The organism is bacterium (assembly GCA_016703265.1).
Taxonomy (GTDB): domain Bacteria; phylum Krumholzibacteriota; class Krumholzibacteriia; order LZORAL124-64-63; family LZORAL124-64-63; genus CAINDZ01.
In genome coordinates this window covers 1-57671 of sequence record JADJCK010000002.1, presented here as the reverse complement: position 1 = coordinate 57671, position 57671 = coordinate 1, and the positions used below count along the sequence as shown (strand labels likewise).

Genomic DNA, 57671 nt, shown 5'->3' with positions numbered 1-57671 from the left:
CGTCCAGGCACTCGCGGATGAAGGCCTCCGCCTCTTCGCGCGTGGAGCAGACGGCCACGCCCTTCCCCTGCGCCACGCCGCAGGCCTTGACCACCACCGGGAGTTCCATCGTATCGAGATGGCCGAGCGCCGCATCGCTGGTGCTGAAGGCGTGGTAGTGCGGCGTCGGCACGCCGGCGGCGTGCAGCACTTCCTTGGCGAACTCCTTGTCGCCTTCCAGTCGTGCGCCCAGCGCACCGGGACCGAACACGGCGATGCCGCCATGCCGCAACTGGTCGGCCAGGCCGGCGATGAGCGGATCCTCCGGCCCGACGATCACCAGCCCGATGCCCTCGTTCTGGCAGAAGCGGACCACAGCCTGCTCGTCGGTAGGATCGAGCGCCACGTTGGTGGCGCAGGCGGCGATGCCCGGATTGCCCGGGGCCGCATAGATGACCGGAGACAGCGGTGAGCGCGCGAGCTGCCGCACGATGGCGTGCTCGCGTCCACCGCCGCCGATGACCAGCACGGATGCGGGCATGACTCGTTCTCCCGCCATGACTCGGCCTCCCGGCTTTGCGGACCGTTCGCGTTCGCGCGCCCGATCCGCGTCCCACACTCAGGGCACGATGCGCGTGCCGCCCCGGCCTTCGAGCGCTTCGAGGAGCAGTTCGGGCGAAGTGATGATCACCTCGCGGCCGCCGCCCCTGAGGAACGACAGGGCCGCCTCGATCTTCGGGCCCATGCTGCCGGCCGGGAACTCGCCCGCCGCCAGCATGGCCGCTGCGCGCGACGCCGGCAGCTCCTCCAGCTCTTCCTGGTCGGGCTGACCGTAGCGCGCGCAGACCTTCGCGACCTGCGTGATGATGACGAGCGTGTCCGCGCCGATCAGGCGACCGAGCAGGTCGCTGGCGCGATCCTTGTCGATGACGGCGTCGACGCCCTCGAGGTCGCCCTCGGCATTGCGGATCACCGGCACGCCGCCGCCGCCGACGGCGATCGTGAACACGCCGCCCGCCACCAACGTGCGGATGGCCTCCCACTCCACGACCTCGACCGGCTGCGGGCTGGCCACCACGCGCCGCCAGCCGCGTCCCGCGTCCTTCACCATCGCCCAGCCGTTCTCCAGGCGCAGGCGCTCGGCCTCTTCCTCTGTGTAGAACGGACCGATGGGCTTGGTCGGCTTCGCCATCGCCGGGTCGTCCGCATCGACGCGCACCTGCGTGACCACCGAGGCCACCGGCTGGTTGAGCCCGCGCCGCCGCAGTGCGTTCTGCAGCGCCTGCTGCAGCATGAACCCGAGGCCGCCCTGGCTGTCGGCGCCGCACACGAACATGGGCATGGGCGGGATGCCGTGCACGGACATGCCGGCGTCGTTGCGCAACACGATGTTGCCGACCACAGGGCCGTTGCCGTGTGTCATGACCACCTGGTGCCCGTCGACGGCCAACTGAGCCACGAGATCCATGGTCTGTCGCGTGATGGCCGACTGCTGCTCCCAGGTTCCTTCCTGGCCGACGGGTATGATGGCGTTGCCGCCGAACGCGATGACGATGCGACGATGACCGGCCACGAAGGACCTCCATGACGGACCGGCGCCCCCGGCACGTCCCGGTCGGGCGCCAATGGCGATGTTTCAGGCAAACCTAGGTGTGGTTCGCGGGCAAGTCAACAGCAGTGGCAGCGGGGTTCCGCACCGCCCCGGGCGGCCTCAGGTGAGCGAATCCAGGTACTTGACGATCTCCGCGCCGACCTCGCGGCGAATGCCCGTGCGGTCGTTGGCCAGGCGCTTGAGGTCCACCTTGGAGACGTACTTCACGTGGATGAACTTGCGGATCGTCTTGAGCGAGACGTTGACCGGGCTGCGAAGGCAAGCCAGCGGCACGCCCTTGTTGGCGAAGCCGGTGTGCAGCGCGCGGCTGCAGATGACCACCTCGAGGACCTGCGGGTTCCGCGTGCGGTTGACGACCTCGGCCACCAGGCCGGGAATCGACGTCACTTTCGGGTCGCGCAGGTATTCCAGCAGCACGCTCGTGGCCATGATGTTGTCGAGGACGAGCTTGCGCAGGCGCAGGCGGTCCATCGCCTTGGCGTCGGCCTCGTCGACGGCGTCGGCGGCATCGAACGAAGCCGTCGTCGGCAGGCTGCCGCCGAGGGCAGCGCGCCCACCGTCGATCAGGACGGGGAATCCGTGCGCGAAATACCCGAGTTCATCCTCCAGGTCTATGAGCACCAGCCCGGGCATCAGCGTGATGCCGTCGAGATTCCCGGCAAAGCCGCCGCGGAACGGTTGCGGAGCGGCGAGCAGGCTGCCCACGGCCGCCGCGAGCTCGCGGTCGACCGGCAGTGCGACCTGACCGTTCCCGTGGTTGGCCTGGACGATGGTGGCTGCCGTCACCAGGTCGAAGCCCGTCTCGCGCAGCCCCGCCTGGCAGAGCTGGTCGCCCAGCGATACGAGACGACAGGTGCCTCCGGCGAGCTGCGGCAGGTCAAGCGTGCCCGCGTCGCGCGCGGCCACCAGTTGCGCGAGCGGTTCGAGTGCCGGTTCGGACATCAGGCAGCGCGCGAACACGGCGTGGTCGGGCTGTGTCCAGAACGCGGCGAGCAGGCGCGCGCCGATGGCCCCGCCCACCCCGGCCAGCATCTGCAGCGCCGCCAGACGCTCGGGCAGGCGATCGGCGACGGCGTCGTTTCCCAGCAACGCGTCGAGCGCCTGCGTCCACTCGAACGGATCGTCGGTGCCCTGCACAAGCGCGCTCAGTTCCTCGAGCGCCTCGTCGGCCGGTGGAACCAGGTCGTCGCCGAAGTTCGGTTGCAGCAGGGAACACGCGTGGGCCTGCGTCAGCAAAGCGCGCATCCTTGGTTGGGTGAACGTGCCGGCTCCGCCGGGCAGTGGCCCGGCTTCCGTGGTTTCGGCAGCTTGCCGCGCGGGTTGACTGCCGACCGTGCCGCCTGCCGCGTGTACCGTGGCGGGTCCAGGCGACCCGCAGATCCCGACAGGGTACTACCAGGAGGCTCGCGCCTCGATCCAACCCTCCAGCGACGGCCCGGCAGCGGCGTCAAGACCGGCCGCCGGCAGTGCGGGCAAGCGCCGGGCCAACGCGGCGCCCAGCTGCAGGGAACGGCCTCCCCAGCCCAGGCCGACGAGCGCCTCGGAGCGCCAGGTGCCCCAGTGGCGCGCCGCCACGACACCCGGCAGGGGCACCAGGCCCCGCACCAGGTCGACCGGGTCACCCCAGGCGGTCGCCAGGTCGGCCCAGGCCGACCAGCGGCCTCCCCGGGCATAGCGACCGGTGATGCCGATCAGCTGGCGGTTGCCGTCATTGGTGCTGCCGGCGACGGTGAAGGATCGCCAGCCGGCGCCCAGTCGCGCCGGGCCCCGCTCCCATTCAATGCCGCCGCTCAGGAGCGTGCGCACCGCCGGCTGCCCCGGGACCCCGGGTTGCCACGGTGCGCGCTCGTCCCAGGTCAAGTCGCTGCGATCGGCACGGCGCACCCGCAGGTTCGCCAGGGTGCCCGGGGCCACGTGACGCTCCCAGGCGGCCTCCAGCACCGCCAGCGATCGCCGACGGGTGCTGGTCCCTGCCACCGACTGGGCAGCCCCCTGCGCCAGCAACTCGAGCCCGCCCTGGCCCCGGTCGCGCCAGGCCAATCGCACGGCCCAGCCATGGCGGGCGCCCGCCGGCAGCACGGCGGTGGACCCCGCGCCGGCGCCATGGCCCGCCCCCGACAGCAGTTCCGCCTTCCAGCGGGCCGACGGCTGCCAGGCCACCGCAGAGACCGCGGCAACGGCACCGGGCCCTGCCGACGGGCGCACCATGGCCAGTTCCCAGCCCATCACGAGTGCCTGACGGCTGAGGCGCCCGCCCGCACTGACCGCCGTGGCGGTGCTGTCACGGCGCACCAGGACGGCCCACGTGCCCGCCTGCCCGGCCCGGGCCAGGCGCGCCGCCCAGTCCAGGCCCTGGCTGCCGGCGGCCGGTTGCCCGCCCAGGGCCGCCAGGTGCCAGCTGCCGAACGCAGCCTCGACGCCGAAACCGGCGCCGGCGCCCCCGGTCGCGACGCTCGTGCGGGCAGCCAGGCCGCCCGCGGGACCGCCGAACGCCTGGTCGGCGGCCAGCGCCCCGCGCCGCGCCGGGTCCCCCGCCGCGAGCCCGAACCCGTGGCGGAGCTTCAGGTGCCCGCCCCAGAGCCGCCACCGGCCCAGTCGCAGGCTGCCCCCACCGGCAACGCCAGCACTCTCGCCCGGGCGCAGGCGCAGCGCCGCGGTTGCGGCCAGCAGCGCACCGTCCAGGACCAGGCGCCCGTCCTGGCGGACTCCGGTCGCCGGAAAAGCCGTCCGCCAGGCGAGACGGCCGGCGCCCCACGGACTCCCGCCGTGATCGATCGTCGCAGTGGCGGCCGTCGCCGCTGCCAGGTCACGGCGCGGCAGCGGCTGGTCGGCGGCGTCCAGTTCCCCGACCACATCCTCGAGTTCAGGTGCCAGCTCGTCCGATCCCAGCGAATCGGCGGCAGCCGCACTCCCGAGGAGAGCGGGAGCGGGCGTGTCCGCGCGGGCCGGCGACGCGCCTGCGGCCAGCTCGGCCAGGACAGCCATCACTGCAGCACCTGCCCACGCCAGCCGGCCCGACGCCGAGCGGCACCCCGGCCGTGCGCGCAACGTCCTCACCATGGCGACACCGCCACGTTCCCGAACGCCAACTCGACACGGTGGGTAATCCCGAGTTCGGGATGGGCCAAGTGACTCGTGCGCAGGCGCAGTCGCCCGCGGCACCAGGCCAGGCCACAGCCGGTGGCGGCACTGGCGCGGTCGACACGCCAGCTCAGGCCCCAGCTTCCCCCGATGCCGCAGAGTGCTTCCCAGCCCACCGACGGACGGCCATCCGGGGCGACATCCACCGTGACGGCCAGCGCGCGTCCCGGCGCCGCCACGGCGCACCACAGGCGGTTGCCGGTCTCGGGAGCCAGCCAGCGGTCACCGGCTGACGCGAGCGGCCAACGCAGCCGCACGCGCCAATCACCCACGGCCGACGCACTCCCGTCCGCGCCGAAGTCCAGCGACATCGCCTGTGTCTGTCCCACCGGGCCGGGCCCGGGCTGCAGCCGGCGCCAGGCGCCATGCACGCCGACGTGCAGGCGTCGGCCCCGCGACACGCGCACGACCATCCGGTCGTCGCGGAAGTCGCCGCTTCCTGTCGTTTCCCAACTGCCTTCAGTAACCCACGAACCACCAGCAGATGCGCCACCGATCGCCACCAGCCGCGACGGGAGTTCGGGCAACCCGAACAACCGGGCCTGGCCGGCGCGGAGCCAGAGGCCGCCGGCATTCGCAACGGTGCGACCGTTGACCGCCGTGTGCAGGTGTGCCGCAGGAATCAGCCAGGCCGCGTCCAGTCGTCGAAGGCCGTCGGCAGCGGCCGGAGGTGCACTGGCCACCAGGATGGCGCCCAGCATCGCGCCGGCAACGGCGCGTCGGGTGACCCGGCAGACCGGGTGCCGCCGCATGGGTCTGCGCATCAGCGCACCACCAGCAGGAGGCGTGACGGTGCCGGGGCACCGGCGGCGCCCGGCCGCAGCCTGAGCGAAGCCACATAGCCCCCGGCGGCCACGGAGCGACCATCATCGCCCTTCAGGTCCCAGAAGAGGCTGCGCGGCCCGGCGCCGCGGCCATCACCGCCCAGGTCGCGCACCTGCCGGCCGTCGAGGTCGAAGACCGCGAGGTCCCAACCCCCGACGCCTTCCGGCACCGCGAAGCGCAGGTGGATCGCCGCGTCACCGTTCGTGCGATCGACGGCGGCGGGCAGGGCCTCGAGCGCGGACTCCGGCCGACCGTCGCCGAACGGGTCGCTCACGCTGTTGGCGCAGCCCGGCGTGGATCCGGCAGCGGCCAGCGAGCCGGCCCAACCGGCGGCAGCGCCGCCGATGCGCTCGAGCGAACGATCGCCGGCCGGATCCTCGCCGGCGTCGCCGAGCACCACCTGGTCGATGACGGTGCCCGACGTATCGGCCAGCTGCACGCGGTCCGCGAAGACGCGACTCTCGGGCGCACTGTTGTTGAGGGAAGGCCACGGCGACAGGGGCAGCACCACGGCCCCGCAGCCCCGCGCATCGCCCGGCCCATCGGCATTGGCAGCCAGCCAACCGGAAAACCCCAGCGAGTCCTGCACGACAACGGCGCGTTCGCCTGCCTGCAGGAGCAGTGGCCGCAGGCTGACCCAGTCGCCGTCCTCGTCGCGCAGGCGATAGCGGCCCAGGTCGCAGGCGACGGGTCCGGGAGCGACGACCTCGATCCATTCGCCCTGCCCCGAGCGCGGCGCGGCCAGCGCCTCGCTGAGGACCAGGTCGGCCGTGCCCACCTGGTAGTCGCCGAGGAGCACGCGGAGCGTGTCGCTCGTTGACGGCAACGGAAGCAGGAGCCGCAGGGGTCGACGTCCCGGGCGCGACGGACGCACCGTCCACTCGAGGCGTCGTTCCTCGCCGGCAGTCATCGCGTCGAGCGTGGCTTCCACCGTGTCGATGTCACAGGTGAGCAGCAGTCGCGCCATTGGCAGCGACTCGAGGCCTTCGTTGCGCAGGGTGACGGCCACCGCCACCGGTTCGCCTGCCGCAGCGAGGCAGGGCGGCTCGAATTGCGACTCTACCAGCGTCAGCAGGCGCAGCGCGAAGTTCGCAGCGCCCGGCGAGGGCTCGGCTGCCACGAAGTCGGCGCGGTTGTCGTCGGTATCGCGGCCATCGGGACGGCGCGCCAGGGAACGGCCCGGAGTCACCGGCACCGGCGCCGCCTCCATCAGCAACGTATCGGTCAACGCACCGTAGCCGACCAGGTCGCGCAGCGCGCCGGCCTCGACGAGCCGGATCGCGTCGGGACCGTTCTGCAGCGAGAGCGCCGCCTCCGCATCACCGACCGCTTCGCCGAGCCAGTTGCGGTCGACGATCAGGAAGCGCCCGTTCCCGGCAATCGACTGGCCCGCCGTTCCGGTCCACCGCGACTGCCACACCGCACCTTCGGCGCCGTTCGCGAACTGCAGTTGCCAACCGCCGAGGTCGACGGACTCCGGGCCCGTGTTCAGGAGTTCGACGTACTCGTGCCCGGCGTCACTGCCGGCGGGATCGGGCAGGAATTCGTTGATGACGACCTGTGCCCCCGCACGGACCGGGAGCACGGTGGCCACGAAGATGAACACTGCGGCGTGCCTGGACCGTTGCGGGCAGACCCGTGCCCGGGGACCGGTGAAGGTCCTTTGCATGCGAGACCGGCTTTCCGGGAGGAAAACGGATCAGGAAAATGGATCAGCTTGTCACAAGAGGCCGTGCCGACGGCGCAGGAACCACTCGGCACCCAGCAGCGCGACGACGATGGCGACGAACGGCCAGCCCGACCAGAGGTCGAACCGGCGGCGCTGGCGATCCTCGACACCGCTCCAGTCGAGGGCCACCAACTCGGCGCCGAGGCGGTCGGCGGCGCCGGGTTGTCCCAGATCGACGTACGAACCGCCGGCGCGCGCCGCCAGCTGTTCGAGCCGATGGCGATCCTGCCGGACCTGCGCCCGCTCGACCGAGGTGTCGGTCACGACCAGATCCGCCGCAGGTCCGCGTACCGGAGGCTCGCCGGAGGCGGTTAGCCGTGTGGTGTATCGCCCGGGCGCCAACGGCGGCAACTCGACGAAACTGGCACCGGGCTGTCCCGAAATCGACTCGAGGGCGAACGTGCGCACGGCCGTGGTATCGGCGCCCGGTCCCGACGGGTGCAGCACGAGCGCCGGCAGGCGATCGAGCACCGGATCCCCGCGCAGGTCGCGCCACCGGGCTTCAATCCGCACCGGCTGGCCTTCCTGGTACACGCCGGGGCGACTGGCGAAATCGAGTCCCGACTGCCCGGCCCCGCCGGCGAGCCAGACCAGCAGGTTGCGCAGCGTGCGGCGTGCCGGTTGTTCCGCAGCTGCGGACTGTCCCGGCAGTTCCCAGAAGGCCCACTCCCACACCTGCCTCACACCCAGCCAGGCAACGCGGCCCTGGCCCCGCGGCGCCACGACGAGCGCCGGCAGTCCGCTGAGGCCGGCGCCGGTTGCCGCTTCCAGCAGCACGTTGGCATCGGGCCGCGCAGCAACCCGCGCCGTCGCCCGCCAGGGTGGCAACGCACCCAGAAACGTGCCCGCCGCCGCATTGCCGATTCCTTCGAGCACCGGGTGCACGGCTCCGTCGTCAGTGATGGTCGCGAAGCGGTTTCCCAGTTCCCACGACCAGGGCGCCGTCTCCACCGGCAGCAGGGCGGACAGCGCCGCCGGAGGCGCATTCCCGGCCGCCTGGCCGCCGGGTGCCGCTGTTGCCGAAGGCAGGACCAGCAGGCCCAGCCCGTCCTCCACGGCCTTTCCCAGCGAGACCCAGTCCAGCCTTGCCCCGGTTCCCGACCAGCCGGTCAGCACCACCGCATCCCAGCGCCCCCAGCCCGCTGCCGTCTGCGGCGGCTGCCACGGCTGCAGGCTGTCCGCAAGGACCAGGCCGCCTGCTGTCGGATAGGCCACCGTCAGGGCGAGCCGACGCTCGCCGGCGGCCGCCAGGGCCAGGAAACGCACATCCCAGCCCGGGGTCGAGGCGATGACCAGGACCCGTGCCCGGTCGCGCCGGACGTCAACGGCGAATGACGCGTGGTTGTTCTCGAGGTACCGCTCGGCGACCAGCGGCGACGCCTCCAGCCGCAGTGCCTGCAGGCCTTCGCCACGCGGCCTGAACGACAGCGCCACCGGTACGACCGGCCCCGAAGCAGACACCGTATCGGCCGCCACCACGCCCTGTTCATCGCGCAGGGTCACGATGAGCGGCGCCACGAGGCCAGCCGGAACGTCGCGCTGCGCCACCGCCATCTCGACGATGACCTCGTCACCGGCATAGGCCACCGGCGGATGCCGCACGTCAACGACGGCCCGGTCGGGCGGCCCGTCGACCGGACCGACTCCCGCCACGCGCAGAGGCAGCGCCGCCGCGGCGTTGGCCAGCGCATCGACACGGTCGCCCTGCTCGGTCTCGGCGCCGTCACTGACGAGCACGACCGCGCGCACCGGGCGGCCCGCCACCCGTTCGCGAACACGGCGCGCCAGCGCGGCCAGCGATGTCCCGTGGCGCGAAGGGCAAGGGATTGCGGCGTCGGCGGGCGAGAAATCCTGCAGCGGTTGCAGGCCGTTGCCGCGCACGTAGGAGCGCTTCACCGAGGGATGAAGAGCGTCGAACAACGAGTCGATGGTCGCCGTGGCGGCAAGGGCCCTCTGCCAGCGGGAGGTCGCCACCTCGTCCACAGTGGAATCGGCAGCGGCGCCCGGATCGTCGCCGAGGTTCATGCTGGCCGAGTCCTCGACCACGAACACCAGCTCCGCCGGTTGCAGGCGCGGACGCAGGCATGACGTCACCGGAGCGGCGACGGCAGCCACCAGCAGCGTGAGCGCCGTGGCCCTCAGGGTGATGAGCACCCGTCGCAGCCGCGGCCCGGGCGACGGCCGCGTGCGCCCGTACACGACCACGGTCCAAACGATGGCCCCTGCCGCTACGACAAGCAGCAGGGGCCACACCCAGACCGGTACGGACCATTGGATGGCCAAGATGGTCTTCCTCGCTTACCGGCTCTTTTCCCGGACCACGACCTGCGCCGCCGCCAGCCGCGCGATGGGCACGCGGAACGGCGAGCAGCTCACATAGTCCAGCCCGACCTTGTGGCAGAAGGCCACCGAGCTGGGATCGCCGCCGTGCTCCCCGCAGATGCCCAGGTGCAGGTGCGGGTTGGTGCGACGGCCCTTGTCCGCCGCCATCTCCACGAGCTGTCCGACGCCGCTCTGGTCGAGCTGCTGGAACGGGTCGCTCGGCAGGATGCCCTGCTTCACGTACTCCGGCAGGAACACGCCGGCGTCGTCACGGCTGTAACCGAAGGTCATCTGCGTCAGGTCGTTGGTGCCGAAACTGAAGAAGTCGGCCACCTCTGCCAGCTCGTGCGCCATGAGCGCGGCGCGCGGCACCTCGATCATCGTCCCGACCAGGTACGCCACCTTGATGCCCGCGGCCGCAAGCACCTCGTCCGCCACGCGCACGGTCATCGCCCGCAGGTCGGCCAGTTCGCGGCGGGTGCCCACCAGCGGGATCATGATCTCCGGGCGCACATCGACGCCGGCCTTCTTCACGGCCGCAGCGGCGGCGATGATCGCCTCGACCTGCATCTCGTACATCTCCGGGTACGTGATGCCCAGCCGGCAGCCGCGATGCCCCAGCATGGGATTCATCTCGTGCAGGCTCTCGGTCTTCCGCTTCACGGCCTCGAACGGCACCTTCATCTCGCCCGCGAGGAACTTCATGTCCTCCTCGGCCTGCGGCAGGAACTCGTGCAGCGGCGGGTCCAGCAGCCGGATCGTGACCGGCAGGCCGTCCATGGCGCGGAAGATGCCCTCGAAGTCGGCCTGCTGCATCGGCTTCATCTTCGCCAGCGCGGCGCGGCGCGCCTCGACGGTGTCGGCCAGGATCATCTCGCGCATCTTCATGATGCGGTCCTCGCCGAAGAACATGTGCTCGGTGCGGCACAGGCCGATGCCCTGCGCACCGAACTCGCGCGCCTGCTGCGCATCGTGCGGCGTGTCGGCGTTCGTTCGCACCTTCAGGCGGCGCGTCGCATCGGCCCAGTCCATGATCTTCTGCAGGTTCGGGTCGTCCAGGTGCGGCGGCACCAGTGCCGGCTGTCCCTCGATGACGGCGCCGTTCGTCCCGTTGATGGTGATCCAGTCACCCTGGTGGAACGACTTCCCGGCGATGGTCATCTCGCCCTTCGCCGAGTCGACGAACAGCGTGCCGCAGCCGGCCACGCAGGGCTTGCCCATGCCGCGGGCCACCACGGCCGCGTGGCTGGTCATGCCGCCGCGCGCCGTGAGGATCCCCTGCGCCACGTTCATGCCGGCGATATCCTCCGGGCTCGTTTCCTTGCGCACCAGCAGCACGCGCTTGCCTGCGGCGGCCAACTGAACGGCATCCTCGGCGCTGAACACCACGATGCCCTGCGCCGCGCCGGGCGAGGCGGGCAGGCCGGTTCCGAGCACATTGAACTTTGCCGTCGGGTCGATCTGGTCGTGCAGCATCTGGTCCAGGTGCGCCGGCTCGACCAGGAGCAGCGCCTCGTCCTGCGTCACGACACCCTCGGCCTGCAACTCGACCGCAATGCGGATCGCAGCCATGCCGGTGCGCTTGCCGTTGCGCGTCTGCAGCATCCAGAGGCGGCCGTCCTGGATGGTGAATTCGATGTCCTGCATGTTCTTGTAGTGCATCTCGAGGCGGGTGCGGATCTCGTCCAGCTGCTTGTAGGCGGCAGGCATGGCCTCCTCGAGCGTGGGCAGGTTGCGCGCCTCGTTGCCTTCCGGCAGGCATTCACGGCCGGCGATGTTCAGCTGCTGCGGCGTCCGGGTGCCGGCCACGACATCCTCGCCCTGCGCGTTGATCAGGAATTCGCCGTAGAAGATCTTGCGGCCGCTCGAGGGATCGCGCGTGAACGCAACACCGGTGGCCGAGGTATCGCCCAGGTTGCCGAACACCATCGCCTGCACATTGACGGCCGTGCCCCAGTCGGCGGGGATGCTGTTGATGCGGCGGTACTCGATCGCGCGCTTGGCATTCCAGCTCTCGAAGACCGCGCGGATGCCGCCCCACAGCTGTTCGTACGGGTCGGTCGGGAAGGGCTTGCCGGCATGCTTCTCGATCAGGCCCTTGAACGTGGCGATCAGGCCCTTGAGATCGTCGACGCTCAATTCGGTATCGAGCTGGACCTTCCGCTTCTCCTTGAGAGCGTAGATCGCGTTCTCGAAGTGCTCGCTCTCGACGCCCATCACGACGTCGCCGTACATCTGCAGCAGGCGGCGATAGCTGTCGTAGGCGAAACGCGGGGCACCGCTGCGGGCGGCCAGGCCCTCGACGGTCTGGTCGTTCAGGCCGAGGTTCAGCACGGTGTCCATCATGCCGGGCATCGACACGCGGGCGCCGGAGCGCACGGAGAACAGGAGCGGATCGGAGGCGTCGGCGAACTTGCGCTCCATCACCTTCTCGACGCGTGCGAGGGCAGCCTTCACGTCGGCCTTGAGCTCGGGCGAGAGCTCGTGCGACTGCTGGTAGGCGATGCACTGCTCGGTGGTGACCGTGAAACCAGGAGGCACGGGAACGCCCAGGTTGACCATTTCGGCCAGGTTGGCGCCCTTGCCGCCCAGCAGGTTCTTCATGCCGGCGTTGCCGTCGGCCTGGCTGCCACCGAAGAAATAGACCCTCATGCTGCTCATGTTCTTCTCCAGGATTGTCGCTGTCGTGAGGGCGCCGCGGCGGGAACGGGACCGCCGTGCCGGGGACCGGATGGTCCGCGCGGGCGCGCGTCACAGTGGTGCCGGGGGCCTGTCGCATGCAGGCGGGGGCCGCCCCGGCTCACCCCCGCCTCCTTCGGACTCGGATGTCAGCGAATGACGACGACGCGTCCCCAATAAGGCGAACGTTCCGGCATCTCGACCTTGTACAGGTAGACGCCAGGAGCCACGGACTCGCCTTCGTGGTTGTCGGTGTCCCAGTAGATCTGCGCACCGGACTGCTGGTCAGGGCCGAGGTCGTTGACGTCGTCGCCCGCTGCGGTGAAAACGCGGACGCGCGAACCGGGCGGCAGATTGGTGAACGCCACGCGTTCACCCTCGTCACCCGGGAATCCGGCCCCGCGGCGCACCGGGTTGGGGAACGCGTAGATCTCTTCGTCCTCGGTGGGTGCGGCCGCCGCTTCGTTCACCTCGATGAAGCTGCGATTGCCTGCACCCGGGAACGGCGAACCGGCGTCTCCCAGCCAGCGCGGCGAGAAGATCAGCGACGCCGAGTTGTTCTCCGGCGAGGCCAGCGCAGTGTTGCCGTAGTCGAAGCTGCTGACCGCATAGTTGTAACCGAAACCGTTGTAGATCTCGTCGTCGAAGAAGCGGACCGAGTCCGGGGTGCTGAAGTCGAAGCAGGCGGCCCGCTTCGCCGCGTAGCAGCGCGGGACGATCTCGTAGTTCTCGTTGCCGCAGTAGCCGACGATGCAGTCCTCGGGGTTCACGCGGTCGTAGAGGCCGACCAGGGTCATGTTGTCGGGGTCGGCCTGCGAGGAACGCCAGACCGCCCAGCCCTGGAAGGTCTGGGCCTTGACCCTGAAGATGTCGCCCTGGGCGGCGGCGCCGGCGCCGAACGTCATGAACAACCCGAGGTTGAGCGAGCGCAGGTTTGACGTGGTGTCGGTGGTGTAGGTATCCCGGAGTTCCAGGGGACTGCCGACCTGATACAGCCCGCCGCCCCAGCTCCCGAGGATCAGATCGCCGGTCCCGGGCCCGGGCAGCATGGCAACGCACTGGTCGAGCGCCGGCTGGTTGCCCGAATAGGTCCACGTGGCGCCGCTGTCGTTGCTCATCAGCAGGCCGTGCGTATCGGCGTACAGGGCCAGCGTGCCTGGCCGTCCCGGCACGTTTGCGAAGGTGTACTTCAGGAGCTGGACCGGTGTCGGCTGCTGGTCGAGCGGCAGCGTCGCCCAGTCGATGGTTGCCGGCGACCAGGTGACGCCGCCGTCCGTGGTCCGATAGATGCCTTCCTGGATCAGTCCGACGACGATGGTCGCCGGCGCCCCGGCGACGATGGCCACCGCTCCCCCGTTGTGAACCCAGGAGCCGGGTGTCTCCGGGTCGACGACGTTGAGGTTGCCGTAAAGGTCCGACCAGCTGAGGCCCCCGTCCACCGACTCCCAGGTGCCGTGATTCTGGAGGGCCGCCACCAGCCGGTTCGGATTCGCCGGATCGGAAGCCAGGCCGTTGACGATGGGGGGATCCACATTCACGCCGCCCGGGGCCACGGGCACCAGGAACGTCGATGCGTCGAAGCCGACGCCGTCGTCATCGGAAACGAACACCCCGAAGCTCGTGATGGCGACAACCAGCCGGCTGGTCGTCCATTCCATGGCCGACACCCGGAAGTTGTTCGGCGGCGTACTCAGCGGCGCAAGCTGGCTCGTCCAGTTCGTGAAGGTCTGGCCGCCGTCCTGGGTGACATAGAGCCCGCGCGTGTTGGTACCGACCGCAAAGTGGTTGCTGTTGGCCGGCGAGACGGCAACCTGCGTGATCAGGTTCGCACCGTCGAACACGTCGGCGGCCAGGCGCGTCCACGCGCCAGCCTGAAGGCGATACAACCCGGCCGGGTCGGCCTGCAGCGCGGAGCCGCGCGTCATGCCGGCGATCAGCACACCATCGCTGCCGCGCCCCATCGCCACGCAGTTTGCGGCCCGCCAGCTCATCGGCAGATTGTCGTTCGTTTGGTTCCAGCTGCTCGCCGCATCGTCCCAGTTCCAGAAGCCGCCGTTGTCCGACAGGTTGAGCACGCCGGCCAGGCGCCCGTAGGCGCTCGAGCCCTCCGAAGACCAGCTGACGATGAGATTCCGCGCCTCGGCGCCACCGATGGTGCCGGCACCGGTCGCCGTGAACAGCAACTGGCGATCGACCCGATCGCCGAAACCGCCGGTCGCTTCCACCGTGAAGCCAAGTCCCTCTTCATCGGTGAGCGCGAAACAGGTAGCCAGATTGGGGTCGAGATCGGGCCAGGTCAGGGTCAGCCCCGAGCGACCGCTCGTCGCCAGCTTCATCCCGATCGTCTCCGGCGAGAACAGGTAGAGCGAGTCCGCGCCGCAGGACACCACCGGGGTCTGCGCCATTGCGGGGGCTGCCACCGTCAAGACCGCCGCCAGCGCAGCAAGCACCAGCGAGCGCCGCATCCCATCCCAGCCGAGGATCATCAGGTTCCGCCTTTCAGGGAACGGCGGGCCGCTCGGGCGGCCCGCCCTCCGCCACTACTGGTTGATCTGCAGTCCGAAGTACTGGAGCGCCCACCGGATCGCCTTCTTCGCACCGTTGTGGTCGAAACGGTACGGGTCGAAGCCCCAGTAGATGTCCGCAGCCTTCCACTGCTTCGTCGGCACGGTCTTGTACGACAGGAAGCCGAACATCTCGCCGTTCGTGCGCGCGCTGGAGCGCTCGACGCCATCCCACGAGGTCAGGGCGATGGACCCGCACCCGTCATCCAGCATCTCGTCGTCATAGCGGCTGTGCGGCCAGTCCGTACGGCCGCGCGCGAACTGGACCTCGCGCATCCAGTCCAGGCGCGCGATGCCGGTGAACATCGGCTCGACGCACAGGCCATTCGGGACGCTCGAGTTCGCGTACTCCGGCCCGGTGCACTCCTGCTTCTGGATCGGCGAGGAGCGGGTGCCGCTGATATTGGTGTCGTAGAACTCGTCGGCATCGTGCACGAAGGCCTGCTGGTCGAGCAGGTTCAGCGTGTCGACCGCCGCCGCCGCCTCGTCGCGCCAGTCGATCTCCGGGTTGGTGAACATCGTGTCGGGGATGACTCCCGGCCCGATCAGGTGATTCGACTTGAACGCGGGGTCGAGCACGAGCCCCTTCAGGCCGGAGCAGAGCCGGGAGCGGTCCACCGACATCTGCGGCTGCCGGGCGTAGATGTGCTTCGTCGGCGCCGACGTCCAGTCAATGGCGGCGATGCCGGCCGTGGTGAACGGGTACATGCGCGGCCCACGCTGGACAATGGTGCCGTCCGGAAGCGTCAACGTACCGAATCCGCTCACGTACGACTGTCCGAAGATGGTGAACGTCGGATCTTCGCGATTGTTGAAGATCAGGGGTGTCATGTACGTCGAGCTGTTGTACTGGAGGAACGACTCCATGCTCGTGGCACCGACCAGCATGAAGTTGCCGCCCTGCTGCTGGTACGGCGTCAACCACACGTACTGCTCCCTGCCGGCGACCGGCTTGAACTGGCCCAGCAAGGTCTGAGTCACGTTGTTTCCGTTTCGCGCGTAGCACAGCACGGCCTTGTAGCCGACAATGTCCTCGTAGCGCACGGTAATCGTATGGTCCTTCCAGTCGCGCGCCCAGTTGATGTCGGCCACGCCGCCGGAACCTTCCGCCAGAAAATGCCAGAAGGCGTTGCGGTAGAGCTGGTCATTCATCGGGCGACCATCGCGACTCGGCCAGGCGTTCGAGTTGCGGTCTTCGATTTGGTCGACCACCAGCAAGGGCAACTGGAACGGGCGCTCGACGAACGGGACCACGCGCAAGTTCGCCTTCATCGTGAGGATCTGGTTCGAATCGTCGATGATGCGCAGGGTGAAGGTGTGCAGGCCCTCGTTGAACGAGCGCTCCGTCGCCCGGCGGTTCTGCTCGCTGAGGCCGGGCGGCACGGCCCAGCCCGGATCGTTCGGGTCATTGACGTCGATCAGGTCCCAGCCGTGCTGCATCGAGACGATGTTGCCGTTGTAGGCGGCGGCGTTCGCTATCCAGCTGAAGTTCAGCGGCTGGCCGCCGGCGATCGGGATCGGGCCGCCATCGGGACTGTTCCATTCCGTCGAAGACTTCGAACCGAGGAACGGCTCGCTGATGGTGAAATCGGGGCGATAGATATTGTCACGGACGACGACGTTCGCCACCTCGGTCTGGTAGCCGAAGCCGACGCTCACGGCGCCGGCCGTGTCCTGCACCTGCGTCGCGAAGAAGAAGTAGTTGCCGACCGTCTGGTTCGGAATCGAAACGACGCGGTCCTCTTCCTCGGGGAGATAGGGCCGCCACGGCAGGGCGTCCGGAGTTCGAAGTCCGGATCAACGCCCGTCACGCCGATATTCACGGTCCGGGGCACGGCGTACGCCGAGGCCCCGCCCAGGCTCGGGAAACTGACGCGGCAGGAAGGCACGATCGTCGTCGAGGTGAACGAGATGTAGGCCGGCGTCGGATCCACCGCACCCTTGTCGTCGACCGCACGCACGAACAGCGAGTGACTCCGGAAGCTGCGCGGATTCCCCACGTCTCCCGGGAACCCGGCCTGGTCGGCCAGCACCAGGAACGTCGAGTCGGTGCTCGCCGTGAAGTACCAGGGATTGATCACAGCGCCGGTCAGCGGATCGACCGTGAGCGTGTCCTGCGGGCTGATGCCGTCGGTGCCGTTGTCGCTCATCTTCCACTGGTAGCCCTTGATGCGGCCGTCCGGGTCCGACCCGGTCCAGCGGAACTCCACGGCATAGCTGGCTTCCAGCAGCGTGGGCGGCTGGCCCGTCACGCGCGTGTCAGGCGTGGCGTTGGGAACCCTGATGCCGTTCATCTCCGTGTCGGTCGAGCAACCGCCGGCGATCCCCAGCAGCAGCATCGCGGCCCACAGGGCCCCAACGTTCCGTGTGCTTCGCTTTTGCATCAAGCCACTCCTCGTCCTGTCGGTCACCATCGAGCCAAGCACCCTAGTCGCCGCTGCAGACAATCTCCGGCCCCGTACTCGGCTGAAGAACCAGCCGGAAGCGCTTGCGCACCGACTCGCCGTCCAAGCTCGCCATGGCCCCCTGCGACAGGGGCAGACGGTCCTTGATCGACCCTGAAGACAGACCAGCATCGCGCCATGTCTGGTTGGCGGTGATGGTCATGCCGGGCCGCACATTGCGGAAGAAGTTGAACACGGACGGGCGGATCGGGTTGACCTGCGACGCGGTCTGGTCCAGGACGACCGCATCGACCCATCCGTCTCCGAACTGGCGCTTGATGGCGCGCATGAACATATCGATGGCGGGGCCGGACAGTGAGGTGGGCGGATTAGCCAGAATGATCCGGTAGATGGTCTCGTTCGACTGCATCAACTGCGTCGGCACGAAGACATCCACTTCGACCTTCCACAATCCCGTCGTGGTGCTGACGACAAGGCCACCGCCGGTGGCCGGCTGCCCCCACGTCGGCACGCCGATGTCATCATTGCCGCCGCCGTCCTTGATCTCGTTGAAGGGATCGCAGTCGTAGGCCACCTCGTACTTGATGCCGCCCAGGCGCCTGACCGGCTGGCTCCACGCCTCGGCCGGGTCGTCCTTGCCGTGCACGAGGATCGCCATCTTGTACCGCGTCGCGGCGACGATGTAGTTGGCGGCACTGTCGGCCCGGACCGGCCTCGTCAGGATATTGGTGACGAATCCGGTGTCCCGGTTGACCATGGTGTACGCGATGTCAGGCTGGGCCTCGAGGTCCGTCAGCGGGTTCGCAGCCACGCCGGGACCTGCCACCCTCAACTGCGTCACGCCCGCCAGGCACGGGTGGGCGTCCCAGGTCGCCTGGTCCGTGTCCTCCACGCAGGCGGTATTGATGTCGAAGGCCGAGGTCGAACTGCTCGGCTTCGGCAGCAGTTCGATGCACTGCAGGCACGGCTCGTAGCCCACGTCGAAGCTCAGCGCAGCCGGCGACCCGTCGCGCCGCTGATGCTCGTCCACCGACTGCATGTTGATCGTGAACCGGCTGTTGGGCGCGGTCAGGAAGCCCAGCGTGTCGCCGTACCAGCCGTTGACGCCCGCGTCCCAGGTCGGCTGCGTGTTCAGAGCGCTCGCTTCGGACACGAACGGGAACACGCCGCCGGTGAAGTTCTGCCGCACGCCCTGGAGATAGCCCGTGAACCCGATCTTGAAGTTGGGATCGAGGCGTTCGTCGCTCGCGCTGTCACGCGCCAGGGCCTTGACCACCACATAGGTGCGGTCCGGGATGCGGTCGCCCGACTGGAACGGGTAATGGGTCCGCGTCGGGTCGTTCAGCCGGATGTAGTACGGGTACGTTTCGCCGTCCGACGGGTGCGCCCAGTCGGTCTCGCCGTCGAGGATCAGCGTCTCGGGGTCGTAGTTGACGATGAAGCTGAACGGACGGAGATAATTCGCCACTTCAACGCCGGCGATGTCGATCGAATTGACTTCAAGGCTCACAGTGCCGCTCGGCAGGCGCTTGCGGAAGGCGCTGGTGCCCGAGCCGTCGTTGGCGAAGAAGAGGCTCGTCACCGAACCGAAGAACGAGAAGCTGTCGTTCGTGGCTTCATTGAAGCGCCGCGGGCTCCAGCAGTCGGTCAGCGAGGGCTGGCAGTCGCCGCCGAGCGCTCCGTTCAGCTTCCACTTGTAGCCGAACAGGCCGTCGTTCAACGGCGCCACGGTGTCGACCAGGGCCAGGGCCTCGGGGCTGTAGCCGCGCACGTTGGGCGACTGCCCGCGCCAGATCAACCGGTAGGGCTTGCCGAAGCCGACGGTATCGACCTGGCCTGCCGCCACGGCGGTGGTATCGGTGCCCTCCACGCGGAAGAACCGCAGGTCGGGCGACCCCAGGGTGTTGGTGAAGAAATGAAGGCGCGCCGGCGTGCGGTCATAGGCGCCGAAGTCGTCGATCGCGACCATGTGCAGCGTCTTGTGCGTGGACGTCGCGGTCCCCTGTCCGATCGTGAAGTTGAAGATCGAATCGGTACGCGTGGTCCAGCGGGCGATCGCGAGCGTCGAGGCGTCCAACGCGGGATTGAAGCGCTGGTCCTCCTCGTCGTCGGTCGTGTCCGGGTCCTGCATCGTCGTGTCGGTCAACGCCCACACGAAGCGCTCCACCTTGCCGTCCTCGTCGCGGCCGTACCAGTAGACATGGAAGTGGTAGTAGCCACCTGCGTCTTCGGGCGGCGCGCCGATGATGTACGTCTCGGGTGCCTTGTTGACCTGCACTGCCTCCGGCTGGAAGGCGCGGCAGCCACCAAGCATGGACAACCCGACCACGGACAGAGCCGTGACGACGGACAGGCACGACGCGACGATGGAGATTCGCCTGATCTTCATGCTGGCGGACGCCCCCTCGGAAACCTTGACGGTACAGCAGGTTGATGCCACGCCGCGGCGGTGGGACGTGCGGCGTCGAATGAGCCGGCCAGGTCCGCCGGCCGGATGCCGGCTGGACGGTGAACGGGCTGCGCGGGAAATATAGGGAGACGCGGCAGGCCCTGTCAACCGGCAAGAGACGCCGCCCCGCGCCACAACCCGCTAGCGGCACGCAGGTTGGCCGCTTCCAGGGGCCCCCAAAACAAGGGGGCGACCCTTGCGGGCCGCCCCCCCGGCAGTTGCCTGCCGAAGCTTCGATCAGGGATCGAAACTTACTTGACCATCGTGGCCTTCTGGACGTTCACGTCGCCACCCGAGCGGGTCTCGACGAAGTACACGCCCGAGGACACGTTGCTGCCCTGGTCCGTGGTGCCATCCCACACGACCGAACCGGCGGTCTCGGAGACCTGACCGTTCAGCAGGGTCTTCACCAGTTCGCCGCGGACGTTGTAGACCTTCATGACCACGTTGCCGGGGTTCTTGAGGGTGTACTTGATCGTCAGCTGCGGGTTGAACGGATTCGGGTAGCTCTCGACGCCGAACTTCGCGACCGGCAGATCGGTGCCGGACGTGTTGTTCAGGTCGTTGGTCACGCCGAAGTAGTCCAGGACGTTGCTCAGCAGGACGACGCGGGCCGGGGCCGGAGCCGCAACCTTGACGCCCGGATCGAGCACGAACAGCAGGTCATGGTTCATCGACACGATCTTGTTGCTGCCGTCGAGGTTCAGCACAGCAGCAGCGTACGTGTACGGGGTCGACACGCCGCCCGGCGCCGTGAACTGGGCCAGACGGGTGGCGCCACCGAACGTGACGATGTTGTCGAAGTCATTGATGCCGAAGCAGCCGCCGTAGGCGACCCAGCTGTCGGCGGTCGTGAACACGGGGTTACCCGCGATCGCGAGCACCAGCGGGGCCGTCTGACCGGCGATGTTGTCACGCACGTCGGTATCGTTGTAGGTCACGCCCATCTTGTTCTCAAGGAAGGCGCGGGCCACGGTACCGGTCGTGTACAGGCTGTTACCCAGGTCGTCACCGGTCATGAACAGGTCACGGCCACCGAGGGCCAGCCACGAGTTCATCAGGCCGAGGTCGTTGCCCGGGTCGCCGGCGAAGTCGCCGTTCGACAGGGTCGGCGACGTCAGGTCGCCAGCCGAGTACAGCATGTCCGTGTAGCCGTCGATCTGCGACACGGTGGCGCGGCCACCGAGACCGTTGCCAACGCCGGAGCTCGGGCCATGCGTGTCGAACACGTCATAGTCCACGCCCCGCTCGAGGCCCAGGTGACGCAGAGCGCCGTACCACTCGTCTTCGCCGCCACGGAAGCCGAAGTCGTTCCAGAACAGGGTCGTCGGCTGCGCGCCGCCAGCAGTCGAAATGCTGGGCAGGCCGCTGACCGAGTACACGCTCGGGTACGCCATCGGGGCCGGGTTGCCGAACTGGCTGATGTCGCCAGGGGCCGTCGAGACCTTCGTATCGCCAGCGACATGGTCGGTCGCCGCGAAGTAGTACTGCAGAAGGTCGCCGGGGAAGATCATGCCGGTGTCCGGCAGGTCGAAGTTGTAACGGTTCGCAACCTGCGCGCCAGCCGCGGTGTACGTCAGCTTAGCCGTAACCGGGTTGGTGGGCAGCGTACGATACGCATCGAACAGCGGATTCTGGATAGCGAAGGTCCAGTGCATGACCGGCATGTCCAGCGTACCGCCGGCGCGCGGGGTCACGTCCACCCAGATCGAGTCGCCCGGATCGTTACGCAGGTGCGTACGAGCCGCGATGTTGGCCGCCATGTCGAAACGGATCGAGTTCTGGCTCAGGTCGCCCAGGTCGATGTCACCGATGGCGGGGAAGCCGTCGTTCGCCAGACGGATTTCCGTCACGGCGATGCGGGCGCCAGCCGTCGGGTACACCTTCACGCGGGCGTTGTCGAAGTACGGAGCCGGGGTACCGTTGGTGCCATCGCCGTAGCCGAACTGCCAGCCCAGCTCGAACACACCCAGGGTGACCTGGGCATGCGTCGCGCCGGTCTCGACCAGATCGTCAACGATGTTGACGGAACGCAGGTAGTTCGGGCCGCCGTAGTACACGAAGTTGCGGTCCTTCCAGCCAGCCACGTTGATGTCGCCGCCGGCCGTGGTCCGAATGCTCCAGGTATAGAAGATACCCGGGGTGTCATTCGCGATCAGCAGCTCGTGACGGTAGACGTCGAACGCGAAGGACATGCCGCCCTTGGCAGGATCCGGCCAGGTCATGACCGGCGAGTACACCGAAGCCTGGATGTGGTACGACGGATCCAGCAGGCCACCCGTGTTGTTCACGATGTAGCCGCCCGGAGGGCCGTAGTCGTTCCCAGGACCACCGACGGTGCCACCGGTGCCGGGCACCACGAGGCCGTCGTCGATGAAGGCGACCAGCTTCGAGAAGTTCGAAGCGCAGTCGTCGGAGTCACCCAGCAGGCCCCACACGCGAGCGAAGTCGCCCACGCCCACGTTCGGAGTGGCAACCCAGTCCGGGCCGAGCAGGCCGTCTTCGAAGTTTTCCGTGTACGGGGTGCCGTTCACGGTCACCGTGATGTTGTCCAGGCGGGCGGCGCCGTTGGTCGGCCACTGGCAGTCGCCGTCGGACCACGCACCGTCAGCCGAGAAGATGAAGGCGACAGCAACGTCGGTGCCTTCGTACAGCTCAGCCGGGGTGTAGGTGAACGTGTAGTCGACCGCTTCGGTGCCGACGCCGTCCCAGGACTGACCCTGGCCACCGGTGATCGGCTCGAAGAACGGGTTGGCCGCGGTACGGCGCTGCAGGGTCGTGAAGTCATAACCCGGCTCGCTGTCGTACACGAGGTCGGCCTGGACGCGAACGGTCGCGGCCGCGCCGATGGTCTTGCGGAACTCGAGGATGTCGTTCCAGCTGTTGTTGTAGCCGCCGGCGACGTCGCCGACGCCGCACGACACCAGCGCGATGTCGCCGCACCAGGCAGCGTTGCCGCTCAGCGGAGCAACGACGCCGTAGGTGTCGACGTGCCAGTGGTTGGCCGGGGACGTCTCGTCCACCGAGTACCAGCCGTCAGGCAGGATGCCGGAGCCGCCCGGACGGGCAGACGCGGTCTCGAAGTCGCCGCGGTACGGGAAAGCCCCGCCCGGGCCCATGAGGTCGATCGTGTCACCGGACGCCTTGGCGGCGGTGCCACTGAACCACATGGCAGGCTGGGACGCGACGTTGCGCTCGGCAGCGAACGCACCAACCGCGAACATCAGCGCCAACGCCAGGCACGCAATCGTGGTGAGTCTCTTCATTATCTTCCCCCCATCGCCGGCTCGGAGCCGACACATGGTTAGGCGAACGAATTTTCCGTGCGACGGTGAACCGACTGGCGGTCCGCCTCGCACCCTTCGGGCGACAAAGTGTTCCCTTTGGCGAACAGGAGGCACAGCGATTGACGTGTGCCAGCGAGCGGACCTCCTCAGGGATGGCGCAGACCTATGGTGACGAGCGAACAAGGCGTCAAGTGATTCAAACAGGACACGAGTGGAAACAGAGTGACAACGCACCTCGAAGGTAGGGAACTTTTGTCTGTGAGTCGCTGCATTACCTTACCGGAACTCGAAAATCGCGTCAATAGTCATTTGTGGAAAAACCGTGGCGGCGGCCAAAAAGGCAGCCCGCGGGCCTCCCCGCCGGAGACCTGCGGGCCGCCGGGCCCTTTCGCCTTTTCTTCGCGATCAAGACCTAGTCCACCGGAGCAACTTCCCCGAAATCGGCGTAACGCGCAAAAAGGCCGTGGATTTCCCTCACGAAAGCGTGACGAAGTTCCCGCAGCGCGGGATCGGGCGCATTAACCATCACCTCATCGAAATAGCGGTCGATCGCCGGCCCCAGTGCGGAAAGGAGACTGAAAACCTCTCCCAGCTTGCCCGCAGCCGCAGCCGCCTGGAGTCCGGGGGCCGCCGCCGCCGCCTGCCGCCTCAATTCCCCCTCGGCAGGTTCCGGCAAACCACTGAAATCCTCGCCCCCGGCACCCCGGCCACCGGCCAGCCAGCGGTCGAAGCAGCCGGCCCGTTCGGCATCGGCCAGCACCGAACCCTTGAGGATGTTCCGGCAACGCTTGAACCCGGTGGCCAGGGCCTGGAAATCGGTCCGGCCGCGGAAACCCTCGAGGGCGCCCGACCAGTCCAGGGCGGCCTGCGGGTCCCGCCAGTGCACGGGCAGGACAGCCCGCAGCACGGCCGGGTCGCGTCCCCCGGCCTCTGCCAGATATCCCGCCAGGCGGGTCTGCACAAACTCGCCGATGGCGGCACGGGCCTGCTCCTGGGCCGCAGGCGCAGAACGGCCGGCATACTGCGACAGCGCAAACGCAATCGCAGCATCGAGATCCAGCGATTTCCTGAGATCCAGCAGGATGCGCACGATGGCCAGGACATGGCGCCGCAGGGCATACGGATCCTTGGCCCCCGTGGGCGCGAAACCGGCCAACCAGCAGCCGGCCAGCGTGTCCAGACGGTCGGCGATCGAAAGCACGCTGCTGTTAATGTCCCCCGGCAGTTCACTGGAGGCCGAGCGCGGGAAATAGTGCCGCACGATCGCGCGGCAGACCTCGGCCGGCTCGCCGGCCAGTTCCGCGTAGCGCGCCCCGATAAAGCCCTCCAGCTTCGTGAATTCCTTGCCATCCTTGATCATTTCGCTGACCAGGTCGGCCTTGCAGATCACGGCGGCACGGGCCAGCGACGCCGGCCTGGGCCCACCCTCGCCCAGCCCGTGGGCCCAGAGCCAGTCCACAAGGGTCGACACCCGCACCGACTTGTCCCCCAGCGAGCCGAAGCCCTCCATCCAGGTTACCGCCTGCAGGCGGGCCACGTGCTGGTCAGGGGTCTGCTTCTGGTCGAACCCCCAGTAGAAGAGCGCGTCTGCCAGGCGGGCGCGCAGCACGCGCTCGTTGCCGGCCACGACGTTGTCCAGGTGGTCCGTTCCGCCATCGCGGACAGACGCGAAACGCGTAAGCAGGCGACCCTCGGGCCCCACGATGGAGAAATACCGCTGGTGGGCCTTCAGCGCCGTGGCCACCACCTCGTCAGGCAACGCCGCGAACTGGCTCCCGTAGGCGCCCAGGAACGGCGTCGGGTGCTCGCACAGGAACACCACTTCAGCCAGCAGATCCTCGTCCTCCAGCAGGCGCCCGTCAGGCTCCTCGGCCTTCAGGCGGGCGGCCAGGCCTTCGCTGATGGTGCGGCGTCGTTCCGCCTGGTCGACCATCACGCCCGCGGCGGCCATGGCCGGCAGGTAGGCACCCGGAGATTCGAGCGTTACTTCACAATTAGCCGCCAACGTGCGGTGCCCGCGCGAAATACGGCCCGAACGGATATGCCCCACGCTCAGGTCCACGACCTGTTCGCCCAGCAGTGCGACGATCCACTGCAGCGGGCGCGGGTACTCCAGGTCGTGCTCCCCCCAGCGCATCACCTTGCGGAACGGGATGGCCAGGACCACGGCCGGGATGAGTTCGGCCAGCACGGCCGCGGCGTCGCGACCCGGCTCCAGGCGCCGGGCGACCAGGCAGGCGCCGGCACCTTCACCCGTGCGCTCACAGTCGGCCAGGTCCACGCCCGCCTTGCGGGCGAACCCCAGCCCTGCCGGTGTCGGCTGGCCGTCGGCGCCGAAGGCCACCGACAACGGGGGGCCCTTCACCTCGGTCTGCCGGTCGGGCTGCCGCGTCGCCAGGCCCGCGCAGAGCACGACCATGCGGCGCGGGGTCGCCATGACGCGCAGGCCCTCGGCCTCGAGCCGGGCCGCCGCCAGGCCCTCGCCCAGGCGCCTGCCCAGTTCGGCCATCGCGTCGGGGACGAAACGGGCGGGGATCTCCTCGCTGCCGATCTCGAGCAGGAAGGGCAGGCGCTCCGGTGTGGTGGTGCGGCTCATCGGGTCGGCTCCTGGTTCTTCAGCAGCGGGAAGCCCATGCGTTCACGACTGTCGACGTAACTGGTGGCCGCCAGGCGGGCCAGGTTGCGCACGCGCGCGATGTAGCCGGTGCGCTCGGTCACCGAAATGGCGCCGCGGGCCTCGAGCACGTTGAAGAAATGACTGCACTTGATGACCGCGTCGTAGCCCGGGTACACGAGCCCGGCCTCGAGCAGCTGCTTCGCCTCGCGTTCGCGGTCATCGAAGAAGCGGCGGTACAGTTCGATGTCCGCATGCTCGAAATTGAAGGCGGAGTACTCGCGCTCGAACTGGCCCTGCACCTCGCCCCACGTAAGTCCGCCGCCCCAGAGCAGATCCTTCACGTGGTTCACGCCCTGGATGAACATGCACAGGCGCAGCAGCCCGTAGGTCAGTTCCACCGACACCGGCTGGCAGCGCACGCCGCCCACCTGCTGGAAGTAGGTGAACTGGCTGACTTCCATCCCGTCGAGCCAGACTTCCCAGCCGAGGCCGGCGGCGCCCAGGGTCGGCGACTCCCAGTCGTCCTCGACGAAACGGATGTCGTGCTCCTCGGCCTTGATGCCGATGGCGCGCAGCGACTCGAGGTACAGCCCCTGGCTGTCCTCCGGGTTCGGCTTGAGCAGCACCTGGTACTGCAGGAACTGGTGCACGCGATTCGGATTCTCGAGGTAGCGGCCGTCTTTCGGCCGCTTGCTCGGCTCGACGTAGGCGACCTTCCACGGCTCCGGCCCCAGCGAGCGCAGGAACGTGTTGGGATTGAAGGTGCCGGCGCCCACTTCGCTGTTGTAGGGCTGGACGACCACGCAACCGTAATCGATCCAGAACTGCTGCAGCCGGGCGATCATCCGCTGGTATTCCATCATGCTCGATGACCCTTCGTGGACCTGTCGACCTCAGGAAGCACTCGCCTTGCCCGCGCGCAACAGGTCGAGCGCCGCCGGCAGCCGGTAGCCCGGCAGGTGGTAACCAAGGAACCGGTGCAGGTGGCCGCCCACCTCGCGGCGGCCGACCGGCGTCAAGGCCAGCCCGCGCGCACCGTCGAGCCCGCCGCCCTCGAGGGCGTCGAACACGGCCAGCGCCTCGTCGCCGAGGGCGCGACAGCCTTCGTCGGCGCCGCCGCGCGCGCACTCGCCGCACATCAGTCCGCCTTCGGCGGCGCTGAAACGTCGTGTCGCCACCGGAACACTCTCGCGGGACGCGCCGCAGGTGCAGCACCTGGACAGTTCAGGCGACACCCCGTGGCGGTCGAGCAGCTCCCACTCGAAAGCGAAGAAAACCACGACCGGCTCGGATCCGGCCCCTGAGGATAACATCCGCAGAAAGGCGTCGCAAACCCCGAACAGTTCGGCGGCGCCGCCAGGATCGTCGCGCACCAGGGCGCCCGCCGGGCGGCAGCGATCGACCAGTTCGAGCGCACCCAGCAGGTACGCCGAAAGCTCGAGCGTGGGCGCCGGGCCGAGCGGATCGAGCTCGACGCTGCCGCCGCGCAGGTACTGCAGTTCGCGCACCGGATCGAGGCTGAATTCGACGGATACCAGGCGGCCGGGCTCCACCAGCGGTCGCAGGGTCGACAACGGTCGCCGTGCGGCCTTGGCGATCACCTTCACGTAGCCGTGGTCACGGGTCAGCAGGGAGGCAATGGCGCTCGTCTCGCCGCACGGCCACGCCCGCAGCACGAGCGCGTCGGTGGCGGCCGACGGCCTGGTGACGACGCCCATGCTCAGCCGCCCGTGCCCAGGCTCAACATCAGGGAGGCCAGCCCCAGGTAGATCAGCAGGCCGAAGAGATCGTTGGTGGTGGTGATGAACGGGCCGGTGGCCACGGCGGGGTCGATGCCCAGCTTGTTCAGGACGAGCGGGATGCCCGTACCGACCATGGCCGACATCAGCACGACCAGGAGCATCGCAACACCCAGAACAGCAGAGAGATAGACGTTCCCGCTGAGAAGATACGAGAGCCCCGAGAGGCTGATCGAGATCGACACGCCGACCAGCCCGGCCGTCATCAGTTCGCGCCCCAGATGGCGGCCGATGCGGTAGATGGGCAGTTCGCCCGTGGCCAGGCCGCGCACCACAACGGACGAGGTCTGGATGCCGACATTGCCCGCCAGGGCCATCATCATGGGGATGTAGAAGGCCAGCGCCACCATCGTCTGCAGGCTCTGCTCAAAGTGCCGCAGCACAAGCACCGCCCCGAGCTCACCGAGCAGGGCGCCCAGGAGCCAGGGCAGCCGCGAACGCGCCACGCGCAGGGCCGACTGCTCGCCGTACTCGGCGACACTCACGCCTGCCAGGCGCGAGAAGTCCTCGGTGGCCTCCTCTTCCATGACGTCCATCACGTCGTCGGCCGTGATGCGGCCGACCAGCTTCATCTGGTGGTCCACCACCGGCAGCGTGATCAGGTCGTGGGTCATGAAGAAGCCGGCCACTTCCTCCTGGTCCAGGTCCACCGACACGTACAGCGGCTCGTGTTCCATCACGTCGACGACGAGCGCGGAACGGTCCGCCAGCAGCAGCACCGTCAGCGGCAGCTGCCCGGTCAGGCGACCGCGCTGGTCGACCACGAACAGTGCGTGGGTCTCCTCGAGGTCATCCTGGTCCAATCCACGCAGCAGCGACACGGCATCCTGGCAGGTCTGCTCCTCGGTACACGCGGTGAACTCCTTGCCCATGAGACCGCCGGCGGTCTCCGGGCTGTACTGCAGCAGGTCAGCCACTTCCGAGCGCTCGGCCTCTTCCATGGCCGCCATGATCTGCTCGGCGTGCTGCGGTTCGAGTTCCCCGAGAAGGTCGGTCGCGTCGTCCGACGGCATCTCCTCGACGATGTCGGCGATGGCGTCGACGTCCAGGAGCGTCAGCAGCGCACTGAGGCTGCGGTTGTCGATCTCCAGCAGCACCTCGGCCACCGGGTCGGGCGGCAGCAGGCGCAGCAGCCGGGCCGTGTCGGCCACGTCCAGCGGGCGCAGGATCTCGGCCAGGTCGCCGGGCGAAAGTTCGTCGGCCAGGGAGCGGACCTCGTCGTCGCGGCCACCGTCGAGCAGTGCCACGAAACGCTGGCCCAGGGCCTGGCGCTCGGCGTCGAGGTTCGCAGGGTCGAGCACGCGCTCGTCCGGCCGCTCATCAACCCGCTCGTCCTGGCCCCCGTCGGCGCCACCGCCGGCGGCCGGGGTCCGGCGCGGATCGAGTTCGTCGTCGGTCACGCCGCACCTCCCGCAGGCCCCGTGGGCTTCGGCTGGACGGGTGCCCCGATCGCGGCAACCTGCGCCGCGGTCATGATCGAACCGCCCGAGACGATCAACCTGATCGCCTCTTCCACCGTCAGGCTGACGGCCCGCGTCTGTTCGCGGGGCAGCAGGAGCAGGAAGCCCGAAGTCGGATTCGGCGTGGTCGGCAGGAACACGGCCACCAGATCGGAGTCGGACTCGTCACGTGTCACGAAGGCCAGCGCCCAGCTCCCGGGGTGCGGGAAGGCCACCAGCACCACCTTCTTGAACGACTGTCCCTGGTTCTTGCCGAAGACGCCGGCGATCTGCTTGAACGTGGTGAACAGGCCCTTCACCAGCGGGATGCGATCGAAGACCCGGTCGACGAAACCGAAGAACGCCCTCCCCGCCAGGTTGCGCGTGAACAGGCCCAGCAGCACGAGGATGGGCACGAACGCGGCCACGCCCAGCAGCGTCAGCGCGAACTCGGGATAGTGCTCGCTGACGTAGGGCAGCTTGCTCAGCAGCGGGCGGAGCATTCCGGCAATGAAGCCGTACAGGCGCCAGAGCACCCACAGCGTGAGGGCCAGCGGCGTGATGGCCAGGACACCGGTCAGGAGGTTGCGCCGCAGGAATCCAAGCATGCCGGGGCCTCCCTTCATTCGCTCTCGCGGCGGGCGAAGCCGGGCATCGCCGCCGGCGCCCGCAACAGCACGCGCAGCAGGCGCTGGTCCACCACGTCCTCCACGGTGACGCTGAAGCCGGCCACGGCAAACTCCTCGCCCGCCTGGGGCACGTTGCCGGCCGCCTCGTATACCAGGCCGCCGAGCGTCTCGCTGTCCTCGACGCCGGCAGCATCGCCGAAGGTCACGCCCAGGATCTCCTCGAGTTCCTCGAGGTTGATCTTCGGGTCCAGTCGAACCGTGCGGTCGTCGAGCCAGGTGACCAGGTCCTCCTGCTCGTCGAACTCGTCCTCGATGTCGCCGACGATCTCCTCGATCACGTCCTCCAGCGTCACCAGCCCGGCCGTGCCGCCGTACTCGTCGATGACGACGGCCATGTGGATCCGCTTGGAGCGGAACTCGTCGAGCACCTCGTCGATCTTCTTGCTTTCGGGGATGAAGTAGGCCGGCCGCGCCAGGTCGGCAACCTTGCGCCCCGCAGCCACGAAACGCCCGTCCTGCACCAGCCGCAGCAGGTCCTTCGAGTAGAGGATGCCCACCACCCGGTCCACGCTGCCCTGGAACACGGGCAGGCGCGAATGGCCCTGCTCGATCACCGTCGGCACGACCTCGAGCACCGAAGCGTCGCCGTCAAGGGCCACGACATCGATGCGCGGGACCATGATCTCGCGCACGGCGGTCTCGTGGAAATTGAAGATGCTCTGGATCATCTCGCGCTCGTCCTCGTCCAGCGCGGAGTCCTCACCCTCGTCGCTCATCAGGCTGCGGATCTCGCCGGTCGACAGGTGCGGCTGCATGTCGGCCGACCACAGGGTGTCGTCGACCCGGTCCATGATCACGAGCATCAACGCCGCCCATGGCCGCAACAGCCAGCACAACGGAAAGACGATGGTGCCGACCACACGCGCATAGCCCAGTGCGGCGCCGGCCGCCAGCGAACGCAGGAGCAGGCCGCCCAGCGTCCAGATCAGGGTGGCGCCGATCCCGAACACGACGAGAAAGCGGACACCGCCGGCGCCGGCCCAGACGGCCTCCAGCAGGCGGCCAAGGGTCCAGCCGCCGACCAGCGAACAGCCGAGGTAGAGCGCGCCGATGGTGACCTGGAAGCGCCGGTCGTGGGCCAGGTAGTTGTTCAACGCCGCCCCGAGCGGGCGGTCCTCGAGCAGCCCGTTGTGGAACAGGCCGCTGACCCGGTAATGGGCCGCCAGGAGGCCGCTCAGGAGCATGGCTGAACCCCAGGCGGCGAGCGCCAGGACCAGCGCCGATCCGGTTCCCTGTGCAGTGACGATGGCGATCAAGGGATCAGTCCCCTTTGGCGAGCGGATGCGGCAGGCCGCATCCGTGCAGCACGGCGGTTTCCAGGGCCAGCATGGCCTGGCGATCCGCCTCTAGCTCGTGTTCCCAACCGAGAATATGCAGGCACCCGTGCACCACGAGCAATGCCATTTCGTGGTCCGGCGCCCAATCCCGTTCGCGGCACCGTTCCGTGATGAACACCGGGGCCAGGATCACCTCGCCCGCCAGCGGCGAAGCCTCGGCGCCGGGCTCCTGCGGGTCCAGCCACAGGTCGCGCCGCGCACCCCGCTCGCCGGCCCGGATCGCCGCCGCCTCGCCGGCGACCGCATCCTCGAGCAGGTAAGGAGAAGGACAACACATCGGTGGGTCCGTCGGCCGCCCGGTACGAACGGTTCAGCCCGGTCATCGCCTCGTCGTCCACGAGCACCAGGTCGACGCGCCAATCGGCCGGCCCCACGGCCGCGGCCAGGTCCGCCAGGACCGGCCACGGCGCCCACAGTGCGGCTTCCGCGGACGGCGTCCTCTGCAGTCTCCGGTCGACCAGGGCGAGGATCATGAGCGCACCCTCGGTTCGGCGCGCCGGTCCAGCGGGCGTTCGCCTTCCTTCTGCCCCGGGTACACGATCCGGGCGTGATGGATGCCCGTCAGCAGCGGCACGAACGCGTCGCGAATGCGCGCGATGTCGCTGAGCGACAGGCCCGACTCGTCCAGTTCGCCGCTCAGCATGCGCTTGTCGATGATCTGCTTGGTCATTTCCTTGATGCGGCTCGGCGTCGGCTTGACCAGGGTCCGTGTCGCGGCTTCGACGGCATCGGCCAGCATCAGGATGGCCGTCTCGCGTGAATGGGGCCGCGGCCCCGGATAGCGGAAGTCGTCGACCTTGACCGTTTCGCCGCCGTCGGCCTCGAGCGCCTTGTGGTAGAAGTACTCCATCACCATGGTGCCGTGGTGCTCGGGGATGAAGTCGATCACCATCTGCGGCAGGCGCCACCGCCGGCCCAGCTCGATGCCCTCCTTGACGTGCGCGGCGATCACCAGCGCGCTCATGCTAGGGCTCAGCTCGTCGTGGCGGTTGTTCCCCGGCGACTGGTTCTCCACGTAGTATTCCGACTTCTCCATCTTGCCGATGTCATGGAACAGCGCGCCGACGCGCGTCAGCAGCGCATTGGCGTCGATGGCCCGCGCAGCGTGCTCGGCCAGCTGGCCGACGACCTGGCTGTGGTGATAGGTTCCCTGGGCCTCCAGGGCCATGCGCTGCAGCAACGGGTGGTTCAGGTCCGACAGCTCGAGCAGCGTCAGGTCGGAACAGACGCCGATCACCGGCTCCGCCACCGGCAGCACGAACAGGCCGAACGCCACCGACAGCACGGGCATGAACAGGCCCACCAGGTAGATCGGCTGCAGCCGCTGGCCTTCGCCCAGTTCGAGCAGGAAGATCAGCGTGACCGACAGGAACGTCAGCAGCAGGATGGTGCGATAGAACAGGCTGCGCTTGTACACCCGGCGCACCGACATCACGGTGACCATGCCGAGCACGTACCAGGCGAACACATGGCCGGCCTTCACCTCGGGCAGTACCGCGAGGATGGTCACCGCCAGCAGGGTCGTGGTGTAGCCGATGCGCCCCTTGAAGAGCACCGTCGTCAGGAGCGCCATGAGGATGATCGGCACGGCGAGCGGACCCAGAGCCGGGCGCGACATGGCGATGGCGGCTCCCGCCATGTACAGGGCCAGGATGACGGCCACGGCCCACTGGAATCGCCGCTGCTGCAGCTTGCCGGGGAAATGCAGCCCGGCCAGCCAGCCGTACAGGAGCAGCGCCGTTGCCACCAGCAACGCCCGCGACACATAGCGCGCAACGACGTCGACGCCGCCTTCGCCGCCGCCACGGCTGCGCAGACGCCGCTCGAGTTCCTTCAGCCACAGCGCCTGCTGCTCGGTCACCTGAACGCCGCGCTCGATGATGCGCTCGTTCGCGATGAAGGACCGCGACTGCGGCACGGCCTCGCGCGCCAGTTCCTGCCGTGACCGCGTCTCCTGGGGCTCGTAGATCAGGTTCGGCGTCACCAGCGGGCGCATCACCGCGGCGGCCTCCGCGGATTCGACCGGGCCAAGGCCGGTCTCGCGCAGGGCGGTGAGCAACCGTTCGCGCACGTCGGCCTGGGTGCTGACCTGATCGCGTTCGCGCAGGTTCTCGGCCTGCCCTGTCAGCACGATCACGCGTCCGTAACGACCCGCAGGCAGCATGTCGGCAACGCCGCCCTCGCGCACCACGTGCCAGGCCCGGCGCAAACGCGGCAACAGCGAATCCGGCCGCGCGGGTCGCAGCAGGTGGCGCACCTGCTCGCCGGCGGCGCCGGGGAACTGCACGGCCAGGAGGCTCTGGCGGTCAGCCACGGGCAGGGTCGAGTCGGCCAGTGCGTCGGCCAGCGCGGCGAACCACATCTCCATGCCCGAATTGGCCGCAGCGCTGGTCGGCACCGCACGCAGCACCGGAGCCTGCTCCACCACCCGCTCGAGACGGGCCATCTGGACGTCGCGGTCCAGCAGCGGGCCGTCGAAGGCGAACGGCGCCCTGATCTCGCCCTCTGCGATCTCGCCTGCCGCCGGGAAGTCCACGCTCAGGCGCGGGACCGGCGGGAACAGCACCAGGTGCAGCAGGAGAAGCCCGGCGCCCAGGCCCAGCGCCCAGGCCGTGGCGCGTTCAGGGGTGATCGTCTCGCCGGTGTTCCGTCCCGATCCGCGCGGAACGGCACGCGCGGCGACCGGGCGCGCGGGTTTGACGGCGCCCGTGGACGTCGTCTGCTCGCGTTGCCGGAATCGCCAGCGGTACATCGAGCCTCCCGGGTCAGCCCTGTTCGCCGGAATCCGCGGCCTCGAACGCATCGACGATGCGACGGACGAGCGGATGCCTCACGATGTCGCGCCCGTCGAGGTCGACGAACGCTACGCCTTCCGTGTGCGCCAGGATCTCGCGCACATGGATCAGCCCGGACTTCTTGTCCACAGGCAGGTCGATCTGCGTGATGTCGCCGGTGACCACGGCCTTGGACTGGATGCCGAGGCGCGTCAGGAACATCTTCATCTGGCCCACGGTCGTGTTCTGGGCCTCGTCGAGGATCACGAAGGCGTTGTTCAGCGTCCGACCCCGCATGTACGCCAGCGGCGAGGCCTCGATGACGCCGGAGGCCATGTATCGCGCAATGCCCGCGGCGCCCGTGATGTCGGACAACGCATCGTAGAGCGGGCGCAGGTAGGGATTGATCTTCTCCTGCAGGTCGCCCGGCAGGAATCCGAGCTGCTCCCCGGCCTCGACGGCCGGCCTGACCAGCACGATGCGATCCACCATTTGCCGCTTGAGGTAATCCATGGCCATGACCACGGCCAGGAACGTCTTGCCCGTGCCCGCAGGGCCGGTGGCGAAGACGACGTCGTGCGCGCGCACGGCGTCGACATACGCCTGCTGCCCCGCCGTCTTGGTGCGCAGCGCCTGGCGACTGCCGCTGGCGTAGAGCAGCGTCTCGCCCTCTCCCGGCTGCCCTTCCGGGAACTCGCGGCGCCCGGCCCGCTGGTCCCACAGGTAGCCCAGCGAGACCTTGTCCACGAGCTGGCCGTGACGCACGCGCTGGATCAGGTCTTCCAGCACCTCCTGCACCAGGTCCAGGCTCTCGGCCGGCCCGCGCACGAGCAGGCGCTCACCGCGCACGGTCAGCGTGCCCCCGAACCGCTCCTCGAGCAGGCGCAGGTTCGAGTCCCGCGGCCCGAGCAGGCCCAGTTGGTCGACGCCCGCCAGGTCGATGGTCATCTGGCCGGGCGGTTCCCGGTCCTCCGGTCTCCCGTTGCGGCTCACGCGCCGGCCCCGCCCTCGCCCGCAGGCGGCGTCACCGCGAGGTTGAGCTCGCGCAACTGGGCAGCACTGATGTGACCCGGGCTGCCGTCCAGCGGCGAAGCGGCCAGGGTCGTCTTCGGGAAGGCGATCACCTCGCGCAGCGACGGACTACCGGTCATCAGCATCACCAGCCGGTCCAGGCCCAGCGCGATGCCGCCGTGCGGTGGCGCCCCGTAGCCGAGCGCGTCCAGGAAGAAGCCGAACTTGCCGAGGTATTCCTCCGGCTCCATGCCGGCGATGCGGAACACGCGCTCCTGCAGTTCACGCTGGTGGATGCGGATGCTGCCCGAACCCAGCTCCACGCCGTTGCACACCAGATCGTACAGCTGCGCCCTCGCCGCGCCCGGGTCGCTCTCGAGCCCGTCGATATCCTCCGGCCTCGGCAGCGTGAACATGTGGTGGCAGGCGGTCCAGCCCTGGCCGTCGGGCGTCCGCTCGAAGAGCGGGAAATTGCGGACCCAGCTGAGCGCCCACGCGTTCTCGGGGATCCAGCCGGCCAGCCGCGCCACTTCCAGGCGCACGGCGCCGAGTGACGCCACCGCCTTGTCCCAGGGACCGGCCACCATCAACAGCAGGTCGCCGTCCTGCAGGCCCAGCTTCTCCTGCAGGGCCGCCGCGAACGCCGGCGACAGGAACTTGGCGATGCCCGAATCGAGCGCGCCCGCCGTGACCTTGGTACGCGCCAGCCCGTGCGCGCCGTGCTTCTTCGCCAGTTCCTCGAGATCGTCGACCTGTTTGCGGCTCCAGCCGCCAAGCCCCGGTGCCCGCAGACAGCGGACCGTGCCGCCCTTGCCCACGGCATCCTCGAAGACGGAGAAGCCGCAGCCCGGCACCAGGTCGTCGAGGCAGTGCATGGGGCACCCGAAGCGCAGATCGGGCTTGTCCGAGCCGTACATGTTCATGGCGTCGTCGTACGAGATGCGCGGGAACGGAGTCGGCACGATGATGCCGGCCGCTTCCTCGAAGATGCGCGCGACCATCTCCTCAACCACCGCGTAGATGTCGGTTTCGCGTACGAAGCTCATCTCGAGGTCGATCTGCGTGTGTTCCGGCTGCCGGTCCTTGCGCAGATCCTCGTCGCGCAGGCAGCGCGCCAGCTGGAAGTAGCGGTCGACGCCGCTGGCCATCAGGATCTGCTTGTAGAGCTGCGGCGACTGCGGCAATGCGTAGAACTGGCCGTGGTGGATGCGGCTCGGCACCACGTAGTCACGCGCGCCCTCGGGCGTGGTCTTGATCAGCAGCGGCGTCTCGACCTCGAGGAAGTCGTGCGAGGAGAGGAAATTCCGCGCCGCCATGGCCGCCCGATGCCGCACCGCGAGGTTGCGGGCCATGACCGGATGCCGCAGGTGGATGTAGCGGTGCTTGAGCCGCAGCTCCTCGCTCGCCTCCTGGGCCTGGTCGACCTGGAACGGCAGCGGTGCGCAGCCGTTGAGGATGGTCACCTCGCCGGCCACGATCTCCACGGCGCCGGTTTCCTTGTCGAGGTTGGCCATGCCTTCGGGGCGCGGGCGCACGGTGCCGCTCACGCGGAGCACGCACTCGAGCCGGAATTCGCGCGCCAGTTCCAGGGGCTGACCGCCCTCGCACACGACCTGCACCACGCCGTAGCGATCGCGCAGGTCCACGAAGACCAGGCCTCCCATGTTGCGGATGCGCGCCGCCCAGCCGGCCACCGTGACCGCGCTGCCCACCAGATGCGTGTTGATCTCGCCGCAGCGGTGCGTGCGCACCGCCTCGTTCACGTTTCCGTGGCTCACCCCTCCAGAACCTCCCCTGACGGCCGTCAGCAACTGGCTCCGCGCGACCGCCGTCTGGTCGCCCGTGCCCAGATTCTTCATCTGTACGACATCCTGCTCGAGCTCTTCGGCGCCCACCGTCAGCAGCAGGCGCGCGCGCCTGCCCACAGCGGACTTGAACTGTGTCTTGAGCGCGCGGCCGGTCGTGTCCACTTCAACGCGGCACGAGCCGCGCAGCAGCTCCGCCATCTCCAGCCCGGCCTGCTCGGCCGCCCGCCCGCGGCAGGCGACGAACACGTCCACGGCTGTCTGCCGGCTCAACTGCGGATCGACCGGCTCATCGCCCAGGTGTATCAGCGTACGCTCGATCCCGATCGAGAAACCGACGGCAGGCGTCGAGGGACCGCCGCACTGTTCCACCAGGTGATCGTAGCGGCCGCCCCCGGCAACGCTGCTCTGCTTGCGATCGCTGCCAGCGGTGATCTCGAACGTCGTCCGCGTGTAGTAGTCCAGCCCGCGCACCAGCGTCGGGTCCGCCTGCACCGGCACGCCCAGCCGCTCCAGCGTGTCCAGCACGATGGCGTGGTGCTCCCGGCAGGCTCCGCACAGCCCATCGGTGATCGGGCGGAATCCCGCCAGCAACTGCTGGACCGCATCGTCCTTCGCATCGTACAGGCGCAGGGGATTGGTGTCGATGCGCGCGCGCAGCGGCTCCGGCACCTCGGCGATGCGACCGTTGAGAAACTGCTTCAGGTCTTCCAGGTAAGCCGGCCTGCACTCGCGACATCCGATGCTGTTGACCTTGACCAGCAGGCCCCGGGCATCGACGGCGTCGAACAGGGACATTGCCAACTGGATCACCTCGGCGTCGAGCACCGGCGAATCCGAGCCGATGGCCTCGACCCCCAGCTGGTGGAACTGCCGGTAGCGCCCGGCCTGCGGCCGGTCATGGCGGAACATGGGCCCCATGTAGAAGAACTTCAGGGTGCCGGGCTGCCGCTGCAGGCCGTTCTCCAGGTAGGCCCGCACCACGGAGGCCGTCATCTCCGGCCGCAGGGTCAGGCTCTCGCCGCCGTCCCGCGTCTCGAAGGTGTACATCTCCTTGTCGACGATGTCGGTCCCCGTGCCCACCGAGCGCAGGAACAGCGCCGTCGGTTCGATGATCGGCGTACGGATCTCGCCGTAGCCGTAGCGGCCCAGCACGCGCGCCCAGACGTCCTCACACCATCGCCAGCGTTCGATCTCCTCGAGGAAGATGTCGCGCGTGCCCTTCAGACGGTGGTACCTGATGTTCATGCCACCCTGCGCTTTGCGGCAGACTCCGGCCGCCGGCGCCCGCGGCGGGGCCCCATGCCCCGGCTCCGCCGGCCGTCGACCGCACTAATATGGCTCAAGGCCGGGGTCGGGGCCAATCAGCGGCGAAGTTGCCCCGTACGAGCTCGAAATCGGGTTCGATCAGGAGATTGAATCCGGCCAGCCCCAGGCAGGGCAGTGCGGCGGCCAGGCGGCGCTCGGCCGGGGTCAGGTCGGCCAGTTCACGCCCGATGCCCGACAACCGCTCACCCAGCGCCATGCGTTCGGCTGCCGGCACGCGACGGTCGGCCAGCACGACGAGGTCCGGCACCGGCACCGTCAGTTCGCGCACTGTCCAGGCTGCGGGATCGAGCAGTCCCTGCGCCAGGAACCGCTCGGCGTCCCACTGGCGCACGACAGCGAATGCGAAGGCCCCCAGCCGCAGCGCGTGCAGCACCGGACCGTGATCGTACGGATCCGGCCCCCAGGACACGCTGCCGGGGAGTCCGGCCGCCGATCCTGCTGCCGGCCGCAGGACGCCCGTGGCCGTGAGCGAGAGCGAGTCACCGAAGACGACGGCGCCGGGGCGGGTCAGCCAGGGCGTCGGGTCGCCGGCAGCCGCCACGCGCGACAGAAGGACCCCGTGCGGGCGCAGGTTGCGCGGCGCAGGGCGCCTGCCCGCCGCCACCGGGACCCAGACCGCAGGGTCCAGGCCCAGGGCGACGCCGTCCGGGCACACCAGGTAGTCGGGCCGACCGGAGGCCAGTTGCCGGAATTCCGGCAGCGTGCGGGCCACGACCAGCCGCGGGGCCTCCGGCCGCGCTGCCGCCAATACCGCGCCGAGCGCCGGCCAGACCTCACCGAGGCGACGCTCATCACCGGCGGGATCAAGCACGACCACGACCGGTGCGGCCGTGAGATGGACCGGCCGCGGCCACCAGACGGCGGCGGCGGCCAGCAGAAGCACGCCGAGGGCCGAAGCCCAGGCCACGAGCCGACCGCCATTGCTCCGCGCCTCACTCACGCGCGCGGCTTCCGTCCGCAGTGACGGGCGCCGCCGCGCCCACGACAACCTGGAACTGCGCGGGATCCAGGCCGATCACCATGACCCAGTCCGGCGCCTGCACATCACCGGGCAGCAGGTGCAGGCCGGGCGCCAGCCCCTTTGCGGCCACCGTGACCCGGACACGCGCCGGGGACAGAGCCAGCAGCGAGTCGGCCACGCCACGGACCAGGACATCCACGCGCGCCGGCGAGACGCCCACCTCGAGGCCGTCGCCGGCGAGCGCCCGCACCGGTACGTCAGCCAGCGTGCGTTCGGCGAGCAGGCCCACGCTGTAAGCGACCTTCACCTCGGGTACGTCCAGCAGCAGGTGGCTGTCGGGCGGCAGCAGGGGCAGCGTCAGTTCGCCGGCTCCCTCGAGCCGCGACAGGTCCAGGGGCGCCGTGCGCACCAGGGGTCGATCCGGGAAATAACGCGCCGGCCCCGTGACACGGATCGAGTCGGGACGGGCCGCCGGCGCCGTCACGTAGCCGTAGCCCGAAGGCAGGCTGCCGACGGTCGTCAGCTCCACCGGCAGCCGGCGCGAGAGTTCACCGTCGATGCGAACCGTCAGCCGATCGGGCTCGACGACCTGCGTCACGGCGAGTTCGCTGACCACGTCTCCTGGCCCGAGGACCACCGTGAACGCACGCCCCGGCTCCCGCTCCGTCAGGTCGAGGGTGACGGTACCCACAGGCTGCTGCAGGTAGCGATGGGCCAGCAGGCGCAGCTTGCTCCCGCGCAACCGCACCGATACCCCGGCGGGCAGGGCGCTGCCGACGATGGTCTGCCCTTCGGCCAGACCGACGACGCGCAGCGGAAGCCGCGCCACCTGCTCCACGGTGGCTGTCGACGCCACCTGGATCCAGATCACGATCGCCACGACCAGGCAACTGAGCTTCAGGCCAATGCGGCTCATGGTCGCGCCCCGGCACCCGGCAACCGCAACCGCTGCCCGATGCGCAGTTCGCGCTGCCGCACGCTCAGGTTGTTGCGACGAGCGATCTCGTTCATCGTGGTGCCGTAGCGGTCGGCCAGCTTCCACAGGCTGTCGCCGCTGCGCACGCGATACATGGTCTCCCAGCGCTCGCTCTCCGAGCGCGCGGCGACCACCGGCGCCGTGCGCGTCCGTGCCGGCGCCGTGCCGGCGCGCCAGTCCTGGATCCCGGCCACGATGGCGGTCGCGAGCCGGCGCCTCCCGGCGGCATCTCCCAGCAGCCGGTAGTCCTCCTGGTTCGAGAGGTAGGCCACCTCGACCAGCGCCGACGGCATCGCCAGGTTCTTCAACACCTGGAAGCCCGCCTGCTTCACGCGCCTTCCGGCGACCACGCCGCTGCGGTCGGCGGCCGTCAGCAGCGATGCCGCCAGCCGCCCGGAATCCTGCAGCACGCGCGTCATCTTCAGGTCCATGAGGATGTCGACGACAAGGTCCGCATGTTCCTCGCCCGGAGTCAGGCCGACCAGGCCGGCCGCATTCTCCTTGTCCGCCAGCTCGCGCGCTTCGCGATCGGTCGCACCCTGCAGGGACAGGAAGTAGACCTCCATGCCCGACACCGCCGGCCGCGGGTGCGTGTTGCAATGCACGGACACGAACACATCGCCCTTCTGCTGCCGCGCGATCTCCACGCGCTTGCCCAGCGGCACGAACCGGTCGCGGTCGCGCGTCAGCACGACGCGGTACCCGGGAATCTTCTCCAGCTGGCGCGCCATCTCGCGGCCGATATCCAGGCAGATGTCCTTCTCCTGCAGCGAACCGCGGATCGCACCCGGGTCGTTGCCGCCATGCCCGGGGTCGATGATGACCACGAACGGCTCGTCGTCGTTCGCGAATCCGGCGCCCTCATCCCGACGCGACGATGCATCGGGATCCGTCTCCGTGGCCGCGACCTCTCCACCGCCGCATCGGCCGCCGCATCCCCGGGAGCGGTGACCGGCGCCACCTCCGCCTCCGGCGGGTTTGCGCGGGCACTGTCGTCCGACACAGTCGCGGCGCCGGCACCTGACGTCTCGCCGCCTTCTCCATCGACCAGCGGCACCACCCTGCCCGCCGCGGCAACCTGGACCTCGCTCGACCCAGACGGCATCGACCCGTTCGCTGTCGACCCGTTCGCTGTCGACCCGGACGTTGCCGAAGCACCGCCCGCCGCAACACCCGCCGCGCTGCCGCCCAACCCGGCTTCACCGCCGGGAACGGCCAGGTCGGCGGCGGCCAGCGGAGCCGGTTCGACGATGGGCGGCGGTGTCCCCCCGCCGCGGATGATGTCGATCACCACGCGATCCGGCTTGCCGCCGGAAGGCGGCAGGGAAAAGGCACGGAACTCGCGGCGCCCCGTCAGGTCGATGACGATCTGCGCCCGCCCGTCGCCGGCATTGCAGCGGATCCTTTCGACGAGCCCGTCACCGACGGCACGGTCGCCGCCGCCGACAAAGACGGCGCCCTGCAGGTTGACGGCGATGCGATCGGGGCCTTCCACCCGGCGCACTTCGTAGGAGCACGCACGGTCGAGATCCACCACGATGCGGGTATGTTCGGGGCCGGTGAAATGTCGGAGCCGCAGGATGCGCGCGCCATCGGCGGCGACAGCGGCACCGGCCGCCAGCAGGAAGGCAACCGCCAACGCGGCGGCCAGAGGGTGGCCCCGGAATCGAACGGCCGCCTGGCGCGGCATAGCCATGGTCCTGCGCTCCTTCGGCCTGTGGGCCCGGGGCCGGACGACGCCGGCCTCCCTGCCGGCCGCAGACCCGGCCAGCAGGCACGATACCACAGGCCGGCGGCGGCAGCCAAGCTCATTGCCGAAAGTCAGTACATTCAGGCCCGGGAGCGATACAGCGCCGCGTCAGCGGCCGGCGACCCTGATCTCAGAAAGGTAGGACCGGGGATTGACCGCACGCCCGTCGACACGGACCTCGTAGTGCAGGTGAGGCCCCGTCGATCGCCCGGAGTTGCCGGAGCGGGCGATCACTGCCCCCACCCCGACCACATCGCCAGGACGGACCAGGGTCCGTCCCAGGTGCGCGTAGACAGTCTGCAGCCCGTGACCGTGGTCGATCTTGACCAGCAGCCCCAGCCCTGCCTGCCGCTCCACGACGGCAACGGTGCCGGCAGCGGTCGCCTGCACCGGTGTCCCGACGGGAAGGCTGAAATCGACGCCGCGGTGAAAGGCGCGGCGACCGGTGAACGGGTCGCGCCGCGGTCCGTACCATGAGCTCGTCCAGCCGACGGTGCAGGGCGCGATCGAGGGGATGCGTGCCAGCGCCTCTTCACGGGACGCCATCGTATCCAGCATCGCCTCGAAGCCGAGACGCTGCGAGCGGGCCAGGGCAGCCAGCCGGTGCGGGTCATCCGCCGCGAAATCGTCGGCACCGTACTGCGGCAGGTCCATCTCGACAGCGACGCGATCGTGGACGGCCGCCAGGTCGAGCACTTCCTCGGCCAGCGCTTCCATCTCGAGGTCAAGGCCGACCATGGTAGCGCGCAGCGCGGCATTCTCGCGCGCCAACGGCGCGTTGCCGCCGAGCCAGGCCGGCCCCGCGCCCAGCGCCATGAGGATAGCCACGGTGGTCGCTGCCGGGGTCCCGATGCAGGCCGCCAGCGCCGCCCAGACCGGCACCGAGACACGGCGCGTGCCACCTTCAGGGGCGGGCAGGTAAACGGTGGCACAACTGCGCCGGAGGTTCATGCCGCTTCCCGGATTGGGGGGAACGCGCTGGCCGGCGCACGGGCCTGCCCGCCGGCAGGCCTGACGCCTCCTGATCACGCCTGACCAGCAACCCCCGGGCCGCCTGGACCCGGCCCGCCGGATCGTATCGTAACCTCCTGGCAAACAACAAAATGGCCCGCGGCCGCCCCAGGGCGGCCGCGGGCCCCTGCTTCGGTACCCGGCCGCGGGCCGGGCAAACCGCCGTCTGCGATCAGTAGTAATCCTGCAGGACGACATGGCTGCTGCTTTGCCGCAGCTTGCCCAGCGCCTTTTCCTTGATCTGCCGGATACGCTCGCGCGTCAGGCCCAGACGTTCGCCGATCACCTGCAGCGTCTGCGCTTCCTCCCAGCCGAGGCGGAAGTACATCACCACAACCTGGGCCTCGCGCTCCGAGAGCACGGCCAGGCATCGGCGCACGTCCTCACGCAGGCCGCGCTCGAGCACGGCGGCGTCCGGAGATGCCTGCGTGGTGTCCTCGATCACCTCGGCCAACGGGCGGTCCGAGCCGTCCGCGCCGACATCGTCGAGCGCCACCTCGGTATGGTCGGCCTTCAGCGCCTGCAGGACTTCCGAGCGCTTGAGACCCAGATGCTCCGCCAGCTGGCCCGGCCGCGGATCCGTCATCCCCTGCTGCTGCAGTTGCACCCGCGCCCGGTTGATCTTGATCAACACCGCGGTCTGGTTCTGCGGCAGCCGGATCGTGCGGGACTTGTCGAGCAGGGCCTGCATGATCGACTGCCGGATCCACCACACGGCATACGAAATGAAACGGTAGCCCCGCTCCTCATCGAAGCGATGCGCCGCCTTCAACAGTCCGAGGTTACCCTCGTTGATCAGGTCGGAGAGCATCAACCCCTGGTTCACATACCGCTTGGCCACCGATACGACAAAGCGCAGGTTGGCCCGAACCAGCGTCTGCAGAGCTTCCTCGTCGCCGGCCCGGATGCCCCGGGCCAGTTCGAATTCCTGCTCACGCGTCAGCAGTTCATAGCGGTTGATGTCCCGGAAGTAGACCTCGAGTCCCTTCTCGTGCATCGCCGGTAGGAAGTTGCGTTTGCCGGCCATGGCCGTCCCCCTCCTGCCAGTGTGGGGCACCGTCAGTTCTCGACCCCGGCGCGCCGGGGTTCCACCTGCACGTAACGTTCGACGTCCCCCGTCCTGACGAGAACGGTCAGGGGCGCCGGAACCGCCACATGCTCCGTACGGACCTGCTCCCAGGCAGCGAGGTCCCCTATCTTCCTGCCATCGACAGCCGCCAGCACGTCTCCCGGGCTGATGCCCGCGGCCGCGCCCGGCCCGTCCTCCGCAACGGCAACGACCATGACGCCGGTCGTCGCCGTCACACCCAACAGGTCCTTGAGGCGCGCCACGCGCCCATCGGCGCCGTCCAGCGCCGCCACTTCCAGGCCCAGCCACGCCGGGGCGGCGACAGCGGCCTCGCCGCCCTTCGCTTCCACCGACGCATCGACCGGGGTCACATTCAGCGACTGCTCGCGACCCTCGCGCACCAGCTTCAGGGCGACCGGCGCCCCGGGCGCCGACTCGGCGATCCGGAACTGGAGCTGCCGGTTCGAAACGGCAGGCTTGCCGGCATAGTGCGTGATCACGTCGCCGGGCTGCACACCGGCCTCCGCAGCCGGCGAGCCCTGTGCCACCTTCAGCACCCGCACGCCGCCGGCCGGCTCCCCGGCGCGTTCCTCGCCGACCACCGTCACCAGGTCCTCGGTCCAGATGCCGAGGTAGCCGCGCACCACACGCCCGTTCTCGCGCAGTTGCCGATAGACGCCGCGGGCGAGGTTGCTCGGGACGGCAAAACCGATCCCCTGCCCGCGCTCGCTGATCGCGGTGTTGACGCCGATCACGCGCCCGCGGGCGTCCACAAGCGGACCGCCGCTGTTGCCGTGGTTGATCGAGGCATCGGTCTGGATGAAGTCCTGGTACCGCGGGGTCTGGCCGCCGATCAGCAGGTCGCCACGTCCCTTGGCGCTGACGACGCCCGCGGTCAGCGAGCTCTCGAGATTGCCGAACGGGTTGCCCACCGCGATGGCCCAGGCGCCCACTTCCAGCGCGTCGGAATCGCCGAACTCCAGCGTCGGCAACGCCTGGCCGGCGGGCTCGATGTGCAGCAGCGCCAGGTCGGTGGCCGGGTCGGTGCCGACCAGCTTCGCGCGGAATTCGCGCTGCTCGCCGCCGAAGCGGACGAAGATCTCGTCAGCGCCGTCGATCACGTGGTGATTGGTCAGGATATCCCCGCCCGCAGCGACGACGAAGCCCGAGCCCGTCGATGGCGACTCGAAACGCCCGCCCTGTCCCTGCTCGTCCGGGAAGAACTGCCGGAACATCTCCTGAAGCGGTCCGGTGCCCATGCCCTCGGCATTGACGGCGCGCACGGTGCGGATGCTGACCACGGCGGGGCGTACGAGGCGTCCGACCTCGACGAAAGGCGATTCGGCGCCGCCTGGCGCCGCGGCAGCGGTGCCTCCAACGACGGCCAGCAGTAGCGCGAGCACCAGGGACGCCAGCACGACCAGCCCGAACGACACAAGGGCGCGTTGGCCCTCCCTCTCCACAACCTGAAGTTGCGGGGCCGGAGTGCAGACGCGCCCATCACGGCGGCGGGACTCCCTGGATGGGACGTGCCGCCGACAGTCGAGCTGTCGTTGTGTCTCGTTCAGCCTCACGTGCTCACCGTCCGTGGGGGGTGGACCGGTGAAGGGGTGAGGCACCGGTCCGGCGGCCGACTGGTCCAGCGACCCGTCCAGCCTGTCCGGACCCAACAGGGAATCCGGTCACGATCCTATGATAACTTGGAACCGGGTGTCAATCGGAAAATTCGGGGCTACGATCTCCACTTTGGGCAGCAGGCGGATCCGACCGCGGCCCACCTTCATCGCCAGCCTCCCAGGAGGCCTCCTGCTGCCTGCGCCCGGCATATTCCTGCCGGATACCGGCGATCTCCTCGTCCTTCAGGTCCCGCTCCCGTTCCAGGTCGGTCACTTCCGCCATGATTGCCGTCACGCGGGGGTCGGCAAGAATATCCTCGCGTCCGGCCCGGAGCCCTTCGCAGACCAGGCCTCCGAGCTCCGCCAGGCGTCGCTCGATCTCGCGCCCGATCGCGAACTTGTCGTAGCGGCGCGAAGTCACCTTGGCTGCTTCCGCGGTCTTCTCCGCAGCAACGGCGCACCAGTCCGCGAAACTGCGCTTGACGTCATCCATTCCCGACATCGCGTTCCTCCCCGTCAGTGCCGGAGCGTTTCCGGTTGCCTTCGGCCCCGTCGCCGACCACAATGCGCGCCATGACGCACACGACGCAAGCCCCGGTCATCTTCGTGGCCGACACGCATTTCCACCTGCGCCCCGGCGTGGCCGAAACCCGGCGCCTGGAGCGGTTCCTCGAACTGTGCCACCGGGCCCGCGGCGTCGGCCACCTAGTCCTGCTCGGTGACATCTTCGACTTCTGGTTCGACTACCCCCACTTCCGCCTGCGCGGCTACGAGGAGGTCCTGCAGGCGCTCGATGCCGTGCGAGCTTCGGGCACCGAAATCCACTTCGTGGGCGGCAATCACGATATCTGGGCCACCGGATACATGCAGGAGCGCTACGGCTGCGCCGTGCGGCCACCGCAGAGCCGACTCGTCGCCGGGGGCCGCAGGATCCTGCTCTGCCACGGCGACGGGATGCTGAAGCTCGACTGGGCCTACGGTGCCTTCAGGTCGCTGGTGCGCGCGCGTGCGGGCATCGCCCTGGCCAAGGCCCTTCACCCGGAAATCCTGTTCGCGCTCAGCACCTGGCTGAGCGGACGCAGCCGCTGCGCAACCCGCGACGAGGCCACCGTCATCGAGACGCGCGCCGCCGCCTGGCTGGCCAAGCAGCCCCCGTTGACGACGACCGACGGCGAGTGGGACCTGCTGGTCATCGGCCACGTGCATCACGGGTTCATGACCGCCGACCGCGGCCGGACGCTGGCAGCGCTTCCGGGGTGGCTGGACCCTCTGGGCTATGCGGTCCTGCAGGATGGCGAACTGCGCCTTCTCGATTTCGACCGCGACCCCTGGCCGCTTCCCGCCGCCCCCTCGCCACTCAACCCTTCCAGGCCACCCTACCAGGCCACCACCAGCGCGAACTTGTGTCCGTCATCGAAGCCCGAGACCTTCGACTCCTCGAACGCGTAGTCGATACCCAGGCGGCCCGTGCGGAAGCCGGCCCCGGCGGTGAGCCCCTGGTTGTCGTAGTTCAGCCGCGTGCCCGCGCGCAGTGCGAACTCGCCCAGCAGGCGGTACTCGACGCCGAGGTGCGTCTTCTCGCTGTTGTCGTTGGGGAACACCATGTCGGCAGCCATGGTCAGGCGTCCCTTGAGCAGGTCCGAGGCCGGCGTCCAGGCAGCGCCGACGCGCGCGGCCGTGGGCAGGTCGAACGGCTCTTCGCGCAGGTTCATCTGCCCGCCCACGTTCGTCAGGCTGGCGCCGAAGACGAGCCCTTCGATGAGCGCCCTGTGCGTCAGGAACAGGTCGAAGGCCAGGCCCGAGTCGGAGTAGAGATCGATGGTCTCGTAGATGAACTTGGCCGTGGCGCCGGCCGCGAAACGGTCACCCAGGGCCCGGGAATACGACAGGCCGATGGCCACGTCGTACGGCCGGAAGGTACCCTCGGGAATGCCCACCTCGTCCTCGCCGCGCCGGACCAGTTCCTCGGAATAGAATCCGCTGAACAGCAGGCCGATGACACCGCCGCCGGCGCGATGGGAGACCGCCGCCGCCTCGTGATTGAACCCGCCGAGGTAATCGTAGTGCTGCAGCAGCAGGTCCGTGCCGCGGTCCATCAGCGCGTTGTTGGCGGGGTTCCAGAAGAGCGCCGCGGCACCCTCGCTCGAGGCCACGCCTGCCCCGCCCATGGCTGCTTCGCGCGCGCCGATGCCCATGCGCAACGAGAGCATGCCGACATCGCCGGGATCGGCGGCACGAGCCAACGGCGCGGCCACAAGCAGCCCCGCCCACGCGCAGGCGATCATCAGTTTCGTGCGGACCATGGTCTCCCTTTCCGGTATGCGGACGGCATCAATGCGCGACCGCGAACGTCACCACGCTGACATCCGAACCGCCGGCGTCGTCGCTGACGACCAGACGGCAAAAGTACATGCCCGAAGCCACACCCGTGAGGTCGACTTCCAGGCTGAAGGGCTCGACAGCCGCAACATCCTGCCACGGTGTTTCCACGACCTGCTCGCCGCCCAGGTCATGGATCGTCACCCGCGCGCGACCCGAAGCACGAACATGCGCGCGAACGCCCAGGGTGCCACCGGTCAGCGGATTCGGGTAACAGAAGTGGCTGCCCGGGACGAGGCCGACCCCGGCCGCCACCGCAGGCACGCCGATGAAGCCGGCGGCATCCCACGCACCGGAGCGCCACGCGGAGCCGCCCCACATCGGCCATCGGGACGCCAGGCTCGCCACGTCGTGCCAGACCGCGATCTCCGAGGCCGCAGAGGTGACCAGCTCGGCGCCGCCATCGGCATTGCCGACCAGCCGCGCGAAGGATCCGACCGCCGCCAGGTCCGCATCGGCGCCGCCGCCGAACATCCCGAGCGAAGGCGTACCCGCGCACGCAGCAGGCCCCTGCAGCGGCCACCCCGACACTTCCTCGCCGCGGGCGCCGCGCACCAGGAGGCGCCCGTCGGTCGCGCTGAAAAGGTAGTGTTCGCGACCGTCCGGCGCATCCACGATCCGCGCCATCAGCACGCCAGCAAGACCGCCAACGGCGGCCGTCGTCGTGCGTGGCCAGCCATCGAGATAATCGCCGCCCTGCCCGATGCGCGCCAGCTGTTCACCACCAAAGACGGCCCCCCCCGGCGAAACCGGTCCCGTCAGTCCGACATCACCAGGCCAGGCATAACCGCCCGAGGCCACGTTCCGTGATGCATCCAGGACCACCGTCTCGCCGGTCCCGGCTGCGTACGGGACCATCACGAAAACCTGCGGCGACGCGCCAACAGTTCCGGTGACGAAACCGGCCATCGCCGGCCACGGCCCCGGCACACCGCGCAACGCTACCTCCCCCACTTCCGGCGTCGACGGCAACGGCTCGGCAGCCAGGTCGATCACCGCGAGCCGGCCACTGCCGGCCACCGTATCGGCGACACACACCAGGAGCCACGTCCCGAATACCTGCGGCACCGACGTCACATGCCCGGTGCCCAGCGTGATCTCCCGCTCCAGGTCGCCGTCCGCGCCGCCGCGGAACTCGAGACCGCACGCGCCCTCGCGCGCCCAGGCGACGACTGCCGTCACGCGCGCCGCCGGATCCCCACGAAGGGATTCGGCTTCCGTCGGCAGCAGGACGACCGCCTGCGAACAGCCGGCAACATCCGCATACAGCCCGTGGTCCGCGGCGCCGAGGTCCCGGACGGCGGAACCATCGGCCTCGAAGGCATACAAACCCTCGGTCGAGGCAACGACGATCTCGGGCACGCCGTCCCCGTCGACATCGCCGGCGGCAGCCGGCAGGAGCCAATCCACCGTTGCGTTGGCGCGAAGGCCGGTAGCCAGCGGCTCCATGGTCGCAGCGTGGTCGTCGCGGTCGAGGAACTCGTCCAGACCGCCGGTGAAGGCCCACACCGCCCCCTGCCTGTCGGCAATGACGATCTCCTGCCCGCCGGCTCCGTCCAGATCGACAGCCATCAGATGGGAGCCGGTCAGGTCCACGCCGGCCGGAAGCGCCCTCCTGGCGGCCGGCAACCGTTCGCCTTCGCCGCTGACTGCGCGTTCCAGCACGAAGGTCATGGTGTCGGCGTAGTCGTAGCCCGGGTAGGTGAACTCGCCCACCACGACTTCGTAGGCCGCCGAATCCCGCACGACATTGCTGAAGTCGCGCATGACGACACCGGTCGCCAGCCCGCCGTTCGAGCGCGTGTCCGGGCGTGTGTCCGGCCCGAAACGGTGGTTGTCCTCGCCGCGGAAACTGTCGTCGTCGCCGCCCAGCTGCCAGGCCGACGGCTCGCTCGAATCGAGGTCCTGCACGCCGTCCGCTTCCTCGAGGTCGACAGCCTTGTGCGCCGGGTCGGCGTTGAAGAGGTTCGCGGTGCCACCGAAGACCGCCGCGATCACGCCCTCGTCGATGTGCCAGACGTAGACGCCGCTGCCGGCGCCGAGTTCGCCCACCTGGCGCGCGTTGTTCTCGCTCATCGCGAAATCCCACTCGGCGCCGCGCAGGTCCTCATGCGTGTCCGTGGCAGGATCGAATTTGCCGGTGGGCGTCCCGTCACCGTTAGCGGAGTTGTCATCCCAGAAATCCGGCAGCCCGTTCCCGTTCAGGTCGCCCGGGAAACCGAAGCGGCGATTGCCGTCGGGATCCTGCAGGCGATATTCGGCCAGCCAGTACTCCTGCCCCGTGATGTCGATGCGCGCGCAGGCCAGCCCGCCCGCCACGTCGGCAGCCGGCGTCAAAGCAATGGTGCCGCCCGCATCAGGGTTTGCGCTGTAGGGCGCCAGCCAGCCCATGAGGAGCTTGTTGAGCGGGCCGGGCTGCGGCGGGATGAACCCCAGCCCCACGAACAGCCCGTAGCCCATGAGATCGTACTGACCCACACCCTGACTGTCCGGGCGCCCGGACGGCGTGAAATCGCTGAGCGACAGCATGCCCAGGTGAAGGCCGAACTCGAAGCAGTAGATGCCGAGCGAACCGAAACCGCCGCGAAAGGTCCCGAAGGGATCCTGCTGCGCCGTCTCCGGCAGCACCAGAACGCGGTCGATGCCGGTGCCCGGTGCAAATCCCGCTGCCGGCAGGTACGGCTGGGCCAGCAGGGAGTCCTGCCAGGCGGACTCGAAGTCGGCGGGATTGAGGTAGGTGCTGTAGATCTGCTCGGGACTGTCGCCGAGAATGTCGGTTTCCTCGCCCGCACCGGCATGAACCAGCACGACCGTGTCGTAACGCGTGAAATCGATCTCCTGGTCGAGGCTGTCGACAACGTCCGCCGCCAGGGCCACCGGCTGGTCACCGAGCGTCGGGTGGTTCCCGTACCAGGACATGGGATGCGGCAGGTTGACGGTACGCGGATGCACCGTCACCCGGATCTCGAGCGCGCCACCGCTGACGTCGGCGAAGTAGGCGGCCACGTCCTGGAGCTTGTGGTGCAGGAAGACCGAATCGTGTGCCGCATAGTGCCGGTCGGTCTGGCGCGGCGGCGGGAACGTGCCGGCGACCTGTCCGTGGCGCCCGAACAGGAGGCTGTCGGCGAAATCGCAGCTGATGACGATCGTCTCCAGCGCGGCGGGAGCCTTTTGCGCGGCTGGCCGCCGGCCGATGCCCGACAGGGCCTCGGCACGCAGGGGCGCGCTCCGTTCCGCAAGCAGGCGCGCGACCGGCTCGGGCAACAGTCCGGTGCCAGCGGGACGGTCCGGGACCGCTCCGGCGATGCCGGGCATCAGCAACGCCGCCAGCAGCGCCGGTACGATGGCTCTCATGGAATACGCGCCCCTTCCCGGCCACCGTCAGGGCCGTCGTCCGCGATCGCAGATTGTTGTCGGCGCGCATTGTAGACGCCCGGAACCGCCCCGGTCAATTGCGCGGTCACCCCGGCGCCGGGACGGCGCGCGGGGTGGCCATGCTTCCGAAGATATTGGGAGAGCCCGACGTGGTACCTGTCACCCCTGATCGACATTCCCTCGCCGGACCCTCCCGTCAATGCTGGTGTCCCCGCCTGCCCGGTGCGCCGCTATTCCCGCACGGCTGCCAACCACTTCGAGAATCCGCGCCGCCCCGGCCGACGGGAGATGGGGGGAAGATCACCAGCACACGACTTCCTGCATCCTGTTCCTATTTCCTGGCCGCATTCGGCGACCGCCGTGCCGCATTGTCAGCCGGCTTGGCATCGTCCGCTTTCGGTGCTTCCCGCTCCTCGCCGCCACGCGCGCGGGGTGATTCCTGGCGCCGCACCGGTTCCTGCCGGGCCGGCGCCGGCGCGGGCGTCGACTCCCGGCCCTGTCTGGGCGCTTCCCGGCTGGGCTGCGGCGCCACCTGGCTGCCCCGCCTCGAGTCATCGGACTTGCGCGAGCCACTGTCATTCGCCCGCGGGGCTGCACCTTCACGGTTCGACGATTCGGCCGGCTGACGACGCTGGCCGCCGTCACGTCCGGGTCGTGCTTCGCTGCCCCCGCGCGGGCTTTCCGCCGGGGCCGATCCCCGGTTGTCGTCGGCACCTTCGGTACGCGAACGCACCGGACGGTCGGGCCGCGTGTTGCGTTCGGAGGGCTGGTTGCTGCGACCGGTCGTGCTGTTCCAGACCCGGGAGCCGCGCTGGCGCGGGTTGAGCGCGCGAACTCCATCGCGATCGCCGTCACGCTGCGAGCCCGTGTCCCCCGGACGGACGGTGCCCGTCTCGGCGGGTCGGCGTGAACCGTTGTCGGCGCCACGAGCGACCGGCCGCACCGGGGTTATCCGCGCTTCCTGGTCGCCACCGGCCGCGGTGTGCCGACGCGTCGGCTTGTCGGGACGCGAACCGGCATCGGCCCGCGAGTCGCCACTGCTGCCCGGCCGGATGCGCAGGCCGCCACCCCGTCCGGACGACGCCGCCGGCGTGTAGCGTTCGACCTTGCGCGCCAGGGGCTTGTCGCCGCGGGCGACCGTCACGGGACTCGCCCCATTGACGATACGCTCGCTGCCCTTGCCGCCACGCCCGGCCAGGGGCCGCCTGGCCACCATGGCGTCGCGTTCGTTCGGCTCAAGCCGCGTGCGGGTGACCTGCCGCGTGACCGTGTCATGCTCCCGCGACTTCCGGACGGCCACCGAATCGCCGTGCCGGTTGAGCGGGTGGTAGCGGCGGCCGCCACCTTCCCAGCCCGTCCCGCAGCCACCGCGGTAGTAGGGCGAATCGTACCAGGTGTAGCAATCCCAGTAGGAGCTGCGCCAGCCCTGCCAGGGCGCGCACACGTACCAGGGGTCGTACCAGAAATTCACCCACGGGCGCCACGTCCAGGGATCCACATAGACGTAGACGGGATTCCAGTACACCGGATAGTAGCCGTAGCGCGAGTACCAGTTGTTGCTCCAGTTGTAGTCGTAGTCGATGTCGAGCGTGCAACTGCCGGCGTACGGATCATAGCGAGGCGAGTCGTCGGTATGGCACTGCATGCAGAGATACCGCGGATGGTCCACAACGCGGTGCACGTAGTAGCGCGCGTGGTTCGTGATCACGTGGTCGGCGGAATTCTCCAGCCCGGTGACCGCATAGTTGACTTCGTTCATCGCCAGGAACGGGTCGCCGGCCACGTGGAAGTCGTAGCGGCCCCGGTCTTCGTCACCGAGGAAATCGAGTTCGAGCGGGCGCAGGTCGAACGGGTAGCGTGAGACCACGGCCTGCACATAGCCCTCGCCCTCCGATTCATCGATGCGCAGGGCTGCGGACTCCCGCCCGGGCAGCCGGTATTCGTGGCCGCCGAAGACAAAGCCGTCGTCGAGGCGATCGCGGGGCCAGAGCACGGTGACCAGTCCATCGGTGTCAATGCGATAGACCACCGCGTAGGCGTCCTCGTTCGTCTGGAAAACAACACGCTGTTCGTCGCCGCGCCGGTAGACTTCGTCCTCTTCACGGTCGAGCCACACCGACACGCGGAGCGACTGCGCTCCATAGTCGTAGTCGTCTTCGCTCGTGGCCGCGCGGCCGTAGTCTTCACGCGAGCGCTCGGCCTGGTACTGGCCTGCCCCGTCGGGCTGCGCCAGTCCGATGCCCGCCCCCAGCCACAGGCACAGACCCAGGCCCAACGCCGTCGCGTGCCTGCCGCGGACCAAATACCGGCGCTGACGCTGCGATTGTCGTTTAGCTGATGTCCCATGACTGCGCCCCTTTCCATTCCCTGACCCGGACTACAGGCTGATGAGTCGCGGACCGTCCGTCTCCTGCCCGCGGTCGCCTGACGGCGCCGACAATTCGGGCAGGTTCGCGATGAGCTGGTAAGCCCAGATGATGTTCACCACACCGGAACCGATGCTGTCGACGCCGAACTTCGCGAAATGAACCGTGCCCGGGCCCGTCGTGATCTCGGCGACATACACATGGCCGGCCACGAGTTCCATGGTGCCGGTTGCCGAGTAGCCGTTGACCGGCGCCCAGGTGACGCCCTCGAAGAGGACATTGCCGAACCCGTCATTGAAGTCACCGAGGTCCTGCAGCCGGACATGATTGCCGCCGCGGGTGACGAACGGTGTTCCGCTGCTGAAGAACACCTCGATGTCGGCGAGAAGGATCTCGACGCCCGGCGTGACGCGCCCGTAGTTCAGCTGGCCCGGACTCGCCGCTGCGCGGGCGAATACGAAGCCGTAGCCGGTGGCACCGACGGCATTGCCGTCGAAGATCGCCAGCGGCACGAACCAGCCATCGTTGTCCAGCGGGCTCATGGGCAGCGGAGCGTCGACAACGAACTCGTAGCTGAGCGCGCTGCGATCACCGGCCGCATTCACCGAGGCAACGGCGTATTCGTACTGCGATCCGTTCGTCACGTTCTCGTCGACATACCAGTGCAGGCCCGAACCGGAATCGTAGTTCTCGTCCCAGTCGATCGTCGCGACCGGGACCGGGTCGAAGGTCCGGTTGGGGTTGTTCTCGTCGCCGAATTCGTAGTAGCGCCGATAGACCTCGTAGGAGACAAGATGCTCGTTGTAGGCGCCGTCGTACGGCGAGTACACCAGGTCGTTCCACTGCACGATCACATAGCCGTCGCCGCTGATGCTGTGCACGCCGGTCGGCACCACGGGCGGCGGCAGGTCCGCGCAATTGAGGCAGTCGTCGTCGGAGCAGCCGGCCAGGAAAAGTCCGGCTCCCAGAACCGCCATCAGGATCATGGCTCGCGCCGACCGCCTCGCTGTACGGCCTGCGCGCTGTCCGGTCGCCATCTCGTTCGCCTTCATCGTGCTCCTCCTGGCCGGCTGGATCGTTCGCCATAGTTGCTGAGGCAGGGTTCGTGCCACGGCCCTCGACGGCACGATCAATCCCCACATCGGCTCGAACCGCCTGCCAGCGGCCTGCGCACACCCACGTAACCTGTTATCTATGAGTAAGATCCATTCGCGGCGGGCCGGCCGCGCTGGCTGCGGCCCGGGATCGTGGCGCACCCTGGGCCGGATGGCAGGACAATACTGGCTGTGCGCGATATGGGACAGAATCCCCTTTTGAGGACGTCCCTCGGCGCTTGTTCCCAAAAAGTGAACCCGGCGGTGCAGGCCGCCGGGTTCCAGGATCCAGGCGCGTGGTGCCGAATCCTGCAAGGAAAAGAGCCCCACCTTGCGGTTCGCCGGATTCGAGGCTCGCCTCCCCGGCCCCGGCTGGGGCTCTTGCAAAACTTCTTCTTGAGCAAACTCGCTGTCAGGTCGCGCTGTCGTGAATTCGTGTTCCGGGAGAAGAGGGTCCTGATCCTCTTACGCCGTCCTGTCGGGATGATCCAGACCCCACCTCTTTCACATCCCCCGAGCGGCCTTCTCGATGAGAACCCCTGCCTTGCGGCCGGAATGGACTCAATTCTCCCGAGAACACGAAATTCATCTGCGTCATGAAGAGGATCCCTGTTGCTCACCCCTTCGCTTCCTCCTAAAGCAGTTGCCGTACCAATGTCGGCCTCTCGGCAAAAATGTTTCAACTTACTGCAGGACAACGTGTTACGCTGGAATAGAAACGCACTGTTCCGGGCGTCCCAGGGGCTGACTATTAACAGAATTTACAGAGCGATGACGGCCCTCATCAACTCATTGCATCCCAACAGGTTGGACTATAAAAAAAATTCCCCGCCAGGCGCGGGGCTCAGCCGGGGTTTGCTATCGGGATGACGAGGTCAGGCGTCTTCCTGCAGGCCGTACAGGCGCGCCTTCTTCAGCAGGTTGGGATAGCTGATGCCCAGATCGCGAGCGGCCTGCGACTTGTTGCCGCCGGCACGCTGCAAGGCTGCCCGGATTTCGCGGCATTCGACTTCGGCCAGCGTGTCACGCAGGGAGGCCGCCTGCCCGCGCCCGGCCGCGGAGCGGGGGGCGCTGGCGTGGAATTCGGCCGGCAGGTGCTCCAGGCGCAAGGTCCCGGAACCGCTGGCGAGGACGATGGCGCGCTGCAGCGTCTTCTCGAGCTCACGCACGTTGCCCGGCCAGGGATGGCGCACAAGGCCTTCCATGAAGCGGTGGTCGACATCCGGCTGCTGGATACCGAGCTCCCGGCTGAACCGCGCCACGAAATGCGAGGCCAGCAACTCGACATCATCCGGGCGCTCCCGCAACGGCGGGATGACCAGCGGGAAATCGAGCAGCCGGTAGTAGAGATCCTCGAGGAAGGCGCCTTCACGCGCCAGTTGGTGCAGGTCGTTCTTCGAGGCGCAGATCACGCGAACGTCGACGCGGAACTCCTGGTTCGAGCCGACGGGCCGCACGACCTTGGTATCCATGAAGTGCAACAGCTTGCCCTGCATGCTGAACGGCATCTTGCCGATCTCGTCCAGGAACACGGTGCCGCCCTCGGCCTCGGCAAGCAGGCCCTTCTTGTCGGCGTGGGCCCCGGTGAAACTGCCGCGCTTGTGGCCGAACAGCTCGCTCTCGAGAAGGGTCTCGGGAATCGCGGCACAATTGATGGCCAGGAACCGCTGGCCCGCGCGACGGCTGAGCGCGTGGATCGAGTAGGCCAGGAGGCCCTTGCCCGTACCGGTTTCGCCGTTCAGCAGTACCGTCAACTCGCTGGGGGCGACCTTGCGCGCCAGCCCGAGCACGTCGAGCATGCGCACGTTCTGCGTGATGATGTTCTCGAAGCTCTCGACGGCCGCGAACGGCGTCGGCTCCGTGCCATCGCCGCGCGTCCGGCATTTCTCGTGCAGGAACAGCGCCAGGAAGCCAAGGTAGGTGGCCAGGAAGTCCAGGGCCGAACGGTCGAAGGCCGTGGCCGTGGCGCCCGAACCCGACTTGCCGAGGAAGAGCACGCCGAATCGGCGGTCGTGCAGTGCGATCGGCATGAACAGGCAACTGTCGGCGACAGTCATCAGTGCCGGAACGTCGGCAACGATCCGGTCCTGCAGTCCGAGCCGGGTGTGTAACGAGATGCCCCCACGTTCGCGTCCGGTGCCCGCGCTGACGAACCACCGTGCCAGCTGTCCCGAGAGATTCTCGGTCAAACCGCGCCGCGTGACGACCCTCAGGGCGCCATCGGCGGCACCTGGTTCCACCATGGCGATGAACCCGGAATCCGCGCCCACGCGATCCATGCCCGCGACGAGCACCGCGTCGAGATTGCGCGGTACCGCGCTGTCATCGGCGTCGAACAGCCCCGGCAGGGTCGAGATCGCCTCGAAGTGAGCCTCAGGCGTGCCCACGGCACGCAGGATCCCGCGCTCGATCGTCGCGCGCAGCTTGAGGACGATGTCGGACCAGCGGGGATCGTCAAGCCCGCCGGCGTAGCGTTCCAGGTCGAAGGCCGTCAACAGCGCGTCATCGAACTGGCCGAGGCGCACCTGCACGCCGGCCAGGCGATCAAGGACCTGGCAGAGCATGGAGTCGCTGACACCGGCCGCGACGCGCTCCTGCGCCTCGGCGAGCAGCCGTCGCAGCACCAGCAGCTGCGGTTCGGACGCCGACGACAGCCGGGCATCGCACCACGAAACCACGGCGCGGCACCACAGGTGCGGGAGCTTCTGGTCGTGGAACGTCGTCACCGCGAGGCGGAAGTGCTCGTCCGACGCGGCAACATCGCCCAGACGCAGGAAAGCCTGACCGAGGGTCAGGTGACAGAAGCCGATCTCGTAGACTTCGCCGCACTGTTCGCAGATGCCGAGCGACGCGGTCGATGCCGCCACGGCATCCTCGAGGCGGCCGGCGGCAAGATGGGCCTCGCCCAGTCGCCGCAAGAGTTCGCCTTCGAGGTCGTTGCCGGCAGCGATGGCCCGCGACTTCGCCATGCCCTGGCGGTAGTTGACGATGGCGCGATCCGGCTCGCCGCGCGCAAGCAGCACATCGCCCAGATACTCGTCGGCGATCGTCGCCTCGCGCTGGAAGCTGTGCTGCGCGGCAAGAGCCTGGCCTTCGAGCAGCAACTCCTCGGCCCGCGCCAGCCGACCGCCCAGGGTCTCGAGGCGCCCGCAGGCCAGGCTCAAGCGACACTGCTGCAAACGGTCGCCGAGACTCGCAGCCAGGCGATGGCCCTTTTCCAGGACGGAACGCGATTCGGACAGGCGGTCGGTCTTCTGCAGCACGATGCCTGGTTCAGGTAGA

General features: G+C 68.8%; 36 protein-coding genes and 1 pseudogene (1 of these 37 running past the window's edge). 1 reads left to right on the top strand and 36 read right to left on the bottom strand.

What is annotated here, in order from left to right; genetic code table 11:
- The 31 genes and pseudogenes from purD to IPG61_03870 all read right to left on the bottom strand — a co-directional run.
- Nucleotides 1–538, bottom strand: the 5' portion of a protein-coding gene (gene purD, locus IPG61_04020) for a phosphoribosylamine--glycine ligase (protein ID MBK6733244.1). 791 nt of this gene lie to the left of the window's left edge; only the first 538 of its 1329 coding nucleotides appear in the window; its start codon is at nt 536–538; its stop codon lies off the left edge, out of view.
- Nucleotides 539–598: 60 nt separating this feature from the next.
- Nucleotides 599–1552: a carbamate kinase gene (arcC, locus tag IPG61_04015; protein ID MBK6733243.1), complete on the bottom strand. Its 954-nt coding sequence runs from the start codon at nt 1550–1552 to the stop codon at nt 599–601.
- A 138-nt stretch (nt 1553–1690) separates the two neighbouring features.
- Nucleotides 1691–2827, bottom strand: coding sequence for a hypothetical protein (locus IPG61_04010; GenBank protein ID MBK6733242.1), 1137 nt, complete (start codon nt 2825–2827; stop codon nt 1691–1693).
- Between the two features lie 156 nt (nt 2828–2983).
- The gene (locus IPG61_04005; GenBank protein MBK6733241.1) at nt 2984–4576 is read right to left on the bottom strand and encodes a hypothetical protein; all 1593 of its coding nucleotides are present in this window, start codon (nt 4574–4576) and stop codon (nt 2984–2986) included.
- Between the two features lie 68 nt (nt 4577–4644).
- Entirely contained in the window at nt 4645–5496 is an 852-nt protein-coding gene (locus IPG61_04000) for a hypothetical protein (GenBank protein MBK6733240.1), read from the bottom strand.
- Entirely contained in the window at nt 5496–7163 is a 1668-nt protein-coding gene (locus IPG61_03995) for a lamin tail domain-containing protein (GenBank protein ID MBK6733239.1), read from the bottom strand. Before IPG61_03995 ends, IPG61_04000 begins: the two co-directional genes overlap by 1 nt.
- Nucleotides 7164–7277: 114 nt before the next feature.
- Nucleotides 7278–9569: a hypothetical protein gene (locus IPG61_03990; protein ID MBK6733238.1), complete on the bottom strand. Its 2292-nt coding sequence runs from the start codon at nt 9567–9569 to the stop codon at nt 7278–7280.
- A 15-nt stretch (nt 9570–9584) separates the two neighbouring features.
- On the bottom strand, nt 9585–12269 hold the full coding sequence (locus IPG61_03985; protein ID MBK6733237.1) for a pyruvate, phosphate dikinase: 2685 nt from the start codon (nt 12267–12269) through the stop codon (nt 9585–9587).
- 167 nt (nt 12270–12436) lie between these two features.
- Nucleotides 12437–14773 carry an exo-alpha-sialidase gene (locus IPG61_03980; GenBank protein MBK6733236.1) on the bottom strand — a complete coding sequence of 779 codons (2337 nt, stop codon included), beginning with the start codon at nt 14771–14773 and terminating at the stop codon, nt 12437–12439.
- Between the two features lie 54 nt (nt 14774–14827).
- Complete coding sequence (locus tag IPG61_03975; GenBank protein MBK6733235.1) at nt 14828–16510, bottom strand: hypothetical protein; 1683 nt, start codon at nt 16508–16510, stop codon at nt 14828–14830.
- Nucleotides 16507–17235, bottom strand: coding sequence for a hypothetical protein (locus tag IPG61_03970; protein MBK6733234.1), 729 nt, complete (start codon nt 17233–17235; stop codon nt 16507–16509). Before IPG61_03970 ends, IPG61_03975 begins: the two co-directional genes overlap by 4 nt.
- Before the next feature lie 43 nt (nt 17236–17278).
- The gene (locus tag IPG61_03965; protein ID MBK6733233.1) at nt 17279–19645 is read right to left on the bottom strand and encodes a hypothetical protein; all 2367 of its coding nucleotides are present in this window, start codon (nt 19643–19645) and stop codon (nt 17279–17281) included.
- Nucleotides 19646–19956: 311 nt separating this feature from the next.
- The gene (locus IPG61_03960) at nt 19957–22971 is read right to left on the bottom strand and encodes a T9SS type A sorting domain-containing protein (GenBank protein MBK6733232.1); all 3015 of its coding nucleotides are present in this window, start codon (nt 22969–22971) and stop codon (nt 19957–19959) included.
- A 433-nt stretch (nt 22972–23404) separates the two neighbouring features.
- Nucleotides 23405–25588: a glycine--tRNA ligase subunit beta gene (locus tag IPG61_03955; GenBank protein ID MBK6733231.1), complete on the bottom strand. Its 2184-nt coding sequence runs from the start codon at nt 25586–25588 to the stop codon at nt 23405–23407.
- A complete protein-coding gene (locus tag IPG61_03950; protein ID MBK6733230.1) occupies nt 25585–26469 on the bottom strand; it encodes a glycine--tRNA ligase subunit alpha in 885 nt (294 codons plus the stop codon). The genes IPG61_03955 and IPG61_03950 overlap by 4 nt, the downstream gene beginning before the upstream one ends.
- 33 nt (nt 26470–26502) lie before the next feature.
- A complete protein-coding gene (gene recO / locus IPG61_03945) occupies nt 26503–27327 on the bottom strand; it encodes a DNA repair protein RecO (GenBank protein MBK6733229.1) in 825 nt (274 codons plus the stop codon).
- Between the two features lie 2 nt (nt 27328–27329).
- Nucleotides 27330–28808: a magnesium transporter gene (gene mgtE / locus IPG61_03940; GenBank protein ID MBK6733228.1), complete on the bottom strand. Its 1479-nt coding sequence runs from the start codon at nt 28806–28808 to the stop codon at nt 27330–27332.
- A complete protein-coding gene (locus tag IPG61_03935; GenBank protein MBK6733227.1) occupies nt 28805–29455 on the bottom strand; it encodes a DUF502 domain-containing protein in 651 nt (216 codons plus the stop codon). The genes mgtE and IPG61_03935 overlap by 4 nt, the downstream gene beginning before the upstream one ends.
- 14 nt (nt 29456–29469) lie before the next feature.
- Nucleotides 29470–30792, bottom strand: a complete 1323-nt coding sequence (locus IPG61_03930) for an HlyC/CorC family transporter (GenBank protein MBK6733226.1) — start codon at nt 30790–30792, stop codon at nt 29470–29472.
- Between the two features lie 4 nt (nt 30793–30796).
- Nucleotides 30797–31150 carry an rRNA maturation RNase YbeY gene (ybeY, locus tag IPG61_03925; protein ID MBK6733225.1) on the bottom strand — a complete coding sequence of 118 codons (354 nt, stop codon included), beginning with the start codon at nt 31148–31150 and terminating at the stop codon, nt 30797–30799.
- Nucleotides 31128–31346, bottom strand: a pseudogene (locus IPG61_03920) (rRNA maturation RNAse YbeY). The gene ybeY and the pseudogene IPG61_03920 overlap by 23 nt, the downstream one beginning before the upstream one ends.
- Nucleotides 31343–33625: an HDIG domain-containing protein gene (locus IPG61_03915; protein ID MBK6733224.1), complete on the bottom strand. Its 2283-nt coding sequence runs from the start codon at nt 33623–33625 to the stop codon at nt 31343–31345. Before IPG61_03915 ends, IPG61_03920 begins: the two are co-directional and overlap by 4 nt.
- A gap of 13 nt (nt 33626–33638) precedes the next feature.
- Nucleotides 33639–34595 carry a PhoH family protein gene (locus IPG61_03910; protein ID MBK6733223.1) on the bottom strand — a complete coding sequence of 319 codons (957 nt, stop codon included), beginning with the start codon at nt 34593–34595 and terminating at the stop codon, nt 33639–33641.
- 41 nt (nt 34596–34636) lie between these two features.
- Nucleotides 34637–37711 carry an aspartate--tRNA ligase gene (gene aspS, locus IPG61_03905; protein MBK6733222.1) on the bottom strand — a complete coding sequence of 1025 codons (3075 nt, stop codon included), beginning with the start codon at nt 37709–37711 and terminating at the stop codon, nt 34637–34639.
- A gap of 94 nt (nt 37712–37805) precedes the next feature.
- Nucleotides 37806–38732 carry a hypothetical protein gene (locus IPG61_03900; protein ID MBK6733221.1) on the bottom strand — a complete coding sequence of 309 codons (927 nt, stop codon included), beginning with the start codon at nt 38730–38732 and terminating at the stop codon, nt 37806–37808.
- Nucleotides 38725–39669 (bottom strand): hypothetical protein, encoded by a 945-nt coding sequence (locus IPG61_03895; protein ID MBK6733220.1) that lies wholly within the window; start codon nt 39667–39669, stop codon nt 38725–38727. Before IPG61_03895 ends, IPG61_03900 begins: the two co-directional genes overlap by 8 nt.
- Nucleotides 39666–40556 (bottom strand): N-acetylmuramoyl-L-alanine amidase, encoded by an 891-nt coding sequence (locus tag IPG61_03890; protein MBK6733219.1) that lies wholly within the window; start codon nt 40554–40556, stop codon nt 39666–39668. Before IPG61_03890 ends, IPG61_03895 begins: the two co-directional genes overlap by 4 nt.
- A gap of 1031 nt (nt 40557–41587) precedes the next feature.
- Complete coding sequence (locus tag IPG61_03885) at nt 41588–42430, bottom strand: M23 family metallopeptidase (protein ID MBK6733218.1); 843 nt, start codon at nt 42428–42430, stop codon at nt 41588–41590.
- A 232-nt stretch (nt 42431–42662) separates the two neighbouring features.
- Complete coding sequence (locus tag IPG61_03880; protein MBK6733217.1) at nt 42663–43517, bottom strand: RNA polymerase sigma factor RpoD/SigA; 855 nt, start codon at nt 43515–43517, stop codon at nt 42663–42665.
- Nucleotides 43518–43549: 32 nt separating this feature from the next.
- Nucleotides 43550–44995, bottom strand: coding sequence for a trypsin-like peptidase domain-containing protein (locus IPG61_03875; GenBank protein MBK6733216.1), 1446 nt, complete (start codon nt 44993–44995; stop codon nt 43550–43552).
- A 277-nt stretch (nt 44996–45272) separates the two neighbouring features.
- Nucleotides 45273–45668, bottom strand: a complete 396-nt coding sequence (locus IPG61_03870; protein ID MBK6733215.1) for a hypothetical protein — start codon at nt 45666–45668, stop codon at nt 45273–45275.
- An 80-nt stretch (nt 45669–45748) separates the two neighbouring features.
- On the opposite strand from IPG61_03870, the gene IPG61_03865 reads away from it, so the two are divergent.
- Nucleotides 45749–46624: a UDP-2,3-diacylglucosamine diphosphatase gene (locus IPG61_03865; GenBank protein ID MBK6733214.1), complete on the top strand. Its 876-nt coding sequence runs from the start codon at nt 45749–45751 to the stop codon at nt 46622–46624.
- On the opposite strand, the gene IPG61_03860 is transcribed toward IPG61_03865, so the two are convergent.
- From IPG61_03860 to IPG61_03840, 5 genes are all read right to left on the bottom strand, one after another.
- Nucleotides 46552–47478, bottom strand: coding sequence for a PorV/PorQ family protein (locus IPG61_03860; GenBank protein MBK6733213.1), 927 nt, complete (start codon nt 47476–47478; stop codon nt 46552–46554). The genes IPG61_03865 and IPG61_03860 overlap by 73 nt on opposite strands.
- A 28-nt stretch (nt 47479–47506) precedes the next feature.
- Entirely contained in the window at nt 47507–50908 is a 3402-nt protein-coding gene (locus IPG61_03855) for a hypothetical protein (GenBank protein MBK6733212.1), read from the bottom strand.
- A gap of 352 nt (nt 50909–51260) precedes the next feature.
- A complete protein-coding gene (locus tag IPG61_03850) occupies nt 51261–53204 on the bottom strand; it encodes a DUF4384 domain-containing protein (protein MBK6733211.1) in 1944 nt (647 codons plus the stop codon).
- Between the two features lie 102 nt (nt 53205–53306).
- The gene (locus IPG61_03845) at nt 53307–54347 is read right to left on the bottom strand and encodes a hypothetical protein (GenBank protein MBK6733210.1); all 1041 of its coding nucleotides are present in this window, start codon (nt 54345–54347) and stop codon (nt 53307–53309) included.
- Between the two features lie 917 nt (nt 54348–55264).
- Complete coding sequence (locus tag IPG61_03840) at nt 55265–57652, bottom strand: sigma 54-interacting transcriptional regulator (protein MBK6733209.1); 2388 nt, start codon at nt 57650–57652, stop codon at nt 55265–55267.
- Nucleotides 57653–57671 lie beyond the last annotated feature (19 nt).

Excerpts from the sequence above, each read along its gene's own strand:
- IPG61_04005 (MBK6733241.1), bottom strand. The coding sequence starts at position 4,576 with ATGGCTGTCCTGGCCGAGCTGGCCGCAGGCGCGTCGCCGGCCCGCGCG.
- IPG61_04000 (MBK6733240.1), bottom strand. The coding sequence starts at position 5,496 with ATGCGCAGACCCATGCGGCGGCACCCGGTCTGCCGGGTCACCCGACGC.
- IPG61_03985 (MBK6733237.1), bottom strand. The coding sequence starts at position 12,269 with ATGAGCAGCATGAGGGTCTATTTCTTCGGTGGCAGCCAGGCCGACGGC.
- IPG61_03980 (MBK6733236.1), bottom strand. The coding sequence starts at position 14,773 with ATGATCCTCGGCTGGGATGGGATGCGGCGCTCGCTGGTGCTTGCTGCG.
- IPG61_03970 (MBK6733234.1), bottom strand. The coding sequence starts at position 17,235 with ATGCAAAAGCGAAGCACACGGAACGTTGGGGCCCTGTGGGCCGCGATG.
- IPG61_03965 (MBK6733233.1), bottom strand. The coding sequence starts at position 19,645 with ATGAAGATCAGGCGAATCTCCATCGTCGCGTCGTGCCTGTCCGTCGTC.
- IPG61_03960 (MBK6733232.1), bottom strand. The coding sequence starts at position 22,971 with ATGAAGAGACTCACCACGATTGCGTGCCTGGCGTTGGCGCTGATGTTC.
- IPG61_03955 (MBK6733231.1), bottom strand. The coding sequence starts at position 25,588 with ATGAGCCGCACCACCACACCGGAGCGCCTGCCCTTCCTGCTCGAGATC.
- IPG61_03950 (MBK6733230.1), bottom strand. The coding sequence starts at position 26,469 with ATGGAATACCAGCGGATGATCGCCCGGCTGCAGCAGTTCTGGATCGAT.
- recO (MBK6733229.1), bottom strand. The coding sequence starts at position 27,327 with ATGGGCGTCGTCACCAGGCCGTCGGCCGCCACCGACGCGCTCGTGCTG.
- IPG61_03935 (MBK6733227.1), bottom strand. The coding sequence starts at position 29,455 with ATGCTTGGATTCCTGCGGCGCAACCTCCTGACCGGTGTCCTGGCCATC.
- ybeY (MBK6733225.1), bottom strand. The coding sequence starts at position 31,150 with ATGTGTTGTCCTTCTCCTTACCTGCTCGAGGATGCGGTCGCCGGCGAG.
- IPG61_03915 (MBK6733224.1), bottom strand. The coding sequence starts at position 33,625 with ATGTACCGCTGGCGATTCCGGCAACGCGAGCAGACGACGTCCACGGGC.
- IPG61_03910 (MBK6733223.1), bottom strand. The coding sequence starts at position 34,595 with ATGACCATCGACCTGGCGGGCGTCGACCAACTGGGCCTGCTCGGGCCG.
- aspS (MBK6733222.1), bottom strand. The coding sequence starts at position 37,711 with ATGAACATCAGGTACCACCGTCTGAAGGGCACGCGCGACATCTTCCTC.
- IPG61_03895 (MBK6733220.1), bottom strand. The coding sequence starts at position 39,669 with ATGAGCCGCATTGGCCTGAAGCTCAGTTGCCTGGTCGTGGCGATCGTG.
- IPG61_03885 (MBK6733218.1), bottom strand. The coding sequence starts at position 42,430 with ATGAACCTCCGGCGCAGTTGTGCCACCGTTTACCTGCCCGCCCCTGAA.
- IPG61_03880 (MBK6733217.1), bottom strand. The coding sequence starts at position 43,517 with ATGGCCGGCAAACGCAACTTCCTACCGGCGATGCACGAGAAGGGACTC.
- IPG61_03870 (MBK6733215.1), bottom strand. The coding sequence starts at position 45,668 with ATGGATGACGTCAAGCGCAGTTTCGCGGACTGGTGCGCCGTTGCTGCG.
- IPG61_03865 (MBK6733214.1), top strand. The coding sequence starts at position 45,749 with ATGACGCACACGACGCAAGCCCCGGTCATCTTCGTGGCCGACACGCAT.
- IPG61_03860 (MBK6733213.1), bottom strand. The coding sequence starts at position 47,478 with ATGGTCCGCACGAAACTGATGATCGCCTGCGCGTGGGCGGGGCTGCTT.
- IPG61_03855 (MBK6733212.1), bottom strand. The coding sequence starts at position 50,908 with ATGAGAGCCATCGTACCGGCGCTGCTGGCGGCGTTGCTGATGCCCGGC.
- IPG61_03845 (MBK6733210.1), bottom strand. The coding sequence starts at position 54,347 with ATGAAGGCGAACGAGATGGCGACCGGACAGCGCGCAGGCCGTACAGCG.